Annotated in this window: 50 protein-coding genes and 4 pseudogenes (1 of these 54 cut by a window edge); 31 read left to right on the top strand and 23 right to left on the bottom strand. The window is 72.8% G+C overall.

The window, feature by feature from the left end:
* Positions 1–534: the 5' portion of a chloride channel protein gene (locus AC061S_RS10070; protein WP_478685509.1), read on the bottom strand. The gene continues 801 nt to the left of window position 1, outside the view; 534 of the gene's 1,335 nt are visible here — the first part of the coding sequence; the start codon lies at positions 532–534; its stop codon lies off the left edge, out of view.
* Positions 535–770: 236 nt separating this feature from the next.
* Here AC061S_RS10070 and AC061S_RS10065 point away from each other — a divergent pair, with 236 nt between their 5' ends.
* From AC061S_RS10065 to AC061S_RS10045, 5 genes are all read left to right on the top strand, one after another.
* Entirely contained in the window at positions 771–3,971 is a 3,201-nt protein-coding gene (locus AC061S_RS10065) for a TIM-barrel domain-containing protein (RefSeq protein WP_478685508.1), read from the top strand.
* A gap of 133 nt (positions 3,972–4,104) precedes the next feature.
* Positions 4,105–5,016, top strand: a complete 912-nt coding sequence (locus AC061S_RS10060) for an aminoglycoside phosphotransferase family protein (RefSeq protein WP_478685507.1) — start codon at positions 4,105–4,107, stop codon at positions 5,014–5,016.
* 109 nt (positions 5,017–5,125) lie between these two features.
* On the top strand, positions 5,126–5,530 hold the full coding sequence (locus tag AC061S_RS10055; RefSeq protein WP_478685506.1) for a YunG family protein: 405 nt from the start codon (positions 5,126–5,128) through the stop codon (positions 5,528–5,530).
* 167 nt (positions 5,531–5,697) lie between these two features.
* Positions 5,698–6,612: a LysR family transcriptional regulator gene (locus tag AC061S_RS10050; RefSeq protein ID WP_478685505.1), complete on the top strand. Its 915-nt coding sequence runs from the start codon at positions 5,698–5,700 to the stop codon at positions 6,610–6,612.
* A gap of 131 nt (positions 6,613–6,743) precedes the next feature.
* Positions 6,744–7,004, top strand: a complete 261-nt coding sequence (locus AC061S_RS10045) for a DUF6158 family protein (protein WP_478685504.1) — start codon at positions 6,744–6,746, stop codon at positions 7,002–7,004.
* 3 nt (positions 7,005–7,007) lie between these two features.
* Here AC061S_RS10045 and AC061S_RS10040 read toward each other — a convergent pair whose 3' ends face one another.
* A complete protein-coding gene (locus AC061S_RS10040; protein WP_478685503.1) occupies positions 7,008–7,187 on the bottom strand; it encodes a DUF6126 family protein in 180 nt (59 codons plus the stop codon).
* Positions 7,188–7,290: 103 nt separating this feature from the next.
* Between AC061S_RS10040 and AC061S_RS10035 the strand changes: the two genes are divergently transcribed.
* Positions 7,291–7,851: a TetR/AcrR family transcriptional regulator gene (locus tag AC061S_RS10035; protein WP_478685502.1), complete on the top strand. Its 561-nt coding sequence runs from the start codon at positions 7,291–7,293 to the stop codon at positions 7,849–7,851.
* Positions 7,852–7,925: 74 nt separating this feature from the next.
* On the top strand, positions 7,926–9,449 hold the full coding sequence (locus AC061S_RS10030; RefSeq protein WP_478685501.1) for an MFS transporter: 1,524 nt from the start codon (positions 7,926–7,928) through the stop codon (positions 9,447–9,449).
* A 2-nt stretch (positions 9,450–9,451) separates the two neighbouring features.
* On the opposite strand, the gene AC061S_RS10025 is transcribed toward AC061S_RS10030, so the two are convergent.
* The 3 genes from AC061S_RS10025 to AC061S_RS10015 are packed head-to-tail and all read right to left on the bottom strand — an operon-like array spanning position 9,452 to position 12,842.
* Entirely contained in the window at positions 9,452–10,597 is a 1,146-nt protein-coding gene (locus tag AC061S_RS10025) for a serine hydrolase domain-containing protein (RefSeq protein ID WP_478685500.1), read from the bottom strand.
* Positions 10,594–12,330, bottom strand: coding sequence for a carboxylesterase/lipase family protein (locus AC061S_RS10020; protein ID WP_478685499.1), 1,737 nt, complete (start codon positions 12,328–12,330; stop codon positions 10,594–10,596). Before AC061S_RS10020 ends, AC061S_RS10025 begins: the two co-directional genes overlap by 4 nt.
* The gene (locus AC061S_RS10015) at positions 12,330–12,842 is read right to left on the bottom strand and encodes a mycothiol transferase (protein WP_478685498.1); all 513 of its coding nucleotides are present in this window, start codon (positions 12,840–12,842) and stop codon (positions 12,330–12,332) included. The genes AC061S_RS10020 and AC061S_RS10015 overlap by 1 nt, the downstream gene beginning before the upstream one ends.
* Before the next feature lie 184 nt (positions 12,843–13,026).
* On the opposite strand from AC061S_RS10015, the gene AC061S_RS10010 reads away from it, so the two are divergent.
* Together AC061S_RS10010 and AC061S_RS10005 are read left to right on the top strand one after the other, a co-directional pair.
* Complete coding sequence (locus AC061S_RS10010; RefSeq protein ID WP_478685497.1) at positions 13,027–14,130, top strand: RAD23 family protein; 1,104 nt, start codon at positions 13,027–13,029, stop codon at positions 14,128–14,130.
* Positions 14,131–14,201: 71 nt separating this feature from the next.
* On the top strand, positions 14,202–15,245 hold the full coding sequence (locus AC061S_RS10005) for a PHP domain-containing protein (protein WP_478685496.1): 1,044 nt from the start codon (positions 14,202–14,204) through the stop codon (positions 15,243–15,245).
* Here AC061S_RS10005 and AC061S_RS10000 read toward each other — a convergent pair.
* Complete coding sequence (locus AC061S_RS10000) at positions 15,202–16,023, bottom strand: VOC family protein (RefSeq protein ID WP_478685631.1); 822 nt, start codon at positions 16,021–16,023, stop codon at positions 15,202–15,204. The two genes, AC061S_RS10005 and AC061S_RS10000, sit on opposite strands and share 44 nt — an antisense overlap.
* Before the next feature lie 201 nt (positions 16,024–16,224).
* On the opposite strand from AC061S_RS10000, the gene AC061S_RS09995 reads away from it, so the two are divergent.
* The 4 genes from AC061S_RS09995 to AC061S_RS09980 all read left to right on the top strand — a co-directional run bounded on the left by AC061S_RS09995 (position 16,225) and on the right by AC061S_RS09980 (position 20,249).
* Positions 16,225–17,310: a GNAT family N-acetyltransferase gene (locus AC061S_RS09995; protein ID WP_478685495.1), complete on the top strand. Its 1,086-nt coding sequence runs from the start codon at positions 16,225–16,227 to the stop codon at positions 17,308–17,310.
* 67 nt (positions 17,311–17,377) lie between these two features.
* On the top strand, positions 17,378–17,953 hold the full coding sequence (locus AC061S_RS09990; protein WP_478685494.1) for a 2-oxoglutarate and iron-dependent oxygenase domain-containing protein: 576 nt from the start codon (positions 17,378–17,380) through the stop codon (positions 17,951–17,953).
* A gap of 427 nt (positions 17,954–18,380) precedes the next feature.
* Complete coding sequence (locus AC061S_RS09985; RefSeq protein ID WP_478685493.1) at positions 18,381–18,914, top strand: GNAT family N-acetyltransferase; 534 nt, start codon at positions 18,381–18,383, stop codon at positions 18,912–18,914.
* Between the two features lie 168 nt (positions 18,915–19,082).
* Positions 19,083–20,249, top strand: a complete 1,167-nt coding sequence (locus AC061S_RS09980; protein ID WP_478685492.1) for a hypothetical protein — start codon at positions 19,083–19,085, stop codon at positions 20,247–20,249.
* A gap of 6 nt (positions 20,250–20,255) precedes the next feature.
* Here AC061S_RS09980 and AC061S_RS09975 read toward each other — a convergent pair.
* Positions 20,256–20,543: pseudogene (locus tag AC061S_RS09975) on the bottom strand (hypothetical protein); the annotation flags it as partial.
* Between the two features lie 151 nt (positions 20,544–20,694).
* Here AC061S_RS09975 and AC061S_RS09970 point away from each other — a divergent pair.
* The 4 genes from AC061S_RS09970 (at position 20,695) to AC061S_RS09955 (ending at position 25,285) form a co-directional block, all read left to right on the top strand.
* Positions 20,695–21,846 (top strand): tyrosine-type recombinase/integrase, encoded by a 1,152-nt coding sequence (locus AC061S_RS09970; protein ID WP_478685491.1) that lies wholly within the window; start codon positions 20,695–20,697, stop codon positions 21,844–21,846.
* Positions 21,843–24,092: a tyrosine-type recombinase/integrase gene (locus tag AC061S_RS09965; protein WP_478685490.1), complete on the top strand. Its 2,250-nt coding sequence runs from the start codon at positions 21,843–21,845 to the stop codon at positions 24,090–24,092. The genes AC061S_RS09970 and AC061S_RS09965 overlap by 4 nt, the downstream gene beginning before the upstream one ends.
* Entirely contained in the window at positions 24,089–24,496 is a 408-nt protein-coding gene (locus AC061S_RS09960; protein ID WP_478685489.1) for a DUF6262 family protein, read from the top strand. Before AC061S_RS09965 ends, AC061S_RS09960 begins: the two co-directional genes overlap by 4 nt.
* A gap of 69 nt (positions 24,497–24,565) precedes the next feature.
* Positions 24,566–25,285: a leucine-rich repeat domain-containing protein gene (locus AC061S_RS09955; RefSeq protein ID WP_478685488.1), complete on the top strand. Its 720-nt coding sequence runs from the start codon at positions 24,566–24,568 to the stop codon at positions 25,283–25,285.
* Positions 25,286–25,415: 130 nt separating this feature from the next.
* Here the strand turns inward: AC061S_RS09955 and AC061S_RS09950 are convergent, their stop codons facing one another.
* Positions 25,416–25,913: a hypothetical protein gene (locus tag AC061S_RS09950; RefSeq protein ID WP_478685487.1), complete on the bottom strand. Its 498-nt coding sequence runs from the start codon at positions 25,911–25,913 to the stop codon at positions 25,416–25,418.
* 109 nt (positions 25,914–26,022) lie between these two features.
* On the bottom strand, positions 26,023–26,559 hold the full coding sequence (locus tag AC061S_RS09945; protein ID WP_478685486.1) for an HAD domain-containing protein: 537 nt from the start codon (positions 26,557–26,559) through the stop codon (positions 26,023–26,025).
* Positions 26,560–26,740: 181 nt separating this feature from the next.
* Here AC061S_RS09945 and AC061S_RS09940 point away from each other — a divergent pair, with 181 nt between their 5' ends.
* The 3 genes and pseudogenes from AC061S_RS09940 to AC061S_RS09930 all read left to right on the top strand — a co-directional run bounded on the left by AC061S_RS09940 (position 26,741) and on the right by AC061S_RS09930 (position 29,808).
* Positions 26,741–28,102, top strand: a complete 1,362-nt coding sequence (locus tag AC061S_RS09940; RefSeq protein WP_478685485.1) for an FAD-dependent oxidoreductase — start codon at positions 26,741–26,743, stop codon at positions 28,100–28,102.
* 255 nt (positions 28,103–28,357) lie between these two features.
* A pseudogene (locus AC061S_RS09935) lies at positions 28,358–29,073 on the top strand (molybdopterin-dependent oxidoreductase).
* Positions 29,057–29,808: pseudogene (locus tag AC061S_RS09930) on the top strand (cytochrome b/b6 domain-containing protein). The pseudogenes AC061S_RS09935 and AC061S_RS09930 overlap by 17 nt, the downstream one beginning before the upstream one ends.
* Here AC061S_RS09930 and AC061S_RS09925 read toward each other — a convergent pair.
* Positions 29,771–30,244 carry a MarR family winged helix-turn-helix transcriptional regulator gene (locus AC061S_RS09925; RefSeq protein ID WP_478685484.1) on the bottom strand — a complete coding sequence of 158 codons (474 nt, stop codon included), beginning with the start codon at positions 30,242–30,244 and terminating at the stop codon, positions 29,771–29,773. The pseudogene AC061S_RS09930 and the gene AC061S_RS09925 sit on opposite strands and share 38 nt — an antisense overlap.
* A 127-nt stretch (positions 30,245–30,371) precedes the next feature.
* On the opposite strand from AC061S_RS09925, the gene AC061S_RS09920 reads away from it, so the two are divergent.
* Positions 30,372–30,782, top strand: coding sequence for an organic hydroperoxide resistance protein (locus AC061S_RS09920; protein WP_478685483.1), 411 nt, complete (start codon positions 30,372–30,374; stop codon positions 30,780–30,782).
* Between the two features lie 53 nt (positions 30,783–30,835).
* Here AC061S_RS09920 and alc read toward each other — a convergent pair whose 3' ends face one another.
* Positions 30,836–31,957 (bottom strand): allantoicase, encoded by a 1,122-nt coding sequence (alc, locus tag AC061S_RS09915; protein WP_478685482.1) that lies wholly within the window; start codon positions 31,955–31,957, stop codon positions 30,836–30,838.
* 223 nt (positions 31,958–32,180) lie between these two features.
* On the bottom strand, positions 32,181–32,480 hold the full coding sequence (locus AC061S_RS09910; RefSeq protein WP_478685481.1) for a hypothetical protein: 300 nt from the start codon (positions 32,478–32,480) through the stop codon (positions 32,181–32,183).
* A gap of 251 nt (positions 32,481–32,731) precedes the next feature.
* Between AC061S_RS09910 and AC061S_RS09905 the strand changes: the two genes are divergently transcribed.
* Both AC061S_RS09905 and AC061S_RS09900 read left to right on the top strand, forming a co-directional pair.
* Positions 32,732–33,853 (top strand): RNA-guided endonuclease InsQ/TnpB family protein, encoded by a 1,122-nt coding sequence (locus AC061S_RS09905; protein WP_478685480.1) that lies wholly within the window; start codon positions 32,732–32,734, stop codon positions 33,851–33,853.
* Positions 33,854–33,899: 46 nt separating this feature from the next.
* Positions 33,900–34,610, top strand: a pseudogene (locus AC061S_RS09900) (Ig-like domain-containing protein); the annotation flags it as partial.
* An 85-nt stretch (positions 34,611–34,695) separates the two neighbouring features.
* Here the strand turns inward: AC061S_RS09900 and AC061S_RS09895 are convergent.
* On the bottom strand, positions 34,696–35,460 hold the full coding sequence (locus tag AC061S_RS09895) for a dienelactone hydrolase family protein (protein ID WP_478685479.1): 765 nt from the start codon (positions 35,458–35,460) through the stop codon (positions 34,696–34,698).
* Between the two features lie 115 nt (positions 35,461–35,575).
* Between AC061S_RS09895 and AC061S_RS09890 the strand changes: the two genes are divergently transcribed.
* Positions 35,576–36,769 carry a cytochrome P450 family protein gene (locus AC061S_RS09890; RefSeq protein WP_478685478.1) on the top strand — a complete coding sequence of 398 codons (1,194 nt, stop codon included), beginning with the start codon at positions 35,576–35,578 and terminating at the stop codon, positions 36,767–36,769.
* 33 nt (positions 36,770–36,802) lie between these two features.
* Here AC061S_RS09890 and AC061S_RS09885 read toward each other — a convergent pair whose 3' ends face one another.
* The gene (locus tag AC061S_RS09885; RefSeq protein ID WP_478685477.1) at positions 36,803–37,378 is read right to left on the bottom strand and encodes a YdeI/OmpD-associated family protein; all 576 of its coding nucleotides are present in this window, start codon (positions 37,376–37,378) and stop codon (positions 36,803–36,805) included.
* Positions 37,379–37,497: 119 nt separating this feature from the next.
* On the opposite strand from AC061S_RS09885, the gene AC061S_RS09880 reads away from it, so the two are divergent.
* Positions 37,498–37,848, top strand: a complete 351-nt coding sequence (locus tag AC061S_RS09880; RefSeq protein WP_243332017.1) for a hypothetical protein — start codon at positions 37,498–37,500, stop codon at positions 37,846–37,848.
* 69 nt (positions 37,849–37,917) lie between these two features.
* On the opposite strand, the gene AC061S_RS09875 is transcribed toward AC061S_RS09880, so the two are convergent.
* The 7 genes from AC061S_RS09875 to AC061S_RS09845 form a co-directional block, all read right to left on the bottom strand.
* Entirely contained in the window at positions 37,918–38,103 is a 186-nt protein-coding gene (locus AC061S_RS09875; RefSeq protein WP_284717145.1) for a DUF6381 family protein, read from the bottom strand.
* A gap of 99 nt (positions 38,104–38,202) precedes the next feature.
* Positions 38,203–38,775, bottom strand: coding sequence for an HPP family protein (locus tag AC061S_RS09870; RefSeq protein WP_478685476.1), 573 nt, complete (start codon positions 38,773–38,775; stop codon positions 38,203–38,205).
* A gap of 264 nt (positions 38,776–39,039) precedes the next feature.
* Positions 39,040–39,780, bottom strand: a complete 741-nt coding sequence (locus AC061S_RS09865) for an NPP1 family protein (RefSeq protein WP_478685630.1) — start codon at positions 39,778–39,780, stop codon at positions 39,040–39,042.
* A 176-nt stretch (positions 39,781–39,956) separates the two neighbouring features.
* Positions 39,957–41,267: a serine hydrolase domain-containing protein gene (locus AC061S_RS09860; protein WP_478685629.1), complete on the bottom strand. Its 1,311-nt coding sequence runs from the start codon at positions 41,265–41,267 to the stop codon at positions 39,957–39,959.
* A gap of 75 nt (positions 41,268–41,342) precedes the next feature.
* Positions 41,343–42,191, bottom strand: a complete 849-nt coding sequence (locus AC061S_RS09855) for a C40 family peptidase (RefSeq protein WP_478685475.1) — start codon at positions 42,189–42,191, stop codon at positions 41,343–41,345.
* Between the two features lie 199 nt (positions 42,192–42,390).
* The gene (locus AC061S_RS09850) at positions 42,391–46,341 is read right to left on the bottom strand and encodes an nSTAND1 domain-containing NTPase (protein WP_478685474.1); all 3,951 of its coding nucleotides are present in this window, start codon (positions 46,339–46,341) and stop codon (positions 42,391–42,393) included.
* Positions 46,342–46,514: 173 nt separating this feature from the next.
* A complete protein-coding gene (locus AC061S_RS09845) occupies positions 46,515–46,886 on the bottom strand; it encodes a hypothetical protein (RefSeq protein ID WP_478685473.1) in 372 nt (123 codons plus the stop codon).
* 271 nt (positions 46,887–47,157) lie between these two features.
* Here AC061S_RS09845 and AC061S_RS09840 point away from each other — a divergent pair, with 271 nt between their 5' ends.
* Positions 47,158–48,351: an AI-2E family transporter gene (locus tag AC061S_RS09840; protein ID WP_478685472.1), complete on the top strand. Its 1,194-nt coding sequence runs from the start codon at positions 47,158–47,160 to the stop codon at positions 48,349–48,351.
* 52 nt (positions 48,352–48,403) lie between these two features.
* Here the strand turns inward: AC061S_RS09840 and AC061S_RS09835 are convergent, their stop codons facing one another.
* Complete coding sequence (locus AC061S_RS09835) at positions 48,404–48,982, bottom strand: helix-turn-helix domain-containing protein (protein WP_478685471.1); 579 nt, start codon at positions 48,980–48,982, stop codon at positions 48,404–48,406.
* A gap of 168 nt (positions 48,983–49,150) precedes the next feature.
* On the opposite strand from AC061S_RS09835, the gene AC061S_RS09830 reads away from it, so the two are divergent.
* From AC061S_RS09830 to AC061S_RS09815, 4 genes are all read left to right on the top strand, one after another.
* A complete protein-coding gene (locus AC061S_RS09830) occupies positions 49,151–50,281 on the top strand; it encodes an aryl-sulfate sulfotransferase (RefSeq protein ID WP_478685470.1) in 1,131 nt (376 codons plus the stop codon).
* Entirely contained in the window at positions 50,278–51,660 is a 1,383-nt protein-coding gene (locus AC061S_RS09825) for a uracil-xanthine permease family protein (protein WP_478685469.1), read from the top strand. Before AC061S_RS09830 ends, AC061S_RS09825 begins: the two co-directional genes overlap by 4 nt.
* A 78-nt stretch (positions 51,661–51,738) precedes the next feature.
* Positions 51,739–52,626 carry a hypothetical protein gene (locus AC061S_RS09820; protein WP_478685468.1) on the top strand — a complete coding sequence of 296 codons (888 nt, stop codon included), beginning with the start codon at positions 51,739–51,741 and terminating at the stop codon, positions 52,624–52,626.
* A 70-nt stretch (positions 52,627–52,696) separates the two neighbouring features.
* A complete protein-coding gene (locus AC061S_RS09815) occupies positions 52,697–52,948 on the top strand; it encodes a hypothetical protein (protein WP_266901859.1) in 252 nt (83 codons plus the stop codon).
* Positions 52,949–53,027: 79 nt separating this feature from the next.
* Here AC061S_RS09815 and AC061S_RS09810 read toward each other — a convergent pair whose 3' ends face one another.
* Positions 53,028–53,648: an L-threonylcarbamoyladenylate synthase gene (locus tag AC061S_RS09810; RefSeq protein WP_478685467.1), complete on the bottom strand. Its 621-nt coding sequence runs from the start codon at positions 53,646–53,648 to the stop codon at positions 53,028–53,030.
* Positions 53,649–54,013: 365 nt separating this feature from the next.
* On the opposite strand from AC061S_RS09810, the gene AC061S_RS09805 reads away from it, so the two are divergent.
* Entirely contained in the window at positions 54,014–56,479 is a 2,466-nt protein-coding gene (locus AC061S_RS09805; RefSeq protein WP_478685466.1) for a YfhO family protein, read from the top strand.
* Positions 56,480–56,506 lie beyond the last annotated feature (27 nt).

Here is a 56,506-nt window from a genome sequence, read left to right as displayed (position 1 = left end):
CGGGATCAGCGGACTGCCGAAGATGGTGCTGATGGCGGCGGTGGATCCGGCCATGCCGAGCACCGTGGCCAGCTCGGGCTGGGTGGCGCGCTTGGCGGCGCGGATGCTGAGCAGGGCGAGGCCGCTGCCAATCGCCATCAGGGGCGCCTCGGGGCCGAGCATCACGCCGAGGGGCAGGCAGGCCAGCGCGGCCAGGATCACGCTCAGGGTCTCGCGAGGCATGGTCGGCGGGCCGCCGAAGCCGTGGGCGGGGACGTGTCCGCCGGCGCCCGCCATCCGCGTGATGATCGGCGCGGCCAGCAGTCCGGCGAGGGTGAGCGTGGGCAGGCCCCACCACCACGGCGGGCGGGAATAGCCGAGCAGGTCGGGCGCGGTGTGCCAGACCCAGTGCTGGAGCTCGTGTTCGAGGCTGACGAAACCGAAGGCGAACAGCGAGACCGGGACGCCGATGAGCGCCGAGAGGACGAGCAGTCTCAGGGTCCCGGGGGCGAGGAGGAGCTGACGGAGCGATGCGGGCTGTTGCGCCTGATCCATGAGTGCCGGGCCCTCCAGAAAGTGGCGTAGTTCGCTCCAGGGTCGGGGCGCGGGTCGGGTCGCGCAGGGCGGGTGGGCCAAACGGGTGAGGGATCGACGGCACTCCGCATGCTCAAAGATGCTCGTTGACCAGCCATTCCGAGCATCTTCCTTCAAACCGGGCTCCCGGACCGCTATGTTGCCCGGTGCATGCCAAAAGGTGTGTCCGCGATCCGGACCGCACGAGGAGCCGCCCCATGAGACTCATCAGCATCCGCAGAAGCCCACGGCGGCGGCGCGCCCCGGTGGCCGCGCTGCTCGCCGCGGCCCTCGCCGTGGCCGGGCTGGCCACCGCCGGCCCCATCTCCTCACCGGCCTCGGCGGCCGCCTCCGCGCCGGCCCCGGCCACGGCGGGCAACGCCACGGGCATCACCCAATCCGGAAACACGTTCACCATCGCAACCGCCGGCGGGGCCAAGGCCCGGGTGGTCGTCGCACGCGCCGACATCTTCCGGCTCTGGCTCTCACCCGACGGCGCCTTCACCAACGACCCGGCCGGCACCGACCTCGCCCCCACCACCGACTTCGGCCCCGTGAGCGCCGCCTGGACCGACGCGGGCACGTACTACAAGATCACCACCGGTTCCCTGTCCATCCGGGTCAACAAGACCCCGCTGCAGTTCTCCGTCTACCGGGCCGACAACTCCACCCTCGTCTGGCAGGAGACGCAGCCCACCTCCTGGACCGGCAGCCAGACCACCCAGTACCTCGCGCGCGGAACGGACGAGCAGTTCTACGGAACGGGCCTGCGCCTGGGCGAATGGGCGCTGCGCGGCAAGACCGTCCCCATCGCGGTCGACAACAAGTGGCGCGAGAACAACAACGCCAGCCCCGCGCCCTTCTACATGTCGACGAACAACTACGGCGTGATGCGCAACACCTGGGCCCCGGGCTCGTACGGTTTCAACGCCCCCACCACCCTCACCCACGACGAGAAGCGCTTCGACGCCTGGTACTTCACCGGCGACTCCCTCAAGACCGTCCTGGACGCCTACACCGACGTCAGCGGCAAGCCCTTCATGGCTCCGGCGTGGGGCTTCGAGCTCGGCAACGCCGACTGTTTCAACGCCTCCAACCCGGCGTACCAGGGCGATCACAACCGGCTCCGCCACCAGACCACCCCGGACGTCGTCGGCTACGCCGCGGACGCCCGCGCCGCCGACATGCCCTCGGGCTGGTTCCTGCCCAACGACGGCTACGGCTGCGGCTACACCACGCCCCTGAAGTCCACGGTCGACGCCCTCAAGGCCAAGGGCTTCCAGACCGGACTGTGGACCTCGACCGGTCTCGGCAACATCAACGAGGAAGTGGGGGTGGCCGGTTCGCGGGGAGTCAAGACCGACGTCGCCTGGATCGGGGGCGGTTACAAGACCGCATTCGCCGGAGTCCAGCAGGCCGTCGACGGCATAGAGAAGAACTCCGACGCCCGCCGCTACGTCTGGACCGTCGACGGCTGGGCCGGCACCCAGCGCAACGCCGTCGTCTGGACCGGTGACACCAACGGCACCTGGGACGACATGCGCTGGCACGTCCCCGCCATCGCCGGCGCCGGCCTCTCCGGCCTCAACTACGCCACCGGCGACGTCGACGGGATCTTCGCGGGCAGCCCCAAGACGTACGCCCGCGACCTCCAGTGGAAGGCCTTCACTCCGGCCTTCATGACCATGTCCGGCTGGGGCGCGACCGGTCCGACCGCCGGCTACCAGGACAAGCAGCCCTGGCGGTTCGCGGAACCGTACCTCTCGATCAACCGCAAGTACCTCCAGCTGAAGATGCGGCTGATGCCGTACCTGTACACGATGAGCCGCACCGCGCACGAGACCGGCGTCCCGAGCACCCGCGCGATGGTCCTGGAACACCCCGGGGACCCGGCGGCGCGCTCCAACCTGACCAGCGGCCAGTTCATGGCCGGCGACTCCTTCCTCGTCGCGCCCGTCGTCTCCGACACCTCCGTACGGGACGGCATCTACCTGCCGGCCGGCACGTGGACGGACTACTGGACGGGCAAGACCTATGCCGGGCCCGGCTGGCTCAACGGCTACCAGGCGCCGCTCGACACCCTGCCCCTCTTCGTCAAGGGCGGCGCCATCGTCCCGATGTGGCCGCAGATGAACTACACGGGGGAGAAGCCCGTCTCCACCCTCACCTACGACATCCACCCGCGCGGCGCCACCTCCTTCAGCCTCTACGAGGACGACGGGATCACCCGCGCCCACCAGACGGGAGCCTTCGCCCGCCAGCAGGTCGACGTCACCGCCCCCGCCTCCGGCTCCGGCACGGTCAACGTGTCCGTCTCCGCCCCGGCCGGCAACTACACCGGCAAACCAGCCTCGCGCGGCTACGAGTTCAGCCTCCACGTGGCCACCGCCCCCACCGCGCTCACCGTGGACGGCGCGGGCCTCACCCGGCTCAGCGGCAAGGCCGCCTACGACGCGGCGGCGACGGGCTGGTTCTTCGACGCCGCCGACCGCGGCGGCATCCTGTGGACCAAGACGGGTACGAAGGCGGGCGCGTTCAGCGTCTCGGCCACCGGCACCTCCGTCCCGGCCGCCGATCCCGTCCCGGTCACCTCCAGCCCCGTCCCGCAGACGGCCTGGACCCTGGTCTCCGCCGACAGCCAGGAGACGAGCGGCGAGAACGGGGCCGCACGCAACGCCTTCGACGGGAACACCGGGACCATCTGGCACACCGCCTGGTCCGGTTCCGCCGCCGCGCCGCTCCCGCACGAGATCCAGATCGACCTCGGCGCCCGCTACACGGCCGACGGCCTCGGCTACCTGCCCCGCCAGGACGGCGGGGTCAACGGCCGGATCGGCGGCTACGAGGTGTACGTCTCGGACACCACCACCGACTGGGGATCCCCGGTGGCCACCGGCACCTTCGCCGACACGGCGGTCCTCAAACAGGTCTCCCTCTCCGCGAAGGCGGGCCGCTACCTCCGGCTGAAGGCACTGACCGAGGCGGGCGGCCGGGGTCCCTGGACCAGCGCCGCCGAGATCACCCTCACCGGGCGCCCGACCCCGCTGCCCGCGGCCGCCACCCTGGTCAACGGGGCATCGGCCAGCTGCTTGGACCTCCCCGGCAGCGCCACCACCCCCGGAACGCAACCTGCCCTCTACAGCTGCCACGGCGGCCCCAACCAGCGCTGGACCCTGCAGGGCGACGGCCGGCTGACCGGCCTCGGCGGAGTCTGCCTGGACGCCGCCACCGCCAACGCCGTCGCGATCCAGACCTGCAACGGCAGCTCGGGCCAGAGCTGGCAGACCGGCCCGGACGGCAGCCTGCGCAACTCCGGCCAGTGCCTGACCCCGGCCGGCTCCGCCACGGCCAACGGCACCCGGCTCACCCGGGTGGCGTGCGCCACGACCGCGGCCCAGCGGTGGACCTTCACCCCGTGACCGCTTCGACGGCCTAGGCCGACGAGCCCGGCCCGGCCCGGCCCGGCACCGCGCCGGGCCGGGCTCGTCGGCGCGGCGGACCGGCGGCTACGGTGGGTTCAAGATCGTCGGAACCCCCCTCGGGAAGGAACGCATGCCCACCGGAAAGATGCACGCCGACGAACCGGACATCGACACCGCTCTGGTGGCCCGGCTGATCGCCGGACAGTTCCCCCAGTGGGCCGGGCTGGCCGTCGAGCGGGTCGACTCCGCCGGCACGTCCAACGCCATGTACCGGCTGGGCGGGGACCTGGTCGTACGCCTTCCGCGCACCCCGGGCGCGGCCGGAGACGTGGCCATGGAGCACGTCTGGCTGCCGCGGCTCGCCCCGGGCCTGCCGACCGCCATCCCCGTCCCCATCGGCATGGGGCGGCCCGCCGAGGGCTACCCCTGGTCCTGGTCCGTCTTCGGGTGGGTCCCCGGTGAGAACCCCGTGCCCGGCCGGATCGCGGAGCCGGACCTCCTGGCCAAGGACCTGGCGGAGTTCGTGTCCGCACTGCACCGGGCCGATTCGGCGGACGCACCGGCCTCCTACCGCAGCGAGACCCTGGCGGCGCGGGACGCCGTAACCCGTGCCGCGATCGCGGAGCTGGGCGCGAGCGCCGACGCCGACGTGGAGACCGGGGCGGCGACCGCCCTGTGGGAGGAGGCCCTGCGGGCCGAGCCCTGGTCCGGGCCGCCGGTCTGGATCCATGCCGACCTGCAGCCCGGGAACCTGCTCCTGGCGGACGGAAGGCTCGCCGCCGTCATCGACTTCGGCTGCGCCGGCCTCGGCGAACCCGCCGTCGACCTGATCCCGGCCTGGTACCTCCTCCCGGCCGCCGCCCGCCCCGCCTTCCGGGCCGCCCTGGACGCCGACGACGCGATGTGGACTCGCGCCCGCGGCTGGGCCCTGTCGATCGCCCTCATGGAACTGAACTACTACAAGGAGACGAACCCCGTCATGGCGGCCATCGCCCGGCACGTCATCGGCGAACTCCTCGCCACCGCCCCCGGGAGCGGATGACCGGAACGCGCACGGGACCGGCGCACGAATGACAGGAACGCGCACGATCCGACCGGACGGTCGGCCGGGGCATGGACCCTTGTCAGTGCCGGTTGCGAGGATGGGCGACATGACACCCTTCCTTCTGACCGACATCGACCGTGCCGTCCGCAGCAGTTGGAGCGCGATGACGTGTACCCCCGAGTACCGTGATCGATGGACCAGGGAGAACCCGGCCCGTGACCAGTGCGGAGTGACCGCCCTGGTCCTCAACGACCTGCTGGGCGGCGAGCTGATCCGCGGGGAGGTCCTCGTCGACGGAGAGCGCGTGGACTACCACTGGTGGAACCGCCTGGGCCTCGGCATAGAGATCGACCTCACCCGCGAGCAGTTCGCACCGGAGGAGAAGATCACCGAGGGGATCGTCATCCCCCGCCCCCCGGATAGCGAACTGCGCCGCCTGCGCACGGAGTACGAGCTCCTGCGCGACGAGGTGATGACCAAGCTCACCGGTGCCCCGGCCTCGGGTGTGTGACGACACGCCCTGAGCCGTCTCTTTGCGGCAGCGGGTCGGCACCCGGTCCCACCCTCGCGATGGCGGGACCGGGTTGCCGCCCTGGGCCGTGAACTGATCGTCGGACAGCCGGACATCCAAGTCAATCCTCCTGATTTCTCACAACCCCCAAGGGATACCTTGTGGTTGTGACCCTCGATGACCTCCGCGTGTTCGTCGCCGTCTGCCGGGCCGGGAGCCTCAGCGCCGTCGCCCGCGACCTCGGCCGCACCCAGTCCGCCGTCAGCCAGCACATCCGCCGCCTGGAGAAGGAGACCGGCGCCGCGCTCCTGGAGCGCCACCCGCGCGGAGTCTCGCCCACCGGGGCCGGCCTGATCCTCCAGGCGGCCGCCGCCGACGGCCTCGCCGGGCTCGACGGAGCCCTGCGCCGGCTCGACGCCCTCGTACGCGGCGACGGCGGCTCGGTCCGCGTCACCACCGGGGCCACCACCGTGCGCCACTTCATGGCCGAGGCGATCGTCGCCTTCCGGCGCGGCCACCCCCGGGTCAGCCTGGAGTTCCAGACCGAGAACTCCAGCCGGAGCTGCTTCGAAGCCCTCGCCGCCGACGACCTCGACCTCGCCTGGATCACCATCGGCGCCCCCGTGCGGGGCATCGAGCAGCGCCCCGTCATGCGGCTGCCCTGGGTCCTCGCGGTCGGCGCCGACGACCCCCTCGCCGCCCGCTCCCGCCTGGAGCCGCCCGACCTCGGCGCCATCCGCCACATCCGGCTGCCGGAGAGCTCCACCTCCCGCGCCCACCTCGACGCCGCCCTCGCCGAAGCCGGCATCCGGATCAGCTCCGACACCAGCGCCGCCGACTGGGACACCGCCCTCCTCCTCGCCGAACTGGGCCTCGGCCACGCCGTCGTACCCGCACTGCCCGGCTGGCAGGTCCCCGGATCGGACGGACCGCTGCGCCTGGTGCCGATCCCCGCCCTGCCGCCGCTCGTCGTCGGCTGGGCCGTCCGGCGCTGGTCCGCCCTCGCCCCGCTCGCCCGCGCCTTCGCCGACGAGGTGGCCCGCGGCTGCGTGACCCGCGCGGCGGCCCCCGGGCGGGCGTGACGAGAGCGGCAGCCCCACGGCGGCCTGCGCCGATCGGCCGCTCGACCGTCTCTATCCCGCTCCCTCGGCGATGATGGGATGAGCGCGGCCGGGCGAGGTGCCCGGCCCGGCCGAGGGAGAGGTGACCTGCCATGGCGGAGCGCGAGGCCCACGAGGCCGGGCCGTCGGCGGGCGGGCTCGAAGAGGGCCGCCTGATGAAGGAGCTCGAAGCCATCCACCGCACGCGTCACGAGACCCTGCTGCACGGATCGGACGAAGCGCTGGTCACGCACACCCGGCGGATGGACGAGCTGGAGCGCGAGTACGTACGACGCCACCCGGAACGCGCCCAGACCACCGGCCGCACCCGCTCGGGCGCCCGCGCCCGCACGGGGACGGAGGAACAGGGCTGAGCGCTACTTCTCGGCGTGCTCGCCCAGCATGAACAGCAGCCAGACGAACCCGGCGAAGAGGTGCGTGCCGGCGATGTAGAAGAACGCGCGCAGTAGTACGCCGTTCTCCTTCCACTTCTCGTACTTCGCCGACGCCGCGGCGGAGCGCGCCCGCTCGGATTTCCCGTCCCGGTCCGTCATCACCCGAACAGCGTACGGGCGCGCCCGTCCACCTGCGGGCCTGCCCGTGAATCAGATTTGCTTCATGTGAGACAAATTTGTATCGTTTGATACGAAGGAGGATCGCATGATGAACGACGAAGAGCTGCTGGACGGCGCCGCACGCGTGCTCGCCGGCGATCACAGCGCCTCCATGGCGCACATCGCCGCCGGCATCGGGACCAGCCGCGCCACGCTCAGCCGCCGCTACGCCACCCGCGAGGCACTCCTCAAGGCCGTGGCCGTCCGGGCCATCGACGTGGTCGACGGGTGCCTCGCCCCCGCCGACCTGCCCGGCACCGCCGACGGCGCGGAGTTCGACGCCGCGCTGGAGCGGCTCGTCACCGGGCTGCTGCCCGCCGCGCACCTGTACGGGTTCACCTCGCGCGATGCCACCGTGCTCGCCGACCCCGAGTTCCGGGCCGGGATCCAGCGCCAGGACCAGCGGGCCCTCGCCTTCCTCGCCCTCGGCCAGCGCCTCGGCCGGCTCCGCGTCGACCTCCCCGCGTACTGGATCTGGTACTCGCTGTGGGGACTGCTCGACGCCGCCGCCGAGGGCGTCCGCGACGGCCACCTCGCCCGCCGGGACATCGGCCGGCTCGTCCTCGCCTCCTTCCTCAGCGGAACCCGGCCGTCCCCGACGGCCTGACCCCGCACCCCTCCCGCGTACGACCGTGAGACGCGGACCGCGAAAACCGTGAAACAACCGTGAACGGAACCGAAATGCACACCCCCACGCAGGACCCGCGCCGCTGGATCGTGCTCACGATCCTCTCCGGCAGTCTCCTGCTCATCTCGATGGACACCACGATCCTCAACGTGGCCTTCCCCTCGCTCGTCGGCGACCTCCAACCGGGCGCCGTACAGCAGCTGTGGATCATCGACATCTACGCCCTCGCCCTCTCCGGGCTGCTGGTCACCGCAGGCGCCCTCGGCGACCGCTGGGGCCGCAAGCGGCTGCTCATGGCGGGCTTCGGCATCTTCGCCCTGGCCTCGCTCATCGCCGTGTTCTCCACCGAGGCCTGGCACGTCATCGCGGCCCGCGCCCTCCTCGGCGTCGGCGGCGCCGCGATCATGCCCTCCACCCTGTCGATCCTGCGCAGCGTCTTCACCGACGCCAAGGAACGCGCCTTCGCCCTCGCCGTCTGGGCCGCCGTCTTCGGCGGCGGCATGGCCTTCGGCCCCGTCGTCGGCGGCCTGCTCGTCCAGGACTACGGCTGGCACTCCGCCTTCCTCCTCAACCTGCCCGTCACCGCGGTGATCGTCGCGGCCGGCCTGCGCTACCTCCCCGAATCCCGCTCCCCGCGCTCCACCGGCACGTGGGACTGGACCGGCGTCGGCCAGTCGATCGTCGGCATGCTCGCCCTCGCGGGCGGCATCAAGCAGCTCGGCAAGAGCGGTGTCGCCGACCCGCTGCCCTGGGCCCTGCTGGTCCTCGCCGCCGTCGCGCTGACCCTGTTCGTCCGCCGCCAGCTCCGCGTGGACAACCCGCTGCTCCAGGTCCGGCTCTTCACCAAGCCCGCCTTCAGCGTGGCCGCCACCGCGATCTTCCTGCCCATGGTGGGCATGGGCGCGATCCTGTTCCTGGTCACCCAGTGGTTCCAGTACGGCCAGGGATACACCCCGCTGGAGGCGGGCCTGCGCCTGCTGCCCGCCCCGCTCGCGCTGATCTGCGCCTCGATGGTCGCCCCGACCCTCATGCAGCGCTTCGCGATCCGCCACGTGCTCGGCGGCGGCCTGGTGGTCCTCGCCGCCGGCATGGCCCTGCCCTGGACCCTCCAGCAGTTCTCCGGCCTCGGCTACCCCGCCTTCGCCGCGGCGCTGACCATCATGGGCCTCGGCGCGGGCATCGCCACCACCGTCGCCTCGGTGACCCTCATCTCCGCGGCCCCGGCCGACGAGGTCTCCAGCGCCGCGGCCATCGAGGAGACCTGCTACGAACTCGGCTCGGCCATGGGCGTCGCCATCCTCGGCTCCACCGCCGCCGCGCTCTACCGGGGCAACCTCCCGGCCCTGGACCTGGACTCCACCACGCTGGCCGCCGTACGGGACTCCGTGGGCGAGGCCGCCCACACTGCCGAACTGCTCGGCGGCGGCGTCGGCCGGACCCTGCTCGACGCCGCCTCGCAGGCCTACACCCTCGCGATCACCCCGGCGTTCCTGTTGGCCGGAGTCCTCGCGATCGTCGCCGCGGCGACCACCTGGACACTGATCCCGCGCGACCTGCGGCCGACCGAGAACCACTGAGCCTACGAGGCGGCCGCGTACGCCCACACCGCGCGCATCGTCTCCGGCAACGGCGACGGGCCCGCCAGCTCCCGCTGGGTCAGCAGGACGGTGACGGCCCCCGTCGAGGGGACGATGTGGGCGGCGGTGCCGGTGCCGCCGATCCAGCCGTAGCGGCCCGGCACGTTCCACGGGTCGGCCGGCGTCACGTCGACCGACCCGCCGAACCCCCAGCCCTGGCCCCCCAGGAACAGTTCGGCCCCGGCCCGCTGGGCCGGCGTCAGCCAGTCGGTGGTCATCCTGCGCACGGAATCGGCCGAGAGCAGCGGGCCGCCCCCGTCGACCAGCATCCGGGCGAAGCGGTGGTAGTCGTCCGCCGTGGAGACCAGCCCGCCCGCGCCGGACGGGAAGGCGGGCACGGCGCTCCACTGCCCGTCGGGGGCGTCCACGAGGTCGAGGCCGCCGTCCGCGCCTGCCCGGTAGAAGTGCGTGAACCGGCCCGACTGCCCCGCCGGCACGGCGAAACCGGTGTCGGGCATGTCCAGCGGCTCGAAGATCCGCTCGGCCAGGAACTCCGGCAGCGAGCACCCCGCCACCCGGGCGATCAGCACCCCCAGCACGTCCGAGCAGGTGGTGTAGAGCCAGGCCTCGCCCGGCTGGTACAGCATCGGGATCCGGCCCAGCGCTGCCATCCACGCGTCCGGCCCCGCGACCTCCTGGGGCCGCGGCGGGCCCTGGCGCAGCTCACCGAAGAGCGGTGCGACCGCCGGGAGGGAGAAGTCGGACGGGAAGCCCCACCCCGCGCGGAAGGTCATCAGGTCGGCCACCGTCACCGGCCGCTTCGCCGGGACCACGTCGTCCACCGGGCTCGCGGGAGTCCGTACGACCACCGGTGCGGCGATCTCCGGCAGCCAGGGCGCGACCGCGTCGGTGAGCGCGAACCGGCCGTCCTCCACCAGCATCATGACGGCCGCCGCCGTGACCGGTTTGGTGAGCGAGGCGATCCGGAAGATCGAGTCGCGGACCATCGGGGCCTCGCCCCCGGCGTCCGCGCCGCCCACGACGGCCACCTCGGGCTCCTCGCCGTCGCCCCGGTCCACCAGGGCCACCGCCCCCGGCAGGGTTCCGTCGTCCACGTACGGCTGGAGGATGTCGGCCAAACCGGTCACGAGCCCGCCCTTTCGAGAGCCTGTCCTACGGAGAGCGCCTGTCCTACGGAGTCCCACAGCCCGCAGTGGTGCCGGGCCGCCGCGTCCACCGGGCGGATGCCGCCCGAGGGCCCCGGCGCCAGGGACAGTACGGCGGGGGAGCGCGGCCACCACGGCCCCGTCCCGGGGGCGTTCGGATCGCCGGTCGCCGCGAACCGGGTCCAGTAGCCGGTCATCCGCTCCGCGAGCACCCGCTGCGCGGCGCTCATCGGGAGCCCGGTGTCGAAGAGGTACGGCAGCTCCGACCCGTGCGAGGCCCCGTAGGGAAAGCCCGGCACCGGCGGCAGCCCGGTGAAGTCCGGTGCGCGCCGGTCGTCGAACCCGTAGTCGTACGTGGGCACGTGCCGAGCCAGCGCACGGCTGTCCCGGAGCTGCGGGCACACGAAGGAGGCATCCGTCAGCACGGCGGCGAAGGCCAGCGCGGGCGTCGGATGGGCCGTCACCGGGTAGGCGGCCTCGACGAGTCCGGCCCGTGTCCCGAACGCGGCGCGCAGCCGGGAGCGGTAGGCCCGCGGGTCGGCGACCGGGTAGGCGGTCAGGGTCTGCCCGAGGAAGATCCGCATCTCGTCGCGGGTCGAGCCCTGCACCACCGGGACCCGCTGGAACTCCCCGCGTTCCAGGGCCCGTCGGGGCTCCTTGGGGAGCAGCGGGGTGCCGTAGGACACCGGGGAGAACAGCGACATGAGCTCGGGTGTCGCCAGTGTGCGGGGCGGCAGGCCGCGCAGGCACCGCAGTACCTCCGCGTCCGCCGCTGCGCCGACCGCCGGGCCGTCCGCCGGGCCGTCCGGGGACCGGCCGCAGCCGAGCCGGGCCGCCGCGGCGGCCCCCTCGGCCACGGTGCGGCGCTCCGGCACGAACGGCTCGTAGGCGGGCAGCGCGGGGAGCAGCGAGTGCGCCGGGACGGTGAGCGAACAGGAGCCGCTCTGCACGATCGCACGGTGGAACAGGCCGGCCGAGGCGGGGGAGGTGAGGTGCAGGCAGACGCTCAGCGCGCCGGCGGACTCGCCGAACACGGTGACGTTGCCGGGATCCCCGCCGAAGCGGGCGGCGTTCGCCCGCACCCAGCGCAGGGCCGCCTGCTGGTCGGCGAGCGCGAAGCCGGGGGCGCCGTGGAGCGCGGGATGCCCGAAGAGCCCGAAGATCCCGAGCCGGTAGTTGACCGTGACGACCACGGCCCCGCCCGCCGAAGCCAGCCGGCCCGGCCGGTACAGGTCCCCGGCGCCGTTCATGAACCCGCCGCCGTGGAACCAGACCATGACGGGCCGGCCGGAGGTGGGCGAGGCCGCCGGCTTCGGCGCGGTGACGTTGAGGAACAGGCAGTCCTCCGAGCCGCTCGGACCACCCGGTCCCACCGCGGGCAGCTGCACGCAACGGGCCCCGGGCGCACCGGCGTCCCGTACGCCCGGCCAGTGCGCGGCGGGCTCCGGAAGCCTCCAGCGCAGCGGACCGGTCGGCGGAGCGGCGTACGGGATGCCCTCGAAGGTGCGGTACCCGGCTGCCTCCCGCCCGCGCACCGCCCCCCGGTCGGTCTCCACCACGGGCCGCCGATCGGCTCCGGCGAAGGCCGCGGCGAGCGGGGCGGCGCCGGCTGCCGGAGCTGCCGTGGCCCCCGGAGCTGCCGTCGCCGCCGTGGCCGCCGGGCCGGCGGTCAGGAGGAGGAGCAGGGCCGCCAGGAGGGCGCCGCGGGACGCCATCAGCGGCCCCTCGTCAGCACGCCCCGGACGAAGGCCGCCTGCCCCGCGTGCTGGAGGTCGTCGCCGATCACACTGACCAGCCGCACCCCGAGGGTCACCGGCGGGTCCCACCGTTCGTCGACCACCCGGTCCAGGTCGGCGGCGGACAGCCCCCGCAGGAAGCGCTCCGTCTGCGCGTGGACGGCGTCGAAGTACCCCAGCAGGAGTTCCCCCGACTCGACCCGGACGGCGCCGGCCTGGCGGGCGGTGTGCCCGTAGCCGGTCGATCCGGGGGGCAGCCCCAGCCCGAACCGCTCGTCCCAGCCCTGCGCGTGCCAGACCTGTTCCCAGCCGGCCGCGTCCGCCACGTGGTCGTCCTGGATCCGGGTCAGGTGCCAGACGAGCCAGGTGACCGAGTTCGCACCGGGTTCGATCCGCTCGTCGAGCTGCCCCGGCTCCAGCCCCTCGACGGCCTCGTGCACCACGCCCTGGATCCGGCCGAACGCGTCGGCCAGTACCTCCGTACCCTTCATGCCCCCACCATGCCCACGACCGGTGCCGACCGGGCCCGCGGCACCGCGGGGGACCCCCGTTTGCCCGCCCCGAATGGCGCAGCGCGGCCGGGTGCCGCTGAATGTAACAAAGCGTGCGCTTCCCGTGACGCACGATGACCGGCGTGCGATGTGTAGACCCGCGCGTCGGCGAACGGAGCTTTCCATGAATGACCCGATCACGCTCGCCGCGACGGAGTACGAAGAACCGCGCCGGCTCCCCGACACCACGGACGTCGGGCCGCCGGCCCCCGACACGGACGACCTCGACTTCGGCCCCGGGGCCGAGCCCGAGCCCGAGTCCGCGTCCGATTCCGGCACCGCATCCGGCACCGCTTCCGGTCCCCAGACCGGCACCGCTTCCGGTCCCCAGACCGGTCCCGAGGCCGGTCCCGGCGCAGAGCCCGGCGCAGAGCCGGCACCCGGCCCGGACCCCGCACCGCGGCCCGTCGGAGCGCCCGCACGCACCGTCCTGGAGACCGCCGCCACCGGCCGCCCCGTCCGGGAGGTCACCGACCTGGTGAACCTCCTCAAGGACTCCGGACAGGTCCCCAACCCCGGACACGCGGCGCTGCGCGCGGCCGCCGTGGCCCGGCCCGTCCACGAGGTCCGCGAGATGGTGACCCTGCTGGGCGAGCCCCCGCACGAGCTGGTCGAAACCGACATCGCGCTGCGGGCCGCCGCCCTCGGCCGGCCCATCGAGGACGTGGCCCTGCTGGTCAGCATCCTCGGCACCGGCGAACAGCCCCCGCAGCGCCGCCCCGAGCCGGCGGACCGGGTACGGACCCCCGTCCACCAGCCCGCGCCGCAGGCCCAGACCCCGGCCCCGGGCAGGGGCGTCCCGGCCCCGACCCGGACACCGGCCCGGCCGGGCACGGGCGCACTGCGCCACATACTGCGCTGGCCGGTGGCGCTCGCACTGCTCCTCTGCGGTGCCCTGCACGTGCCCGGGGATCTGGCGGCCCTGGCCTCCGGCGACCCCGGCGGGCTGCTCGCCCTGGCCGTCACCCTGCTCTGCCTGACCGCCGGCGCCCTGCTGGCGGTACGGGACACGGCCGGCGCGTGGCGGGCCGGCGCGGTGGTCGCGCTCGGCGTGGCCGGGCTCCACGTGGTCGGCGGCGTCGCCGGGTTCGACCCGCTCGGCGGCGCGGTCGGCGGCTCCCTGGAGTGGGCCGGCATCACGGCCGTGCTGAGCGCGGCGGCCGGCGCGGTACTCGCCGGCCTGGCCCTGCAGTACCGTCCGGCGGCCGACCCGGCCGACGGAGCCTGACCCGGGCGGAGAGGGGGCCCGGGTCCGAGGCCCGGGCCTCCTCTCCGCCGTTTCGCGGAGGGAGACACGCGATGGACCCGGTGGCCGCGCTGGACAGGATCGCCTTCCTACTGGAACGGGCCCAGGAACCGACCTACCGGGTCCAGGCCTTCCGCACGGCGGCCGCCGCCATCGGCAAGATGGGCGAGGGCGAGCTGGCCGAACGGGTCGGCGCGGGCACCCTCGAAGCGGTCAAGGGCATCGGCCCGAAAACCGCCCAGGTCGTCCGCGAGGCCCTCCGCGGAGAGATCCCCGCGTACTTGCAGGGGCTGGAGGAGAAGGCCGCAGCCCACCCCGAAGGTCCGCCGCCCAGTCCCGAGGCCCTCGCCCTGCGCGCCGCCCTGCGCGGCGACTGCCATCTGCACTCCGACTGGTCGGACGGCGGCAGCCCCATCGAGGCGATGGCCCGGGCCGCGGCCGCCCTCGGGCACGACTGGGCGGTGCTCACCGACCACTCGCCGCGGCTGACCGTGGCCCGGGGGCTGTCCCCCGAGCGGCTGCGGGAACAGCTGCGCACGGTCGCCGGACTCAACGCGACCTGGGCTCCGTTCCGGCTGCTCACCGGCATCGAGTGCGACATCCTCGACGACGGCTCGCTGGACCAGGAGCCGGAGCTCCTGGCCGAGGTGGACCTGGTGGTCGGCTCCGTCCACTCCAAGCTCCGGATGGACGCCGCCGCCATGACCCGGCGGATGGTCGCCGCCGTGCGCAACCCTCACCTCGACGTCCTCGGCCACTGCACCGGGCGGCTGGTGACGGGCAAGACCCGGCCGGAGTCGGCGTTCGACGCCGAGGCCGTCTTCGCGGCCTGCGCCGAGTCGGGCGCCGCCGTGGAGATCAACAGCCGGCCCGAGCGGCTCGACCCGCCGCGCCGCCTGCTGCGGCTCGCCGTGGCCGCGGGCACCCTCTTCGCGATCGACACCGACGCGCACGCCCCGGGTCAGCTCGACTGGCAGACCCTCGGCTGCGAACGCGCCCTGGAATGCGGGGTGACGGCCGACCGGGTCGTCAACACCTGGTCCGAGGCCGAGCTCATCGAATGGACCCGGACCCGTCGGACGCCGCAGACCCGGTAGACCCGGCAGGCACGTCGGCCCCGTCAACCCCATCGGCCCCGCCGTCCGTCCGGGACGAGGTGAGGGTGAAGAGCGCCCCGTCCGGATCGCGCAGAGACACCCACCGGTCGGTCCCGCTCGACCCCGGCTCGGACACCGCGCGGCCGCCCAGCGCGACGGCCGCCTCCACCGCCGGCTCCAGCGCGGGCACCCGGAAGTGCACGTGCCAGCGCGGCCGGGTGTACGGACTGTAGGAACCCGGCTCGACGGGACCGCTGTCCAGGCGTGCCACCGGCTCCCCTTCCTGGCGCAGCACGACGCGCTCCTCCTCGTACGCGACCTGGCAGCACCCGGCGCGGCCGGTGGCCCACTCCAGCACCTCCCCGTAGAAGATCGCCGCCTCGAAGGCGTCCCGGGTGCGCAGCTCCAGCCAGGCCGGAGCCTGTCCCGAACCGACCCGCCAGCCCGAGGAGACCTGGCCCTCCCAGATCCCGAACACCGCCCCGTCCCGGTCCGCCACCAGCGCTCCGCGGCCCCCCGACTCGAAGGAGACCGGGCCGACCGCGATCGTGCCGCTGCGTTCCCGGATCCGGTCCACCGCCACATCGGCGTCGTCGACCGCGAAGTACGGGGTCCAGGCCACGGCCACCGCGAGATCCCCGGCCAGCGCGCCGATCCCGGCCACCGGCATCCCGTCCAGCTCGGCCACCGAGAAGGCCTCCCCGAGCCGCGCGGGCCGGAACCGCCAGCCCGCGACCTCACCGTAGAACCGCTGCGCCGCGCCGAGATCCCGGGCCATCAGGCTCACCCAGCACGGCGCCCCGAAGACGTCCCTCGTCGAAATCTCCACTGTCTGGCTCCGCCCTTCACCGGGGCGCGGTCAGCGCGCCGTCCCAGCACAAGCAGTAGCGCCCCGGCCCCGGCGCGGGCGCGCAGGCGCGCCACCGGGCCTCGGATATCCCCTTGGCGGCCCGCGAGAACGACACCTAGGGTTCGCCGGATGATGATGTACAAGGGTTCCCCCGCGACCGCCACCGACATCGACCTGGCGGTATCGCTCGCCACCGAAGCACTGCGTGCGGTGACTCACCGCGACTGGAGCACCCCGGCCGCCGGGCTGGACTGGAGCTGCCACGACACCGCCGTGCACGTGGCCGAGGACCTGGTCTCCTACGCCGCGCAGCTCGCGGTGCGCGCCACCGACGCGTACGTCCCCCTGGAGGTCCGGGCGGACGAGGGCACCACCCCGGCTGGGGTGCTCGACATGATCACCGCCTCCGGCCGCTTCCTGTCCGCCATCGTGTCCCTCGCCAAGCCGGAGGACCGCGCGTGGCATCCGGCGGGGATGGCGGATCCGGGCGGCTTCGCGGCGATGGGCGTCATCGAGACGCTGCTGCACACCCACGACGTGCTCGGCGGTCTCGGCGTACACGACTGGCAGCCCGGCCCCGAGCTGCCCGCCCTGGTCCTGGACCGCCTCTTCCCGCACCTCCCGCACGGGGCCGCCGACGACTCCTGGCGCACCCTGCTGTGGGCCACCGGCCGGGGCGAACTGCCCGGCCGGTCCCGGCAGACGATCTGGCGCTGGTACTTCGACCCCGTCGCGGCCGAGCGCGTGCTGCTCTGCGAGATCACCCCGAACGCGGCGGCCGACCTGCACGCGGGCGGCACCGGAGGCTTCGTCTGGGCCGGAGACGGACCCGGCGAGGGCACGCGGCACGCCGCCGGCAGGACGGCCGAGGCGCGCGAGAAAGGCGTGTACCGGCCGGGCTGGGGCCCGTACGCCATCATCCGGGCGGGCGACCGGCGGGCGATCGGCGGCATGGGCTTCCACACGGCCCCGGACAAAGAGGGCCGTGCCGAGCTGGGCTACGACCTCCTCCCGTCGGCGCGCGGCAACGGCTACGCCACCGAAGCGGCGAAGGCCCTCTCCGGCTGGGCCTTCGGGCAGCCGGGCTGCACCTTGCTGGCGGCCGAGGCGGACGACGACAACGCACCCTCGCACGGGGTACTGCGACGGGCCGGTTTCACGGAGGCGGGCTCCGGGGAAGGCACGGTCCGGTACACCCTGAGCCGGCCGGCCTAGGCCGTATCCGAAAGATACGGCCCGGCCGTCTCGGGCAGCCCTCCCGATCCGGAAAGCAGGTCCCTCCGTGGTGAGTTCGCAGGTCCCCGTGATCGATCTCGGCCCGTGGCGCTCCGGCGGGCCCGAGGCGCGCCGACAGGTCGCCTCCCGCGTCGACGAGGCGCTCCAGGCGGCCGGGTTCCTGCTGGTGACCGGGCACGGAGTGGACCCGGAGCTGCCGGGGCGGATCCGGGAGGCGGCGCGGACCTTCTTCCGGCTCCCGGCCGCCGCCAAGGCCCCGTACGCCGTCCCGGTCGGCGGCCGCGGCTGGCTCGGCCCGGGCGCCGAGGCCAACAGCTACGCGGAGGGCGCGGCCTCCCCGCCCGACCTCAAGGAGTCCTGGTCCTTCGCGGCGGAGGAGCCGACCGGGATCACCTCGGTGGACGCCGAATGGTTCCGGCCGAACGTGTGGCCGGCCGAAGTGCCCGCGCTGCGCGGGCCGGTGACGGAGTACCTGGCCGCGATGCGGGCCCTCTCCGACGAGCTGCTGGAGCTGCTGGCGGCCGCGCTCGGCCTGGACACGGACCATTTCACCCGGCACACCCGCCACCCCACCTGGGGGTTCAACGTTCACCGGCGCGGCGGAGGTGGAGGACTTCCTTGAATCGAGGGTGCGGAGCGCCGGAGCCCGCTAAAGTCGCCGGTGACTTCAGCGACAACCAAGTTGGAGTCGCTGAGGTGCAGCATGACTTGAGCGAGTCCTGTACTTGCTCCGGCGGCCGGGAGGGTCGTCGCCGGACAGGCATGACCTGTCAAACCCGCCGGGGCGACCTAGGGGGGAGTCTCCCGGTGTCAGCCGGGAGAGAGCTTCAAGAGTGCGATCCGCACACCTGCGGAGAGTCGGTACCAGTGCCCGTCGGCCGGATCACACACGAGAGCCGGTCGACTCGCACGCCTACCTGAGGGCGCACGGCACCAGACTCCCGAGCCTCCGGCCGGCCACCTGCTCCCTGATCCGGCCCGACGGGCAAGACACCCCCTGCGCGGTATCCGATTACCCGATGCCGGGTGCGTTCGGCAGGATGGGAGCCATGACCGAGATCCGTACCCCCCGCCTCCTCCTCCGCCGCTGGTCCGAGGACGACCTCGTCCCCCTGTCGGAGATCAACGCCGACCCCGAGGTGATGCGCTGGATCGGCGACGGCGAGACCCTCGACCTGGAGGAGACCGCCGAGACCATCGAGCGGTGGGAGGACGAGTGGGACGAGGAGGGCTTCGGGATCTTCGCCGTGGAGCTGCTGGCCTCCGGCGAGCTGATCGGAGCCGTGGGGCTCTCCATGCCGTGGTGGCTGCCCGAGGTCCTGCCGGCGGCGGAGATCACCTGGCGGCTCGGCCGCTCCTACTGGGGCCAGGGCTACGGCTCCGAGGCGGCGCACGCCACCCTGGAGTTCGCCCTCCAGGACCGGGGGCTCGACCGGGTCGTCGCCATCAACCGGGCGGGCAACGACGAGTCCGAGAACGTGATCCGCAAGCTGGGCATGACCGCCGAGAAGGACATCAACCACCCGGAGACCGGCGCGCTCCTCAACCTCCACGGCATCGACCTCACGGAGTACGAGGGCTGAGCCGCCACCCTGCCCGCCCCGGCCCGGCGCGTCCCCGCATCGACCGATCGGCCGACCCCGCTGTCGGCCGCCGGGCCGAGCGGCCGGGCGGCCCGGCGAGGTGAGGATGGGTACGGGGGAGCGGGCGCACCACCGGCCCCGCCCCCGGAACCGAGAGGGGCCACGCCCATGCCGCAGCACGACCGCCCGCACCCGCGCCGCCGCGTACGGGGAACCCGTACCGCCCTCGCGGCCCTCGCCGGAGCACTGCTGCTGGGGGCCTGCTCCACCCCCGACGCGCCGCCGGCCGCCGCCCCCGCGGCCTCCCCGCTCCCGACGGCGGCGACCACCCCGGGCGGCACCCTCCTGGTCGCCGACTTCGGCGCCGACACCGTCACCTTCGTGGACCCGGAGCGCGGCGCGGTCGGCTCGGTTCCGGTCGGCAGGGCCCCGTACGGCCTGGTGGTCGGAGCGGACGGCCGCGCCTGGGTGGCCACCGCCGAGGGGGTAGCCGTCGTGGACACGCGGACGCGGACCCGGCTGGCCCGGATCCCGTACCGGACCACCGGCACCGGGCCCGTGACCGGCGGCGAGTACCGGGGCGGCGGCATGGGCATCGCGCTCTCGCCCGACGGCGCGCACGCGTACGTCGGGGTCAACGTGCCCGGCGCCACCGGCGTCCTGGAGGTCGTCGACACGGCGAAGACCGAGGTCACCGCGGTGGTCCCGGTGGGCCGGCGGCCCTTCGACGTGGACGTCTCGCGCGACGGCTCGGAGGTGTACGTCACCGGCCACGACTCCTTCGACGTCACCGTCGTGCCCGTCGGAACCGGCGGACCCGGTGAAGGCGCAGCCCCGATGCGTCCGCGCCGCATCGAGGTCGCCCCGTACGGGACCGAGGGCGGCCTCGCCTCCTGGCTGAAACCGCACTACGCCGTCGTCCGCCCGTCGGACGGGATGCTGCTGCTCCCCTTCGAGGGCGAGCGCCTCGCGGTGGTGGATCCGCGGACGGGCCGCACCACGGTGGAGGAACTGACCGCCGACACCCACCAGCACGGCGCCGCGGTCACGGCGGACGGCCGGCTGCTGGTGGTCGGCACGGGGGCGGTGGAACCGGGCAAGGGCAAGGGGCCCTCCCTCACCGTCCGTTCCCCGGACGGATCGGAGCGGGTGTTCCCGCTGGACGGGCCGCACGAGGACGCGGCCGTGTCCCGGGACGGGCGGACGGCCTACGTCACCGGGGGCTACACCCGCGACGGCTACTGGAACGGCATCACGGTCGTGGACCTCGACAGCGGGGACAGCCGCCGGCTCGCGGCAGGATCGCGCCCCCTGGGCATCGCGGTCCTGGGATGAGCGGCGTCAGCCCGCGCAGGTGTCCAGCATGGCGGAGAGCGTCTTCTTCTCGGGCTCGGTGACGGTCAGGCCGTACGCGGACTTGACCGTGGTCCAGGCCCGCCCGTACTGGCACCAGGCCGCCTTGGACGGCGGCTGCCACAGGTCGGGGCTCTGGTCGCCCTTCGAACGGTTCGAGGAGGCGGTCACCGCGATCAGTTGAGGGTGCGTCAGATCGTTCGCGAAGGCCTTGCGCTTCGCGGCGTCCCAGCCGGCCGCGCCGGAGCGCCAGCCCTCGGCGAGGGGCACCATGTGTTATCCGTACCCACGTCTGAGCGTCATCGACATCAGCCACAGGCGCCTCCCGGCCCGTGTCCATCCTGTCAGCGTCGCGTTATCCGGTACAGCGGTGAGTGCCGCTGACATCGACGGCAGGGCGGGAGGGGCGTTGGCAACCAGCCAGCGAGTGAGGATTGACGAGGGATCGACGTGGACGGTCCTCGCGGACGACTTCGGCGTTGCAGGGCCGGTGGAGCAGTACTTGGAGTATCTGCGCTCGGTCGACTGCTCGCCCAACACGATCAAGACGTACGCGCGGGGACTGGCACTGTGGTGGTCCTTCCTGGAACGGCGATCGCAGGCATGGGACGCGATCGGCGTGACTGAGCTTGGTTCCTTTGTGGGTCAGTTGCGTCGTCGGGCAGTGGCGGCAGAGGTCGTCGTGATCGGAAGGCGGGAACGGGCGGCCGATGCGACGGTGGCGAGCCGGGTCCGAGCGGTCATGGGCTTCTACCGCTACCACGCTGCATGCGGGGTCGAGGTCGCGGACCGGCTGTACGAGACGGTCCACAGACGGCCGGGCGGCTATCTGCCGTTCCTGGAGCACGTGGCGCGCAAACACGGCCGGCGTTCGAGCGTGGTGAAGGTCCGGGTCCATGCGAAGCCGGTACCGGTCCTGCTTCCCGGACAGATGACCGCACTCCGCGACGCGGAGGCGTCCTGGGACGCCGGTGTGTGCGTCTGGTCCGGCGAGCTGCGTTACCGGTTGCTGTGGACGCTGCTGGAGGAGACCGGCATGCGGCTCGGCGAGGCCCTCGGGCTGCGTCACCGGGACTGGAAGACCGGCACGGGCTCGACCGCCCAGATCGAGGTCGTCCACCAGACGGATCACCCTCACGGTATGCGGGCCAAGAGCGGCTACCGGCGGATCTTCATCGGCTCCGCCCTGGACCGCCTGTACGGCGACTGGGTGTGGGCGCTGTGCGAGGCGGGTGCCGACGTCGAGCTGGACGACTGGGACAACGCGTACATCTTCTGCAATCTGTATCGGGGCCGGCGCTTTGCCCCCTTGAGGCCCGAGAGCGTCTACAAGCATCTGGGTGCGAGGAAGAAGCAACTCCCTTCACTTCCAGAGGAGATGACGCCGCACTGGTACCGCCATACACACGCCACAGCGCTGCTGCTGGCGGGCGTCCCCGTGCACGTGGTCAGCCGGCGGCTCGGGCACTCCGACGTGCAGACCACGATCAACACGTACGCCCACGTGACCGAGGACGCAGAGCTCAGGGCCTGCGCGGACTGGCAGAAGATCACGCAGTCCTGGGGAGGATTGGAATGAAGGCCGAGCTGGCCCTCGTCCCGACGCAGGGTGCGAAAGAGATCCGGAGCGAGCGGCCGGATGGTCGGAAGACCCAGGACAAGCGCGACCCGCGGCTGCCGATCGCCGACCTCTTCACAGAGGAACGCGCCCGACAGCTATGGGAGAGCCTTCCTGACGAGCACAGGCAGAACCACTTCGACTCCTCCAACATGCCCGACGACTACCGCCGGGCCTTCGTAGAACATGTGCACAACAGGGAGAAGGGATGGTCCACCCAGGCGATCACCTTCGCCGGCCTCCCCGAGCCGATGATCTGGGAACTCGCCTGGTTCGTGGACCAGCAGGTGAGGGACGGATACGCCATCAACCCCGCAAGGTTCAACCGGCTCCGCCGGGGACTGGCCCTGGCCCTGGAACACGGTGGCCCGCAAGCCCGGTCCGCACAGTCGATCACGGCCCTCTCCAACGAACAGTGGGCCGAGGAAGTACGCGCCGCCGCAGTACGCACGAGCCTGCCCTCCGGAGAGAACATCGCGACCCTCGTTCTGCACAGCGTGAAGCACATCCAGGACCGGCTGGCCTACGCCTACCACGATGGCGAGTGGTGGCGGCTGAACCTCTGGAATCCCACGCTGGACGTGAGAATCCCGCAGCGAGAACACGAACCCAGCGGCCGGCACGTCGCCAATTTCGCGCACCTGACCACGGACTGGCTGAGGGAAGCGGTGAAGTGGTGGCTGTCGGTGCAGCTCCTGACCGAGCAGTACGTCTGGTCCTCGGTGAAGAGCCGCATGGACACCATGAAGCGATTCCAGTGGTACATCGACAAGGCCGGATGCACCGGACCGCAGCTCGTCCACTCTCCCGAACAGCTGAGGACGTGGGTTCGCGGCTTCGTTGACCACCTCAACAGCCACTCAACGCTTTCCGGCGTCAACAAAGGCGGAAAGCTCGCCAAGAACAGCCGCCGCTCCGCCCTGGTCACGGTCGAGGCGTTCTACCGTTGGATGTACGACAACCGCACCGAAGCGGTCTCAGTGCTCGCAGACCCGCGGTGGGGAAGGCTCGACTCGACCTACAGCGTGCTGTTCCGGCTGGACGACAAGCCCAGGAGCACCAACCAGATGCCAGAGGACATGGCTCTGGAGGACGAGGCGATCAGCCAGATCGCCGCCGGGTCCGGCCTCCTGGCGGCGCCGAAGAATGAAGGCGGCCTGGACGACCGGCAGGCATTCCACGCGCTGATGCTGCTGATCCGCACCGGGCGGCGGATGAACGAGGTCCTGATGATGGACTTCGACCCGCTCCTCCCGCTCGCCACGACTGGCCCGCAGGAGGGTGCGGACGGGGCCGGATTCGTCGCCCGACTCAAGTACCAGCAGACGAAGATCACTGGCGGCGCACCCCCGACCATCCCGGTCGACCAGGAGATCGTGGACATCATCCGCGTTCAGCAGGAGTGGGCGCGTGAGTTCATCGCGTCGCAAGGAGCACCGGAGGGCACGGATCCTCCCTACCTCTTCCTGCAGACCCGGCAGAACCGGCTCGGCCTGCGGCCCTACGCATCGGCAACCCTCCACCACAGACTTGGCAACCTGACGAAGATGCTGGCGATCACCGACAGCGTGGGCCGCCCCGTGGGGGTGTCCAAGACCCACACCTTCCGGCACACCCGCGCGACCGACCTGATCAACGCCGGAGTTCCGATCCACGTCGTCATGCGCTACCTCGGGCACCTCAGCCCCAGCATGACCATGCACTATGCCAAGACCCTGTCCACCACCGCCGAACGCGAGTTCCTTCGCTACAAGAAGATCACCGCGGACGGGAGGACGGCGAGCATCGAACCGAGCGATCTCTACGACATGCTCCACCTCGATCAGCGCGCCGATCGGGTCCTCCCCAACGGCTGGTGCATGCTCCCTCCCCGACAAGTCTGTGCCAAGGGAAACGCCTGCCTGACCTGCGACAAGTTCGTCACCGACGCGAGCCATCGTGACGACCTCCAGCAGCAGCTGGCACAGACCGAGGTCTTGATCCGGAGCCGTCAGGCCCAGTTCACGGCCCGCCATGGCGAGCCAATGGGCGAGGACAACATCTGGCTGGCCGGGCGGCTCGCGGAGACCGGCGCGCTAACGAAGGTGCTCGTCGCCATCGACCAGATCGGCGTCCACGAGGATGGCCAATTCCGTGCCGTACGGGGTGCCGGCACCACCGACCGCCCCGACCACACCACGATCAAGCATGAGGAGTCCGCGTCATGACCGGATTGCCGGACCACCTCCGGAAGGCAACCCGATCCCGGAGTGAGGCAGCAGAACAGCGGTCTCGCACCGCGCTCTCACGACTCCTCAAGACCGGAAAGCCGATCAATTTCATCGCGGTTGCCCGCGCCGCCGATGTGAGCACGGACTTCCTCTACAAGCACCCGGAGCTGCGTGCTCTAATCGAGCGTCACCGTGCGAAGAGCGGAGGGACCGCCAGCTCTCTCCCGGAGCAGACCGCCGCCTCATCCACGTCGTCCGCAGTGAGGGCGTTGAGCGCGCGTCTCGCTCAGGAGCAGAGGGCTCATCGGGACGAAGTGGCGAAGCTCCGGAAGGCCCTGGAGATGGCGCAGGGCGAGAACCTCACGTTGCGCCGCAGGCTCGCCCACTACGAAGCGGACTGAACTGTCTGCCGCCCTCGAATTCCGGGGCGGGAATCGAAGCCGAGGACCGCCGACGAGGGGGAGAAGGCCGTGAGGCATGCACTGAACCTATGGCGTCAAGAACTTGGAGAGGTGCCCGAGTCGGTCTGGCAACAGACCGAGCTCCGCGTGCTAATCCTCGCGGACAACGGGCTCACGGTCCTCCCGCAGGACATCGGGCAGCTCCACCGACTGAACACCCTGGACCTGGGCCACAACGCGCTGACGTCGGTGCCCGACGAACTCGGCAAGCTGACCGAGCTCAACGACTGCCTTTACCTGCACGACAACCAGCTGTCACGGATTCCCGACTCTCTGGGAAACCTGACCCGGTTGCGTTACCTCAACGTCGGCGAGAACTCCCTCACCACCCTGCCGGAGACCATCGGTGGGATGACCGGCCTCATTGAGCTCAGGGCGCAGCACAACCGGCTCAGCACCTTGCCCGATGCCATCGGCCAGCTCCGCAACCTGCGTGAGTTGTGGCTCCGGGGGAACGCGATCGAGTACCTGCCGCCGTCGGCAGCCGAGTTGCACGAACTACGCCACCTGGACCTACGCGAGAACTCCCTGGCTGGGTTGCCGGAGTCCCTGGCTGGCCTCCCCCGACTGCGTCAGATCGACCTGCGGGGCAACCGCCTCGGCCAGTTGCCCGACTGGCTCACCCTAATGCCATCGCTGGAGAAGCTGGATCTGAGATGGAACGAGGTCGATCGCTCCCTACCGCTCCTCAGTGAGTTGGAGCGGCGGGGGTGCGTCGTCTTGACGTGACCGAGACGACACCACCTCTCGAGGCAGACGCCATTGGCCGCATGTGCTGTCGTCTGAGGCCAATTCAGAACAGAGAAGTGCTTGTCGTGAACGGTATGTCGGCGACGCTCTGAGCAGGCCAGTTGTAACTTCACACCGTCGCGGGTGCAGATACCATGTGGTCGATGTCCACCTTCGAGGCCTCGGTGACCACCACCTCGTCGTACAGGCTCTTCCACGTGCCGGACACGGCCTTGCACTGGGAGTCCCGGGTGATGTTCGCGCCGTCCCGCTGGAGGACGACCTCGCGGGTGTCGCACTTGTCGCCCTGCTCCGCCCAGTGCGTGAACTTGTCCCGGCCGTACCCGGACATGGTCCCCGGCGGTGCCACCCTCAGCGCGGCCAACTGGGTACGGGCCACGGCGGCGCCGACCATGCCGGGGAGCACGTCGCCGGAGGGCGGCTTCCCGTCGGCGGGAGCCGGGGTGGCGGCGGGGGAGGAGGAGACGGTGGAGGGGGCGGTTCCGCCCGGCTTCGCATCGTCGCCGGGATCCGCGCCGGCCCCGCTCCCCACGCCGGAACATCCGGCGGCGGCCAGCAGCAGCACGGCCGCCAGTACCGCACCGGGCACACGTATCTGACGCCCCATGACCCCACCCCGAACCCCGCCGCACACTGTGTCGCGGGAAGCCTACCCATGCCGGACGGGACCCGAAGCCAGGCCCGTTGGCCCGGCGGGCGGCGAACGCCTCCCGGACTCAGGCTCCGTGGGCGCGCAGCCATGCCTCCAGGACGGCGAAGTCGGCGTTCCCGAGCCCGGCCCGGGGATCGACGCGGTGGAGCAGGGCCGGGCCGGGGTGGTGGGCGCGGACCCACCGACGGTCCGCGTCGCCGATCTCGTCGTCGGCCCAGGCGAACGCCCGGCCCGCCGCCCGGGCGACGAGGCCGGCGGTCTTCCAGTGCACCGCGCCCGTGCCGTCCGCGTCGGAGGGCTCGGGCCACTCCACCACCGGCAGGGCCGGCAGCCCTAGCCGCGGGGCGAGGCACTGGTTCGCGTCTTCGCCCCAGGTCGTGGCCCACGCCAGCTCGCACGGCAGCGCGGCGAGCCGGGGGCCGAGCGCCGGATCGACCCGGGGGAGGAGGGGGTGGCCGCCGGACGCGTCGGCCGTGCCCGGAGCCTCGTAGACCGGGTGCCCGTGCGGGGAGCCGAAGGGGATGAGCGGGCCGTCGACATCGAGGAAGAGGATAGGGCGGCGGGCGCACGGGGGCTCCGGGCGGGCGGGGTCCGTGTTCATGCGGCCCATGGGATCACGGGTGCGGCGGCTTCCGGGAGCTGCCGGAGGCTCCAAGCATTGCTTGGGGATGTCATAAGTGCGGGTTATGGGGTCATAACCTAGGGGTGGGTGCCGGGTTAGGCTGCCCTTAGCTTAGGGTTCCCCTTGATCGAGTCTTTCGCCGTTCGAAGGGAACCCAGCCATGCCTCGCCCCCTGCGGGTAGCAATCGTCGGTGCCGGCCCCGCCGGCATCTACGCCGCCGACGCCCTGCTGAAGTCCGAGGCGGCCGCCGAGCCGGGTGTGTCCATCGACATCTTCGAGCGGATGCCGGCCCCCTTCGGCCTGATCCGCTACGGCGTCGCTCCCGACCACCCCCGCATCAAGGGCATCATCACCGCCCTGCACCAGGTGCTCGACAAGCCGCAGGTCCGCCTCTTCGGCAACGTCGACTACCCGAACGACATCAGCCTCGACGAGCTGCACTCCTTCTACGACGCCGTGGTCTTCTCCACCGGCGCCACCGCGGACCGCGCGCTCACCATCCCGGGCGTCGACCTCGACGGCTCCTACGGCGCCGCCGACTTCGTCTCCTGGTACGACGGCCACCCCGACGTGCCGCGCACCTGGCCGCTGGAGGCCGAGAAGGTCGCCGTCCTCGGCGTCGGCAACGTGGCCCTCGACGTGGCCCGGATCCTCGCCAAGACCGCCGACGAGCTGATGCCGACGGAGATCCCGGCGAACGTCTACGACGGCATCAAGGCCAACAAGGCCCTCGAGGTCCACGTCTTCGGCCGCCGCGGCCCCGCGCAGGCCAAGTTCAGCCCGATGGAGCTGCGCGAGCTGGACCACTCGCCGAACATCGAGGTCATCGTCAACCCCGAGGACATCGACTACGACGAGGGTTCGATCACCACCCGCCGCTCCAACAAGCAGGCGGACATGGTCGCCAAGACCCTGGAGAACTGGGCGATCCGCGACATAGGCGAGCGCCCGCACAAGCTCTTCCTGCACTTCTTCGAGTCGCCCACCGAGATCCTCGGCGAGGACGGTAAGGTCGTCGGGCTGCGAACCGAGCGCACCGAGCTCGACGGCACGGGCAACGTCAAGGGCACCGGCGCCTTCACCGACTGGGACGTCCAGTCCGTCTACCGCGCCGTCGGCTACCTCTCCGACGAGCTGCCCAAGCTGCCGTGGGACGTCGACTCCGGCACGGTTCCGGACGAGGGCGGCCGCGTCATCGAAGCAGGCGCGCACCTGGCGTCCACGTACGTCACCGGCTGGATCCGCCGCGGTCCCATCGGCCTGATCGGCCACACCAAGGGCGACGCGAACGAGACGGTCGCGAACCTGCTCGCCGACCACGCGGACGGCCGCCTGCTGACGCCGGCCGCTCCCGAGCCGGAGGCGGTCGAGACCTTCCTCGCGCAGAAGGAGGTCCGCTTCACGACGTGGGAGGGCTGGTACAAGCTCGACGCCGCCGAGAAGGCGCTGGGCGAGCCGCAGGGCCGCGAGCGCGTGAAGCTCGTCGAGCGCGAGGACATGCTCAAGGCGAGCGGGGCGTAGCCAGGTCCCCGTAGTACGGCCGGTCCCGCCGAGCGCGGGACCGGCCGTACGGCTGTACGGGGCGTGCGGGCGCTGCTTACGGAAGTCTGACGGGCGGGCGCGGACCCTGGCCGCCGGGGTGCCCGCAGGTGGTCGAATCGGCACGTGAGCAGAGCAGATCGGCACGCCGGCCCAGACCCAGACCCAGACCCAGACCCAGACCTCGCTCCCGACCCCGACGGCCGCGGTGCCCCCGTGGGCCGGCTGGTCCTCGGCATGGTGGGGCTCGGCGCCCTCGGCCTGGTCCTCGGCATGGTGGGGCTCGGCGCCCTCGGCCTGGTCCTCGGCATGGTGGGGCTCGGCGCCCTCGGCCTGGTCCTCGCGCCGCGGTTCCAGTCGGGGCTCGACGCCGTACTCGGCGCGGCCGCCGGAAAGGACCCCACCGGGCTCACCGGACTGCTGCCGGGCGGCGGCGGGTTCCGGTACTACTCGGTCGCCTCCTCGGTCCCCGAACGCGGCCCGGCCGACTACCGGCTGACCGTCGACGGCCTGGTCGAGCGCCCGGCCGCGTACACCCTCGACGCGCTACGGGCCCTGCCGCGACCCGGATCGTCCGCGACGTCCAGTGCGTGACGGGCTGGCGGGTCCCCGCGACCCCCTTCGCGGGCGTCCCGCTCTTCCGGCTGCTGGACGCCGCCGGGGTCCGCTTCACCTGTTTCGACTGCACGTACACCGATAGCCTCACGCTCCCGCAGGCCCGCCGCGAGGACGTCATGGTGGCCCTGAACATGCAGGACGAGCCGCTCAGCCACGCCCACGGCGGCCCGGCCCGGCCCCATGTAAACAAGTAGGCCTTCTACAAGTCGGCGAAATGGCTGTCGGGCATCACCCTCACCCGGGACGTCCAGCCCGGCTACTGGGAGGAACTCGGCTACGACATCGACGCCTGGGTCGGCAAGTCGAACGGACGCGACGATGCCCCGACCGTCTGAAGGTCCTGCCGGGCCTGCCGGATCGACGGGGCCGGCCGGGGAGACCGAGGCCGAACACCCCGCCCGGGTAGGCCGGTTCAGCCCCGCCGAACGGCTGGTCCACCTGATCACCGCCGGCCTGACGGGGGTGTGCCTGGCGAGCGCGGCCTGCCTCTACCTGCCGCCCCTGGCCGAACTCGTCGGCCGCCGCCACCTCGTGGTCACCGTCCACGAGTGGTCCGGGCTGCTGATCCCGGCCCCCGCCCTGCTGGGGCTCGGCTCCCGGGCCTTCCGCGGGGACCTGCACCGACTGAACCGCTTCGGCCCGCACGACCGCACCTGGCTGCGTTCCGCCCTGCGCCGCGACCGCCGGCCGGCCGCGCGCCCGGCGGGCAGGTTCACGCCGGGCAGAAGCTCTACGCGAGCTGGAGCGCCGGGGCCGCCCTGGTGATGCTCGGCACCGGCCTGCTGATGTGGTTCACCGGGCTGACCCCGCTGCCCTGACGGACCGGGGCCACCTTCGTCCACGACTGGCTGGCCCTCGCGCTGACCGCGGCCGTCGTGGGCCACGTCATGATGGCCCTCGGCGACCCGGAGGCCCGGCGCGGCATGCGCACGGGCTCGGTGGCCGCCGACTGGGCGCGGCGCGAGCACCCCCTGTGGCGCCCGCGGGGATCCTCCGCCCCGCGGGCGGTGCGCCCCACTCCGGCGACTCCGGCTACTCCGGCGGAACCGCCGCGTCCAGGGCGGCGGTGAGCCGCCGCAGGCGGTCCTGGAGCTCCTTGATCTCGCCGAGCTGGAAGCCGGTCGCGGCCGCGATGCGCCGGGGCACCTCGACGGCCTGGGCGCGCAGGGCCGTACCGGCCTCGGTGGGCCGTACGTGCACGGACCGCTCGTCCGCGGCGCTGCGCTCGCGCACGAGCAGGCCGGCCGCTTCCAGCCGCTTGAGGAGGGGGGAGAGGGTGCCCGAGTCGAGCCGCAGGTGCTGCCCGAGCTGTTTGACCGGCATCTCTCCGTGCTCCCACAGCACCAGCATCACCAGGTACTGGGGGTAGGTCAGGCCGAGGTCCTTCAGGATGACCCGGTAGAGCCCGCCGAAGGCGCGGTTCGCCGCGCCGAGGGCGAAGCAGATCTGGCCGTCGAGGCGCAGGAAGTCCTGGTCGGGGAGGGCGTCGGTCGGTTGCTCGGTCATGGGGGCAAGTGTACCCGGGGAGCCGTGTCGGCAACTAAATTGTGCACAACTTAATTGTGTGCCATATTGATGGGGCGGAGCCGTCGGTCGACGGCCCCGCCTCCGCCCCCTGAGAGGAACCCCCGAGATGGACGCGATCTACACCGCTGTCGCCACCGCCAACGGCCGCGAAGGCCGCGCCGTCAGCTCCGACGGCCAGATCGACCTGGCGCTGGCCATGCCGCCGGCCCTCGGCGGCAGCGGCCTGGGCACCAACCCCGAGCAGCTCTTCGCGGCCGGGTACGCCGCCTGCTTCGCCAGCGCCCTCGGGCTGGTCGGCCGCCAGGCCAAGGTCGACACCAGTGAGATCTCGGTGACCTCGGAGGTCTCCATCGGCAAGGACGGCGCCGGCTTCGGGCTGGCCGTCGTCCTGCGCGTGGAACTCCCGGACTCCCTGATGGGCGAGACCGGCACCCTGCTGGTCAAGCAGGCGCACGAGGTCTGCCCCTACTCCCGGGCCACGGGCGGCAACATCCCCGTCGAGCTCGTCGTCGAGTAGGAATCCCGGGCGCGGCCCGGACGAACGGGCCGCCGGAGCCGCCGCCCTCCCCGTCAGAGCGCCGTGCCCGCGGCACGCAGCGCGCGGGCGGTGAGGGCGGCGGCTCCGGCGTCGGTGAGCCGGCCGTGCAGGCGCAGGCGGGCGAACCCGCCGTCGGGGTACACGTCGATCCGGGCGTGCGTGGCCAGGACCGGCGCGGCGAGCGGCAGCCGGTGCGGGCTGTCGGGCTCCAGCCGGGTCCGCGGGAGGACCTGAGTCCACGCGCCGTCCGCACCGTCCTTCACGGACAGCGACACCCAGCCGGCCGCGTTCCCCTTCAAGTTCGCGGTGTCCACCTCCACCGCACGGATCTCGCACTGCCCGGCCAGCCGGTAGGCGATCCAGTCGTTCCCCCGGTCGCGGCGCCGGCGCGTCTCCCAGCCGTCGTCCTGCTTCTGCGACAGCCCCGGCATGATCGTGTTCCCGGGGGATGAGTAGAAGCCGTCCGAGGCCTCCTCCACGACCCCGCCGTTGACCACGCAGGCCACGTCCACCGTGCCGAGCAGGGCCAGCCACTCGGGATCGGGCAGTACCTCGCCGTGGACCCGCAGCCGCGCGATGCCGCCGTCGGGGTGCTGGTTGATCCGCAGGTGCGTCCAGCGGCGCCCGGACCCGACCGCGAAGCCGTTCGCGGCGTGGCCGCGCACGGGAGTGCGGGGCACGATCTCCTCCCAGGCGTCCGCCCGTTGGAGGAGTTCGGCGGTCGACGGCGTCCCTTCGAAGGCGGCCGCCCACACGCTGACCTGTTGCGGGTGGTTGCCGCGGAAGTGTGCGGTGTCGACGACGATCCCGCGGATGACGCCGGGGGAGCCGAGACGGATGAGCGCCCAGTCGTGATCGGACTCCGTCGGGAACGGCTCGCCCGCGCCCGCCCCGCGCCGGCGCCGGGTCTCCCAACCGTCCATCACCTTCCCCTTGTTGCCGTAGTCGTGCACGTCGAAGACGGCCGCAGTGCGCAGCAGGAGGTTCTCCCGCTCTGCGAAGAACTCGTCGTTGGCCGCGACGACCCCCGCGCCGAGACGGCGGTCGGCGAGGTCCGTCAGCTGGGAGAAGTCGAAGGCGCCGCCCCGGTAGTCGGCGTACGGGTCGCCCGAGACGTAGGGCGCGGCGGCGAAGTCGGTGGTCGGGAACTGCATGCGCGGAAGCCTGCTTTCCGTTGAGGAGAAGGAGTTGGGGCTGGGGTGATGCCTCGACTCTCGCCCACCGGGATTGCCCAGGTCCATCGATTGTTTTCGATCTTTCCTTTCAGGAGAACTGAAAGGTCCAGGTCTGCGACCCGGTCGGTAGTAACCCTCTATCTACTAGGTGAGATGGTTGGTTCTCCCAGGCCCTCCTGGCCCTTCTGGTGCCGGGATCGGCCTACGCCAACACCGTCGGCGTGACGGTGAAGACGCCGGGGGCCACCTCCAGACCCGCAGCGGCCTTCTCCGAGATCTCCACCCACGCGGACTGCTCCTCGGGGCTCATCTCCGGTGGCGGGATCAACCAGGCCATCGGCACCGGGACATCGTCCAACGGCAACAAGGTGAACGACACCTCGCCCAGCCCCGACGGCAGCACCGAGTACACCGGCTCGACCGGCGTCGTCGGCACCGACGTGACGCACTGGCTCGGCATCGGCGGCAGCGGGGGAGCGGTCAACGCCTCGTTCTCCAGCACCCCTTACGCCATGTGCATCACCAGCAACCTGATCAACCACACCCAGGTGGTCATGAACAAGGTCGCAGGACCCACGGCGTCCTCCACGGTGGGCCTCGTCACCGCCACCTGCCCGGCCAACACCCGGCTGCTCGGCGGCGGCGCCCGGATCACCCCGGCCGACGTCGGCAGCCTCAAGCCGATCGCGTCCTTCCCCACCTTCAACGGCGCCGGGCACGCCTACGGCCAGAAGGCGGCGGCCGACGGCCCGCATGAGCTCCTCCATCCGCTTGGGGTGGGCGTCCGTGAAGACCTTGTGCCGGCCCAAGCTGCTGATCACCGAGGCGAAGAGGACCGAGCAACGGTCCTGGCTCGGGGAGGTGTCCGCCGTCGTGCTCCAGCAGTCCCTTCGGGACCTGGACACCGCGTACCGGAACTTCTTCGACGGCCTCAAGGGCAAGCGCCCCCAGACGGGTGCGCCGCGGTTCAAGTCCCGTAAGGACAACCGGCAGGCCGTGCGGTTCACCGCGAATGCCCGCTGGAAGGTCACGGCCGGCGGTGACCTGTCGTTGCCGAAGATCGGCGATGTCCGGGTGAGGTGGTCCCGCACCCTGCCGTCCACACCGTCCACACCGTCCACCGTGACCGTGGTCAAGGATGCGGCCGGAAGGTACTTCGCCTCATTCGTGGTCGATACCGGCACGGATGAGGCGCTGCCCGAGGTGTCCGGTCAGCTCGGCATCGACCTGGGGCTCACGCACTTTGCGATCCTCTCGGACGGTACGAAGATTGACAGCCCGCGCTTTCTGCGGCGGGCGGAGAAGAAGCTGAAGCGGGAACAGCGGCGTCTGTCCCGCAAGGCCAAGGGCTCCAGCAATCGGGCCAAGGCCCGTATCAAGGTCGCCCGCGCTCACGCGCAGGTTGCCGACGCGCGGCGCGAGTTCCACCACCAGCTCTCAACGAAGATCATCCGCGAGAACCAAGCGGTTGCCGTTGAGAACCTGGCAGTCAGAGGACTCGCCCGCACACGCATGGCCAAGTCCGTCCACGACGCCGGATGGTCGGCGTTCCTGGCGATGCTGGAGTACAAGTCCGCCCGTTACGGGCGCACCCTCGTACGCATCGGCCGCTTCGAGCCGACCTCACAGGCCTGCTCGCAGTGCGGCGCCAAGGACGGCCCCAAACCCCTCCACATCCGCGAGTGGGAGTGCAAGGCGTGCGGGTCCGTCCTTGACCGGGACATCAACGCGGCGGTCAACATCGCCAAGGCTGCCGGACTGGCAGTGTCAGCCTGTCGAGCGCTGGTAAGACCGGGACGTGTCCCGGCACAGCGCGAAGAAGCAGGAACCCACCGAGACGGTCAGCCGACCGTGGTAGGAATCTCCTCCCCTTAGGGAGGAGAGCGGAAGTCAAGGGACCTCGACCACCCTCACCACGGACACCACCATTCCGCTGTTCGGGCAAGCCGTCGCCCTGACCGCGACCGTGACGGGCTCCGAACACCCGGCCGCCACCCCGGGCGGCAGCGTCACCTTCCGGGAGGGAACCACCCCGCTCGCCACCGTGGCGCTCGACGCCGGACGGGCCCGCTTCACCACGAGCTCCCTGCGCCCCGGCACCCACCGGATCAGCGCCACGTACACCCCGGACGCCGACCACACGGCGAGCTCCACCGGTGAACCGGTCGAGATCACCGTCGGATTCAGCCGTCCCTGCATCACGACCGACCACCGGGGGCCGCTGACCGTGGCGGCCGGGGAATCGGTCTGCATCGCCTCCGGCGGAAGCCAGAGCGGTCCGCTCACCGTCCGGCCCGGCGGCGCGCTGTCCGTGTCGGACGGCCGCGTCACCGGTGCGCTCTCCGCGGACGGGGCGCTCGCGGTGTCCCTCTGCGGTTCCACGCTGACCGGCCCGGTCGGCGTACGGAGCACCAGCGGTTCCGTGGTGATCGGCTCCGCGCCGGATGCGGGGGCGGCCCCCGTCTGCGCCGGCAACACGCTGACCGGTCCGGTCACCCTGGAGGCCAACACCGGAGGCGTGGAGTTCTCGGACGGCCGGGTCGTCGGACCGCTGGGCTGCGAGGCCAACGAACCGGCGCCGCGCCTCACCGGAACCACGGTCGTCGGACCCCGGTTGGGCCAGTGCCGATGACAGCCCCGGCTCCGTAAGCCCGTAGCCCCGTAGCCCCGTAGCCCCGTAGCACCGCGGGCCCGGCAGGACGCCGGGCCCGCGCGTGTCAGAACGTCCGGTCCAGCAGGGCGAACAGCGCGGACCAGTGCCGCTCGTCCGAGGCCGCGTCGTAGGAGCTCGTGTCGGCCAGGGTGTAGCCGTGCGCCGCGCCCTCGTACACCTCGGCCCGGTGGCGGACCCCCGCCGCCGAGAGGGCCTTCCCCAGCCGCTCGATCTCCTCGGCCGGCAGCGACGGATCCCGGTCCGCGTGGCCGAAGTACAGCTCGGCGGTGACCCGGTGCGCCACCAGGTGCGGACTGTCCGCCGCGTCCGTGGCCAGGGACCCGCCGTGGAAGCCGGCCGCGGCCGCCACCCGCTCCGGATACGTGCCCGCCGTGAGCAGGGCCAGCCGGGCGCCCAGGCAGTACCCCGTGATCGCCACCGGCCCGGCGGCGACCTCCGGGAGGCCCGCGAGCCGCTCCAGATAGGCCTCGGCGTCGCGCATCGCCAGCTCGGCGGTCAGCGAGTCGAGGGCCGGGACGACCCGGTCGAAGAGCTCCGGCTGCCGGCCGAGGTCCACGAACTCCGGAAGCTCGAACACCGGTGCGCGCCCGTGGCGGTAGAAGGGGTTGGGCATCAGGACCACGTAGCCGGCCGCCGCGATCCGGTCCGCCACCGACTTGATGTGCGGACGGATCCCGAGGGCGTTCACGTACAGCAGCACCCCGGGGTACGTGCCTTCGCCGTCGGGCCGGGCCAGATAGGCGTCGGCGGTGCCGTCCCGAGTGCCGACGTCGATCGTCGTCCTGACTACCTCGCATGCGGTCGTCATGGCCGTCCCCCTCTTTCGTATGGCGAAGGCCGCAGACTACCGTGATCGGGCTCTTGCCCCGAAGTGTCCGGAAACCGCCCCTACCGGTTCCCAACTGGGGGCGTACCGTGGTCCGATGCCCGTAGTGGACATCAGTGCCAGCGCGGAAGAGTTCGATGCCGACCCGTACGCGTTCTACGAGAGGATGCGTGCGGCGGGGCCCGTGCACCAGATCGTCCTCGCCGCCGACGAGATCGAGCCGAGCTGGATGGTCGTCGGGCACGAGGAGGCGCGCCGCGCGCTCAACCACCCGGCCCTGTCCAAGGACTGGCGCACCTCGGGCACGTTCCCGGACGCCCAGGCCAACGCCGTGAACTCCAACATGCTGGAATCCGATCCGCCGCACCACACCCGGCTGCGGCGCCTGGTCGCCCGGGAGTTCACCGCGCGCCGCATGGAGGGCATGCGGGTGCGCGTCCAGCAGATCACCGACGAGCTGCTCGACGCGATGGCCGCCGGGCCGGAGCGCGGCGGCGACCTGATCGAGACGCTGGCGTTCCCGCTCCCGATGACCGTGATCTGCGAGCTGCTCGGCGTCCCCGACCTGGACCGGGCCCGGTTCCGGTACTGGTCCAACGAGATCGTCGCCCCCACCTCGGGCGCCTCGAACAGCGACGCGCACCGGGAGCTGGGGAGCTACCTCGCGGAGCTCATCGAGACCAAGGCCAAGGAGCCCGGCGAGGATCTGCTCAGCGCGCTGATCCGGACCAGCGACGAGGACGGCGACTCCCTGTCCTCCGACGAGGTCGTCGGGATGGCCTTCCTGCTGCTGGTCGCGGGCCACGAGACCACCGTCAACCTCATCTCCAACGGCGTACGGGCCCTGCTCGCCCACCCCGGACAACTGGCCGCGCTGCGCGGCGACTTCGACGGACTGCTCGACGGGGCGGTCGAGGAGATGCTCCGCTACGACGGCCCCGTGCAGCCCACCACGTACCGCTACGCCCGCGAATCCCTGGACCTGGGCGGCACCACCATCCCGGCCGGGGCCACCGTGCTCGTCTCCCTGGCGGGCGCCGACCGCGACCCCGCCCGCTTCGCGGACCCCGGGGCGTTCGACATCGGCCGCGCCCCGCAGGGCCACCTGGCCTTCGGCCACGGGCTCCACTTCTGCATCGGCGCCCCGCTGGCACGCATGGAGGGCCGCATCGCGATCCGCTCCCTGCTCGAACGCTTCCCCGACCTGGCCGAGGACCCGGCGGCCGGCCCGCCGGCCTGGCTGCCGGGCAGCCTGATGCACGGGGTGAGCCGCCTCCCGCTCCGCTGGTAGTGCGGGCGGCCCCGGGCCGGCCGGCGGCCCTGGTCAGCCGGCGGCGCCCCGCTCCAGGAGGCGTACGGCCTGCTCCAGACGGGCCCGCCGGGTCTCCGGGGTGAGGGCCTGGAGGAGGGGCAGGACGACGAGGTAGCGCCCGGTCCGGTCCAGGGCCTCGAAGGCCTCCCGGGCCGCCGGATTCTCCGCCAGGGCCGCCGTGACGTCGGGCGGCACCGCCGCCGTCCGCTGGGAGGCGTAGGCCCCCGCCCAGCGGCCGTCCTCCTGCGCCTTGCGCACCTCGGCGAGGCCCGGTTCGCGCATGCGGCCCAGCGCCGTCAGCTCGGTCACCTTGTCGACATTGACCTGCGACCACAGGCTCCGGGGCCTGCGGGGCACATACTTCTGCAGGTAGTACCGCTCGTCCAGGGACCGGCGCTGCCCGGAGATCCACCCGTAGCACAGCCCGATGTCGACCAGCTCGTTCGCGGAGACCGAAGCGATCCCGGACGCCTTCTTCGCCAGCTTGACCCACACGCCCTCGTGCCGGGTGTGGTGCCCGGCCAGCCAGTCCTCGAAGGCCCCGGCATCGGCGAACGCGATGACCTCCACGCCGTCCAGCTCGTCCATACGGGTCAGATTAATGCCCGCGCCCCCCGGAGCGGAGCGGGCACCCGGCTGCGGGATAATGATCGCCGGCGCGGCCCGGTCCGCGCCGGACAGCGCAGCGACCCGAGATGGAGCCCCCGATGGACGTACGCCACTTCGAGCGGATCACCGCCTTCATCGAGGCGCGGCTCACCCCGCTCTTCGCCGAGGAGACGGGCAGCGAGAACGGCTTCGGGATGGACGACACCTCCCGCGCCCTGCGCGCCCTGCGCAACGCGGCGCTGGAGGCCTCGGTGGCCAAGGGCCTCATCGAGCAGCGGGAGACGGCCGAGCCGGCGGTCCGCCGGGTCATCGACCAGGCGGTGGAGCACCACTGGGACGTGCTGCGCGGCATCGCCCGCCAGTGGGAGGACCACGCCGACTTCGTCCGCGAGTTCAAGCGCCACGCGTGGGAGCTCGACGAGGCCCCCGCGGCGGCCGTGGCCCCGTAGGTCCGTAGGTCAGCAGGTCTGTAGGTCAGCAGTCCCGAAACTCCGTAGCCGGGACGCGGCCGGCCGGGTCTACCGCAGGTCCATCCCCGGGTCGTCGATGACGCGCTCCTGCTCGCTCTGCTCGCGCAGGCGGCGCGCCTTGTCCCGCAGCCGGCGGCTCTCGTCGGGGTCGGTCGAGCGGGTGGCGGCCTCGTCGAGTTCCTGTGCCTTGTCGCGCAGCTGCCGGGACCGGCCGTGGGATTCGCCTGCACTCATGATCACTCCTGGGCGCTGTGGGGGGACGCCGGGCGGACTTCAGCGAACCAGCAGTACACCCGGAGCGCATCTCGAACCGCCGCCCGCGGTGACGCACGGTCACCACCAGTACGCGGGATACCTCGGCGCCTTGCGGCGCACGCGGGAGGCCGCGTACCCGGTCAGGACGATCAGGACGGTCGACCCGAACAGCAACGGGACGAACCGGGCCGCCACCGGGGTCTGGAGCACGACCACCACGGCGGTGGCGCAGGCGGGTGAATGCGGGGTGCGCGCGGCCATGACCAGCGCCAGCGTGGCACCGGCGGCCAAGGCGGCCCCCCAGGCGCTGCTTCCGGCCACGGCCAGCACGCCGTAGCCGACGGCGGCCCCCACCATGTGGCCGATGACCACCCCGCGCGGCTGCGCCAGGGGCAGCGCGGGCGCGCTGTGCACCAGGGCGGCGCTGGCGGCCAGCGGGGGTATGAGGATCGGCTCGTGGATCATGGCTCCGATCGCCACGAGCCACAGCAGGACCGCCGTGGCGGCGCTGATGCTGTGGATCGCGGCGGCGGGCGTGGGGCGGGCCGGGGCACGGCCGCCGATCATCCGGCGGCGGGGTGCCTCGGGGGCTTCGGCTCCGGGGGCGCCGGAGGCGTCGGGGGGCGAAGCGGGGTGGAGCGCGGTACTCATGGCGGCAGGTTTCCGGGCAGGGCGGCCGTCGGCCGGGCAGGGGCGGTACGGGGGCGGGCGAGGCCGCGTCACGGTGGCGCGGTGTGCGCGGCATGCCCGCGCGGCTGGACCGCGCGGTGCGGGCATGCCGTGATCGACGGCCGACCGACCTCGCGCCTCGCCCGGGTGGCGGGGGCGGCGCATTCCCGACATGACCCTATCCGGAGCCCTTCCGGCACCCGCCCGCGGGCCCGCCCGGCGGTGCGCGCCCACCTCCGGCCGCCGTCACGCGTAGGGGTCGAAGGGGATCCCGGCCGGTTTGGCCTTGGCCAGGTGGCCGTTGAACTGGCCGTCCTTGATCCCGAGCAGGGCGCTGCCGAAATCGGCCTGGCTCAGCTTGTCGCGCAGTCCGGCGGGGTAGCCGTTCCAGCCGACCAGCGTGGGGTACTGCCAGGTCCCCTTGTGGTTCTCCGGCGGCTCGTCGTTGGAGTTCGCGGCACGGAAGCAATGCGTGCTCCAGCCGTCCTTGTGATAGACGATCTTCGGGTGGGTGCCGTCGAAACGGATCTGCGAGGCGGCGTGCACCTTGAAGTTCCCGTGCTCCGAAGTGGAGACGTAGGCGACCTGGTTGTTCTGGATCCACACCACCACGTGCTCCCAGTCGTGCCGGTGCCCGGCGCTGCCGGGGCCGAGCGAGACCTGGTCCTTCTCGAAGTAGAGCGCGTACATGACGGCGCACCAGCCGTTGTTGCACTTCGCGCGGGAGTAGCCGTTGGTGTTGTTCAGGTCGGAGAGGTCGCGGCACTGGCCGTTGACGTCGCCGCCCATCTTCAGGCCCCCGTTGATGGTGCCGTCCGGGCCGATGGCGGGGCTGGAGTAGCAGCCGTCGCGGTCGTAGTCGTAGGCCGGCTGGAAGGTCTGCTCCAGCCCGTCGGCGTTGGCGGGCAGGGCCGGGGGCGGAGCCGCGTACGCGATGCCCGGGGCGGCGAGGACCAGTGCGGCGGCCCCCGCCGTGACGGCGAGCATCCTGCGGGCCCGCCGGCCCGGCCCCCTGCGGGAAAGCTTCACGGGCGGTGCAGCGGCCATCGTGTCCTCCTCATCGGTCACACGGGCAACGCCCGTGTGGGAATGCGGAGTTCAGCTTTCCCGGCTCCCGCCCCCAGGCCAAGGGGCGGGAGCCTCCCGGTGTCCGGGAATCACCGTCAGCGGTTCTCCGGGAGGTCCGCCTCCGCCGCGGCCGGGGCGAAGGCGAAGCCGCGCGCGGTGGCCGGTCCGGCGGCCGCGGCGGGGGCAGGCGCCTTACCGCAGAAGGCGGCCTCCAGCGTGCCGCCGAGGGCGGTGTTGGCCTGGCCCCGGTTGGAGGTGTTCGCCATGGCGGAGAGGGAGCGCTTGCCGTCCCGGGTGGTGAACGCGTAGGTGTAGAAGCCCTGCACCGTGCCCGTGTGCCCGTAGACCTGCGCACCGCACGAGAGGTCGTAGCGGCGCAGGCCCAGCCCGTAGAACCGGGTGTTCGTGGCGTCGGTCGGGGTCACGGTGAGCATGGCGTCCAGCGTTCCCGGACGCAGCAGCTTCCCGCCGAGCAGGGAGGACATGAAGGTGCTGAGGTCGGCCGCGCTGGAGATCATCGCGCCCGCGGACTGTGCCCAGGAGACGGTCTGTTCGGTCGAGTCGACCAGCGGGGCGCCGGCCTCGTCCGGGTGCAGGTAGCCGTTGGCGTGCAGACCCTTGATGGCCGTGCCGGGGTGGACGTAGGAGGTGTTCTTCAGCTTGAGCGGCTTGATGATGCGCCGCTCGTACTCCTTGGCCACCGGCTTCCCGGTGGCCTTCTCGATCAGCATGCCCACCACGACGAAGTTGGTGTTGGAGTACTTGTACGCCACCCCGGGCTCGGTGGTCCTCGGCTCGGCGAGCGAGAGGCCGACGAGTTCCTTGTAGGTGAACACCTTGTTCCGGACGGCCTCGAAGCCGGGCACGGTGTGCTCGAACATCGCGTTCGTGTAGTCCGCCAGGCCGCTCCGGTGGGTGAGCAGGTGGCGCACCGTGATCCGGTCGTCGGGCAGCAGGCCCGGAAGGTAGGCGTTGACCGACCGGTCCAGCTCGATCCGCCCCTCGTCGACCAGTTGGAGGAGGACGACCGAGGAGAACGTCTTGGTGACGCTGCCGATGCGGAAGCGGGCCCGCGTGTCCATCGCCGCGCCCGTGCTCCGGTCCCGTACGCCCTCCACCCGGGTCCGTACCCCGTCCGGACCGGTGAAGCGGGCCATCGCCCCGGGGGCCCCGGCTGCCGTCGTATTGCGCAAGGCCTGTGTCAGCGCGTCCAGATCGGGCACTACGGCCGACTGGGCGGTGGCCCCGAAGGCGGAGCCCGGCGCGGGCGCCGCGTGGGCGGCGGTGGCGGGCAGCGTACCGCCGGCCACGACGGCGAGCAGCGCTGCGCCGACGGCCAGGCGCCGTGAGCGGGAGAGCGGCGACGAGGTCGACGAGGTCGACGGGGACGACGGGGACGCGGACAGGCGCACGTTGCTCCTCGAATGGGCCGGCTGGGCCGGCGTGGGGGGTTTGCTGGTCGTTTCCGACCTTACGGATGATCAACGACAGGTAGGCACGTTTTCCAGCCAAGCCGACCCGCGGACGTAAATGTTCGTCATCCATGCCCGATAGTCCGGAAGATACGACCAGACGTCATTGGTGTAGCCGTCCGAGGTCACCGACTCCGCGTGCTTCTGGCATTCGACGCGGATCGTCGTCGGGCCGGGGAAGGCGTAGACGCGCGCGGCCGCCGTGGCCGGCCGCTCCTTGGTCCAGACGCCGGCGCCCCAGGTCTGGAACACGTTTCCGGTGACCGGGCCGGTGTCCACGCGGACCGCCCCGTAATAGCCGTTCGACAGCCGCGCGTCGGTGACCTCGCTGACCATCAGCTTGGTTCCCGACTGCCGGGCCTCCGCCATCTTGCCCGCGCCGAGGTAGAGGGCGATGTGGTGCAGGTCCCGGGAGGTCCCCCACACCAGCAAGTCGCCCGGGAACAGGGGAGCGAGCCCCTGGGCGGCCGTGAAGCGGGCGGCCGCGCGGTGCGTGTAGTACTGCGCACTGGCCACCCCGTCGAGCGGGTCCGAGCCGGTGGCCTGCGCGTAGGCATAGCGGACGAACCCCGAACAGTCGAAGCCGAGCCGTTCGGGATCGTGTTCGCTCGCCGGATCGGTGGGGTCCACCTGCCCGTACGTGGCACCGGGCGCCGGGCCGTGGCCACCGCCCCAGCTGTACCAGACCCCCTTTCCCACCTGCTCGCAGGCGGCGGCGACGGCGCGCTCGGCCGCCGCCGAGGCACCGGCGGCCAGGACCCGGCAACCGCTGTCGGCGGCCGCCGGGGCGGCGGGGGTGCAGAGGAGTACGGCCAGGAGCGCGAGGAGCGTTCCGATGAGACCTGTTCGGCGCAGCACGGTGGGAGACCTCGTTTCACGCGGCACGGTAGGGGGAGAAGCGCGGCCGTCCGAAAGGCACTTGGCCGTCGGCGCCGGATCCGTGGACCAGCCTGTCGGCCGCCTCCGCGCCCCGTCGAGACCCGGACGCGGCACCACCCGAACGGGCAACGGGAAACCCCTTGGGAAACCCCGTACGGCTTAGACCGAAGGAGGCGGCCTAGCAGCCGCGCGGAGCCCGCACGGGCAGGCCGGGCACGAGTGCCTGCCGCTCGCGCGGTCCGAGGCGGCCCACCGTCCGGCAGATGTGCGCCAGCCGGGCTCCGGGATCCGGGTTCCACAGCCGTACGGTGCCGTCGTTGCTGCTGCTCGCCAGGGTCCGCCCGTCGGGGGAGAAGACGACCCCCCACACGGCGTTGGTGTGGCCCCACAGCGCCGCCCGGAGCCGGTGTCCGGGCACGTCCCACAGCCGCACCGTACGGTCGTTGCCGCTGCTCGCGAGGGTCCGCCCGTCGGGGGAGAAGGCGATGCCCCGCGCCGAGCCGGTGTGCCCGGTCAGCACCGCGGTGACGCGCCGCTGCTCCGCGTCCCACAGCCGTACGGTGCCGTCGTTGCCGCTGCTCGCCAGGGTCCGCCCGTCCGGGCCGAACGCGACGGCCCGTACCGCCCCCGCGTGCCCGCTCAGCGCGGCGAGCGGGCGACGCCCGGCCACGTCCCACAGCCGGACGGTCAGATCGTCCCCGGCACTGGCCAGGGTCCGCCCGTCGGGGCTGAAGACCACGTCGTTGGCGAAGTCGGTGTGCCCGGTGAGGGTGGCGAGCGGACCGCGCGTGCCGGTGTCCCAGAGGCGTACGGTGCCGTCGGCTCCGGCCGAGGCGAGGGTGCGGCCGTCGGGGGCGAAGGCCACCGAGAACACGGTCCCGGTGTGCCCGGTGAGGGTGGCGAGCAGACTGCGCGTGCCGGTGTCCCAAAGGCGTACGGTGCCGTCGGCTCCGGCCGAGGCGAGGGTGCGGCCGTCGGGGGCGAAGGCCACCGAGAACACCGTCTCGGCGTGCCCCGCGAAAGTGGCCAGAACCCGCCGTCGGGCGACGTCCCACACCAGCACGGTGTGGTCCGTGTCGGCCGTCGCCAGCAGTTTCCCGTCGGGGCTGTACGCGGCGTGCCACACCTCGGTGAACGGGCGCGCCGTCAGCACCGGCCCGCGCAGGTCCCAGAGCACGACGGACTGGTCGAACGCGGCGGTGGCGAGCACCGATCCCGCCGGATCGACGGAGACGGCGAGCACGTAGTCGGTGTGCCCGGCGAGGGTGGCCGTGAGCCGGCCGCCCCGGACGTCCCACAGCCGGGTGGTGCCGTCGCCGCCCCCGCTGATGACGGTCGTGCCGTCCGGCGTGTACGCCACGGAGTTGACGTCGTCGCTGTGCCCGGCCAGCGTCGCGGCCGCGCGCCGCCCGCCGACGTCCCACAGCCGCACCGTACGGTCGACACCGCCGGTGGCGACCGTACGGCCGTCCGGGGCGAAGGCGGCGCCCAGCACCTCGCCGGTGTGCCCGTCCAGAACGGCGGCCGACTCCGCCCGCCGCGTGTCCCACAGCCGTACGGTCCCGTCGGCCCCGGCCGATACGAGGCTCCGGCCGTCCGGGGCGTACGCCAGGGTGTTGACCCGTGCGGTGTGCCCGGTCAGGACGGCGCGCTCGCGGTGATCCCCGGCCGGGTCCCGCAACTGGATGGTCCCGTCGGCGGAGGCGATGGCGAGGGTGCCGCCGTCGGGGGCGAAGGCCACCGCCCGGGCGCCCGCCGTGCTCGGGGGCAGCACCGACACGGGGCCGCCGCCGGATCCTCCTGTGCCGACGGACCAGAGCCGGACCGGGCCGTCGGTGGAACCGGCCGCCAGGGTCCGCCCGTCGGGGCTGAAGGCGACCGTACGCACCCGGCCGGGCGCGGTGAAGGCGGCGAGCGTGCTCCGGTCGGCCACCCGCCGCACCAGCACCCGCCCGTCGGAGCCGGCGGTCGCCAGCAGCCGGCCGCCCGGGGCGAAGGCCACGGCGTTGACCGGCCCGCCGTGCCCGCCGAGCCGCGCCAGGAAGGGCTGCGACTGGGTGCTGAGCAGGGCGCCGCGCGCCTCGGGCGTCGCCTTGGCCCGGTAGGCCTCCTCGGCGAGCAGCATGGAGGCCTCGGGCTGTCCGGCGGACAGGGACAGCGACCGGGCTGCCAGTGCCTGGGAACGGGCGGTCCGCTCCTGGCCCAGCGCCCCCGCGCGCTGCTGGTACGCCACCCCGCCGGCGGTCAGGGCCAGCAGGAGCAGGACGACGAGCGTGGCCAGCATCCGCTGGTGCAGCCGGACCCGGAGCCGGTCCTGTCGGCGGCGCGCCTCCTCCGCGGCCCGGCTCGCGTCGAGGAAGGCCGCCTCCCGGGGGCCCAGCCGGCTGCGGCCGTCCAGCTCGTCGGCCCAGGCGCGGGCGGTGGCGAGCCGGCTCCCGCGGTAGAGCACGGACGGGTCGCGGGCCTCGCGCACCCATTCGTCGGCGGCCTGGGCCAGTTGTTGGTGGACGAGCAGCCCGGCCCGGTCGGCGTGGATCCAGCCGCGCAGCCGGGGCCAGGCGTGCAGCAGGGCCTCGTGGGTGATCTCGACGGTCTCGCTGTCCGCGCTGATCAGCCGGGCCCGGACGAAGGCGTCCAGGGCGGCCGCGGCCCGCGCGGTGTCGGCCTGTCCCTCCAGCAGGGCGGTCCGGCTCATCCGGCGCCGGGTCGGCCCCGTGCCGTCGGCGATGTGCACCAGCCGGACGAGGAGCCGCCGGACCATCCGCTGCTCCGCCGGGTAGAGGCGGGCGAACACCTGCTCGGCGCTGCGCGCGACGGCGCCCTGGATGCCGCCGGCGTACTCGTATCCCGCGACGGTGAGCGTGGACCCCTCGCGCCGCTGCCAGGTGGCCATCAGGGCGTGGGACATCAGGGGCAGGGCGCTGGAGGGAGCCTCCCCCGGCCAGGCGTCCGGACCGGCGCCGGTGCGTGCCACGGGGTCCCGTACACCGGCGTCGCGCAGCAGCAGCGGGACCAGTCCCGGCTCGAGTACGAGCCCGGCGAGCTCCGCCGGGCGCGTGATCGATTCCCGCAGCTCCGCCACGGACATCGGCGGCAGGACGAACAGCCCGTCGCTGAACACGGCGGCCAGCTCCGGCAGGTCCAGGCACTCGCCGGAGAAGTCGGCCCGCACGCCGAGCACGACGACGGCGGGTTCGTATCCGGCACCGGCCGGCCCGGCGGGGGAGGCGGCCAGGGCGAGGAGCACCCGGACGAAGGCGCGGCGCTCCTCCTCGTCGGAGCAGAGGGTGAACAGCTCCTCGAACTGGTCGACCAGCAGCACCGGCCGCACGGTCGGGAGCTGCCGTCCGTCGGCCAGGGGCGGGGGCGGGGCCAGGGGCAGGGGGCCGGGGCCGGCGCCGTACGTCAGCCGGTGGACGGATTCGAGCAGCAGTTCCGGGTGTGCGCCCAACTGCCCCGGGGTGACGCCGAGATCTCCCCCGACCGCCTTGACGGTGGCTTCGAGCAGTTCCCGCAGGGGGTGCGCGGTGGGGGTGAACCTGACGACCGGCCAGCCGTCGGCACCCGCCACCGGGAATCCGCCGCGCCGCAGGGCCGGTACCAGACCCGCGCTGAGCAGGGAGGACTTGCCCGCGCCCGACCGGGCGACGAGGAGCAACGGGCCGTGCCCGAGCCGGTCGTGGACCCGCCCGACGAGGGCGGCCGTGGCACGCTCCCGGCCGAAGAACCACTGCGCGTCCTGCGGGGTGAACGCGGAGAGGCCGCGGTAGGGGCAGGCGCCGTCCGACTGCGGACCGCGCTGGTGGGGCGGGCCGGGCGGGCCGGGGGTACCGAGAGGGCCGGCGGGCTCGGCGCGGGATCCGGCCGGGGGGCCGGATTCCTCGCTCTCCGGTACCAGCCGCAGGAGTTCGCCCTCGGCCCCGAGGACCCGGTCGCAGCTGCGGGCGACATCGAGGGTGACCGGCTTCGCACCGGTCTCGATCTTGCTGAGGTAGCCCTTGCTGTAGTGCGTACGGCGGGCCAGGTCGTTGAGCGAGAGGCCGCGCTCCACGCGCAGCCTTCGCAACTGGGCGGGAAAGGCCGCCGCGGTCCCGCTCGCGCGGTCCGGATCCCCCAAGACGTCCCCCATGGCAATGTGCGCCCAGGCTGTGAGAGGCAGGTGCCCAGGCTAGCGCGGGGGTCGGAGGCCCGACCGGCCATTCGTGCGGTGTGGCGTGAAACGGAGACGTTCCGGAGCCCGGCCGCGGGCCGGATTCCGGAACGTCCTTGCGGGTGGCGAACGGGCGTACCGGCCCGTGGCCGCTAGCGGTTGAGGGTGATCGAGTTGATCGGCCCGAGGTCGGCGTAGACCCCGGTGCCCTGGGCGATGTGGTTGCCGCAGCCGGCTCCATTGGAGCCGGTGCACAGGCGTGCGGTGGCGCCGCCGTACTGGTTGTTGAGGACCCAGTGGTTGCCGAACTGGTTGGTCAGGTTGTGGGCCCCGTAGCTGTAGAAGACGTGGCTCGGGCTGACGGCCGGGTTCTGGTTCTGCGGGTAGATGCAGACCGCCCCGTCCGGGCAGCCGGCCCAGGTGTCGGCCGGCTGCGCGCCGGACGCTCCGGCGGCTCCGCTCAGTGCGACGACGGCGGCCGCGGCGGTGGCGAACGCGGCGGCGCCGCGGATCATCTTGCGCATGGTGTCCCCTCGGGTCTTGCTCCGTGCTGACACCTAGAGCCTGTCCCCGGCGGGCACCGGGGTCGACGGGTTTCCCGTCGCCCGTCGGCCGCCCGGCCCGGGAAACCCCCCGTGACCAGCGAACTCGTCGACGCAGGGGCAACGCCCGTGCCTGCTCCTTCGGCCCAGCGCGGATGAGGCCTTCGGGCGAACGCGCTGCGCGGCGCACGGGGCGGCCGCCGCCGGGGTGATAGCCCGAGGGGACCAACACACCCCGGAGGTGCGGCCGCACATGACCAGGCGACTCGTGACGCGGTCCGCCCGGCGGCTCCCGCCCGGCGGCCGCCCCCGCGCCGAAGCCCGGACCGGCCGGGACCGCACCCCTGTGCGGGCGGTGTCCCCGGCCGCACGGGCGGCCGCCGCCGCGGCGCCGGTGGCTCCGGCCCTGCGGACGGCCGCCGGGTACGCCTGGCGGCTGCTGGTCGTCGGCGCGGCGGCGTACGCGGTCTTCGCCGTCCTGGGACGGTTCCACGAGATCGCCCTGGCCCTCTTCCTCGGCCTGGTCGCGGCGGCCATGCTGCGCCCGCCGGCCGCGCTGCTGGCCCGGGTGATGCCCCGCGGGCTCGCCGTGGCCTGCGCGCTGATCGGCAGCCTGATCCTGGTGCTCGGAGCCCTCGCCCTGGTCGGCGAGGCCGTCGCGGGAGAATGGCCCGCGCTGGTGCGCGAGTTCCGGGACGGGCTGGGCCGGATCCAGAGCTGGCTCCAGGGTCCGCCCTTCCGGCTCGACTCGCACGCCCTGAGCGATGTCCAGTCGAAGATCGGCAGCTACCTCTCCAGCCACCGCTCCACCCTGCTGAGCACGGCGCTGAGCGGGGCGGGACAGGTCGTGGCGGTGCTCACCGTGGTGGCCCTGGCGTTGTTCTGCTCGGTCTTCTTCATCCACTCGGGGGACCGGCAGTGGAACTGGTTCTGCGGACAACTGCCCGAAGGCGTACGGGAACGGGTGGCCGGGGCGGGCCGCGCCGCGTGGCGGACCTTCACGGGCTACACCCACGGCATCGTGCTCGTGGCCGCGACCAACGCCGTCCTGGTGGGCATCGCGCTCTACCTCCTCGGCGTCCCGCTGGCCGTCCCGCTCGCCCTGCTGGAGTTCGTCGCCGCGTTCGTCCCGCTCATCGGCTCCCCGGTGGCCCTCGGCGTCGCCGCCGTCGTCGCCCTCGCCACCAAGGGACCGCTCGTGGCGGCCCTGGTGGCCGCGCTCATCGTGGTCATCGGCCAGATCGAAGGGCACCTGCTGCATCCCCTGGTGATGAGCTGGGCGGTGCGCCTGCACCCGATGGTGGTGGCCCTGTCGGTGGTCGCGGGAGCCATCGCCGCCGGGATCGTGGGGGCCGTGGTGGCGGTACCCCTGGTCTCGGTGGCCTGGTCCGTCCACCAGTCCCTGCGCAAGGCCCGTACGGCTGACGCGGAGCCGACGCGGTTCTGACCCGGAGCCGACCCGGAGCCGCCCCGGCGGGGAGGCCCCCGCGGGTCCCGCCTCAGCCGCGGGGGTCCACGACGGCCTCGACGTGGTCGGCGACGGCGACGAGCAGCACGCGCGTGCCCGCCTCCAGCGCCCGCCAGCGGTGTTCCACCCCGCCGGTGAGGTACAGCGTGTCGCCGCGGCCCAGGCGGTGGGTCCGCCCGTCGGCCTCGACCTCGGCGGAGCCGTCGGCGACGTACATCAACTCGTCGTTGCGGTGCCGGAACGCACGGTCGGCGCCGTGGTCCCCGCTGAACTCCAGCGCGTGCATCTGGTGCTGGCCGCGTACGAGAGGACGGACCCGGGCGGTCGGATCCAGCCCGGGATCCAGCCCGGGATCGGCGTCGGCCCGCACGATGTCCACCCGGCGCGGGGTCTCCCCGGCGGCCAGCAGCTGCACGGCCGTGGTGTCCAGGGCGTCAGCCACCCGCTGGAGCGAACGCATGCTGGGGCGGGCCCGGTCGTTCTCGATCTGGCTGAGGAAGGGCGAGGACAGCCCGCTGCGCGCGGCCACCTCGGCGAGGGTGAGGTCCAGAGCCCTGCGCCGTCTGCGGATGCCCGCGCCGATCCTCCGCTCGGACGTCTCGTCTTCCACCTGGCCGCCCACCCCGCACCCCGCTCGTCGTTCTCCGCCTCTGACGATCATCTTCCCGCACCTCGCCGCGGGCTTCGCACTCCCTTCACAGTGCCGCAACAATGCGCCGCTAACTTCAAAGGAGATTGCTTGCATCAAAGAAAGTTTCACGCTCCGCAGGAGGACAGCATGCCCCCGGTCGACCAGAACTTCCGCCGGCGCCGCGGCACCGGTCTCATCGCCCTCGACCCCGCCGCCTCGGAAGGCGGGTACACCCTCTACGCCCCGCTCACCGGCACCGGCGAGGTGTACCTGATCGACATCCACGGCGAGGTGGTCCACGAGTGGCGGCTGCCCTACCGCCCCGGCCGGCACGCCCGGATCCTCGACGACGGGAACCTGGCCTACAGCGGGGTGCTCCCAGGCCAGGAGGCCCTCTTCCCGATGTGGCACAAGTACCGCGGCGGCGTGATGCTCGAAGCCGCCCCGGACGGCACCGTCCTGCGCGAACACCGCGATCCGCTCCAGCACCACGACGCCCACCACCTCGGCGGCGGCCGCGTGCTCTACACCGCGCTCGAACCGCTGCGGGGCGCGGACGCGGCGGGCGTGCTCGGCGGGGTGCCCGGCTCGGAGGCGGCCGACGGCACGGTGTGGGCCGACACCATCACCGAGGTCGACGCCGACGGCTCCGTACGCTGGTCCTGGAGCGCGGCCGAACACCTCGACCGGGCCGAATACGCCCTGCACCCGGACTACGCGCGCGAACACTGGCCGCTGATCAACAGCGTCGTACCGCTCGCCGACGGGAACGTCCTCGCCAGCCTGCGCAGCGTCTCCGCCGTGGTCGTCATCAGCCGGGGGACCGGCGAGATCCTCTGGCGCACCGAACCCGGAGTCGTCTCACAGCAGCACGCCCCCACCGAACTCGCCGACGGCAGGGTGCTGGTGTTCGACAACGGCGTCTTCCGGCCCGGATCGGACGTCCCCTACTCCCGTGTCATCGAGATCGAGCGCTCCTCGGGCAAGGTCGTCTGGGAGTACCACGACCCGGCCCGCGAGGCCTTCTTCGCCCCGTTCATGGGCAGCGCCCAGCGCCTCGCCGGCGGCAACACCCTCGTCACCGACTCCCCGTCGGGCCGCCTCTTCGAGGTGACCCCGGAGGGCTACCTCTGCTGGGAGTACGTCGTCCCCCACTTCGGCGCCTACCAGGAGTCCGAGGTCCGCGGCCTGTTCCCGTCCGAACCCAACGCCGTCTTCCGCGCCTACCGCTACACCGCCGAAGAGCTGCCCTGGCTCGACAGAGAGGCCGCCCGGTGAGCGCCGCCTCCACGAAGCGCGCGGCGGCGGGTCCGGTGAGCCCGGTCAGTGCGGTGGACGAGCGGCTGCCGCTGCGCCGGCTGGCACCGCTGTCCGCACAGCACGTACTGGCCATAGTGGCCGCGCCCGTCTCCACCACGTTCCTGACCGGCCAGGCCCTCGGCCTCACCTCGGCCGGCACCGCCTCCCTGCTCAGCGCCACCCTCGTCCTCTGCGGTGCGGGCACCCTGCTCCAGTCCCTCGGCCTGTGGCGGTTCGGGGCCCGGCTGCCGTTCGTCATGCTCCCCGGCGGGGCGGCCACCGCGCTCTTCCTGCAGATAGCCAAGGACCACGGCCCCGCGACCGCGACCGGCTCGGTGCTCCTCGCCGCGGCGCTGCTCTTCGCGGTCCTGCCCTTCTACGCCAAGGTCGTACGGCTCTTCCCGCCCGTGGTCATGGGCATCACCGTGCTGCTCATCGGGATCGCCATGATCCGGGTCGCCGCCCAGCTGGTCACCGGCCGCCCCGGCAGCCCCGGGTACGCCGCGCCGTCGGCCGTGGTGCTGGCCGGCGCGACCATCGCCGCCACCGTGCTCTTCCTCATGGTGCTGCGCGGGATCTGGCGGCAGACCGCCGTGCTCCTCGGCATGGGCGCGGGCACCCTCATCGCCCTCACGACCGGCCTCGGCCACCTCGCGCCCGTGCACGGAGCCGACGGGGGTCTGACCCTCCCGCACCTCCTCCCGTACGGCGCACCGCACTTCGACGTGCTCGCCGCGCTGCCCCTCCTCGTCTTCAGCCTCACCACCCTCGCCGAGATCACCGGGCAGACCGTGCTGAACAGCGAGACGGTGGGACGCGAGAGCGACCCCGGACGCGATGTCCCCCGGGTGGCCAGGGCCGACGCGCTGGTCTCGGTGTTCGGCGGGCTGTTCGGCACCTCGCTGATGGTCACGAGCGCCGAGAACATCGGCATCGGACGGCTCACCGGGGTCCGCAGCCGCTTCGTGACCGCCGGGGCGGGAGTGCTGCTCGTCGCCGTCGGCCTGCTGGCCCCCGTCTCCCGGCTGCTCGCCGCGATCCCCGCGCCCGTCGTGGGCGGATCCGCCCTGGTGATCTACGGGATCATCGCGGTGATGGGCGTCGACATGCTCGGGCGGACGGCGCCCGGCGCCGGCGGGGGTTCCACCGTGATCGCGCTGGCCCTCACCGCCGGACTGCTGCCGGTGGTGGCCCCCGACCTCTACCAGGGGTTCCCCACCTGGGCCCGGACGGTCCTCGGCAGCGGGGTGGTGGCGGGCACGCTCGCCGCGGTCCTCCTCCACGCCCTCTTCCGCGCGTTCGGGAGCGCCGAGCCGCCGGGCGGGACGGCCCCGCGGAAGGCCGGCCCCGAGGACTGACGGCGGCGGTCCGCCGGGCCGGTGGCTATCCTCGCGCGTCGAAGGCGGGTACAACTGCTGTGCGAAGAGGGGGAGCCGATGCTGCGCGATGTGCGCGAGTGGTTCGACGGCGCGGCCGACGGGGAGATACGGGCACTGGAAGAGGTGCCCGACATCGATCCGGAGCGGCTGCGGGAACTGTGGTGTGCCGAACCGGAGCTCATGCTCCGCCTCGACCACCTGCACACGGCCGCGCAGCGGGCCTTCGAACGGCGTACGAGGGCGGCGGTCACCGGGGAACTGCTCCGCGCCCTGCGCGCCGTGGCCCAGGGAGCGGACGTGGCCCGCCTGGAGACGGCGGTCGCGCAGGCCGGAGCACGGCTCGAAGCCGATACGGCCACCGCGGCGGCGCGGGGCCTGAACACCGGCCTGACGTGCGGGATCGTGGTCAGCCCGGTGATCCTGGTCGTGGTCTTCGCGGTGGGCGCGTGGGTGCCCCGGATCTTCAGAGTGGAGCTCGGCTGCGCGCCGCGACTGGCCCTGGCGGGGGCCCTGGTGTGCTTCGCGGGCGGCGCGATGGGCGCGGTCTTCAGCGTGATCGTCCGGCTGCGCGATCCCCGGCAGCTCATCCGCGACAGTCCGGGCGGGGCCGGCCCGGACGCGGATCCGGTCCAGCTGTGCCGGGCGCTGCGCCAAGAGGGCTGGTACCGGGTGGTGGTGGGGTGGTTCCTGGCCACCGCGCTCTACCTGCTCGTCGCCGGCGGGATCCTCACCGTCCTCACCCCGCCGGCCACCCCGGCCGAACTGTGCGGGCCCGGCCCGCTCTCCGGCGCCGAGCACGGGGCCCTGGTCACGACCTGGTTCTTCTGGGGAGCCGTCGGCTTCCTCGCGGGCCTGAACGAACGGTGGGCGCGCGGTCTGCTGCGCCACCCCTCGGCAGCCGGGGCGGAGACGGCCGGGCCGGGGGAGGGCGCGCGGCGCGCGTAGGGCGGCGGCACCCGCTGCGCCCGGCCCGCGCCGGACGGCATGATCGGCGGGAGCCGGTTAGCGTCGGGGGATGAGTACCGAACCGCAGACCTTCGAGATCCTGTTGGTGCCCGAGCACGTGGTGGAGGGGTCGCCCGACGACGCCGTCCGCTCGGCCGTCGTCGCACCGACCGGCCAGAACGGCGCCTCCGGCTACCCCCGCTACTCGGGTGACGGGATGGTGGCCGACATCGATCCGCGCACCCGAACGGTCGAAGCACTCCTCGTGGACGGCTCCGAGCTCGACTACGGCCTCAAGCCCGTCCTGTACCCGCCCACCTGACAGGCCGTCCCGGCGGGCAGGCCCGGCCTGCCCGCCGCCCGAACGCCGCCCGAACGCCGCCCGAACGCCGGCCGAACCGCTACTCGAAGCGGGCGGTGTCGCCCGCGCCCCGCCGGACGATCTCGGCCTCGCCGCTGGAGAAGTCGATGACCGTCGTCGGCAGCGTTCCGCAGTCGCCCGAGTCGACCACCATGTCCACGACGTGGTCGAGCCGGTCCTTGATCTCCCAGCCCTGCGTCATCGGCTCCTCCTCGTCGGGCAGGAGCAGCGTGCTCGACAGCAGCGGCTCGCCGAGTTCGGCCAGCAGGGCCTGGACCACGACGTGGTCGGGGATGCGCACGCCCACCGTCTTCTTCTTCGGGTGCTGGAGCTGGCGCGGCACTTCCTTCGTCGCCGGGAGGATGAAGGTGTAGCTGCCGGGGGTGGATGCCTTGATCGCGCGGAAGACGTCGTTGTCGATGATGACGAACTGTCCGAGCTGCGCGAAGTTCTCGCACACCAAGGTGAAGTGGTGGCGGTCGTCGAGTTGCCGGATGGACCGGATCCGGTCCACACCGTCACGGTTGCCCAGTTGGGCGCCCAGCGCGTAGCAGGAGTCCGTCGGGTAGGCGACGAGTCCTCCGGCGCGGATGCCGTCGGCGATGCTGCCGATGGCGCGGGGCTGGGGGTTATCGGGGTGTACGTCGAAGTACTTTGCCATCCGTCGAGCCTACGGGATCCGGTGGTTCCGGCACTCGGGCCGGGTGCTCCCCGAGGACGGGTCGAGCAGAAACCAGCCGATTGTCCATTTTCTATCCTGCTCGGACCGTATTTTCCCGTGATTGCGATCATATTCGTTGCGTCGGGTGCGTAAATTCTTCGGCGGTGTACATAGGGTGCGGGAATCGGCGGCCTGTCCGTGGCCGATTAGTCACGCACGAGGGTTTGCCACATATGACCGCCACTTCACTCACGCCTGCCGGAAAGCCGCTCTCCACGGGAGGTCGCAGAGAGGTCGCGTCCCAGGTCGGCGGGGTCAAGCGGAATATCGCATTCCTTTCCGCTCTCGCGGCCGCGCTCATATCCATGGCGGCTTACAGCGCCGGTCTCGCCGCGCGCGGCGTTTACCCTTTCGGGTCCGTCCCGCGCGCCACGAACGACCTGCGCCACCAATACGTTCCGTTCCACACCCGCCTCTGGGACCTCCTGCACGGCCGGGCCGAGGGCGATCTGCTCTTCAACTGGCAGAGCGGCTACGGCGTCGGATTCCTCGGTGACTTCTTCACCTATCTCGGCAATCCGTTCTCCCTGCTGGCCGGCCTCCTGCCGCGCCAGCACGCAGAGCTCTCCGTCTACCTCGTCAGTCTCTGCAGCATGGGCCTCGCCGCCGCCCTGATGACCGTGTACCTCGGGCGCCTGCGACCCGGCTCGCCCTGGCTGCGCGCCCTGCTCTCCGTGGGCTACGCCGTCTGCGGCTGGGGAGTCGCCGAGGGCACCATCGTCCCGATGTGGACCTGGGGCCTGGTCGCGATACCCCTGCTCGGGATAGCCGCCGACTGGTGTCTGACCGGCCGCCGCTGGGTCCTCGGGAGCCTCTTCGTCGCCGTGTGCTGGTACGCCAACTTCTACACCGCCGCCATGGCCACCACGGCCACCGCGCTCGTCTTCCTCCTACGGCTCCTGCTCGCCGAAACCGACTCGCGCACCCGCGGCCGGGCGCTGTGGCGGGCCGCCACCATGACCGGCGCCGGACTGCTCCTCGCCGCTCCGGCCATCCTGGTGTGCGCCTTCGCCAACCGCCGGGCCCAGCCCACCGAGCTGTACGTGGTCAGCGTGGACATCGATGCGCTGGCCTTCCTCTCGATGCTCATACCGGGCACCCATCCCGTCCGCGTCGCCACGCCGAACGTCTACGCCGGAGTGCTCGTCCTCCTCCTCGTGCTGACCCTGCCCTTCCAGTCGAAGGTCCGCGTCCGCGAACGCCTCGCCTGGTTCTCGCTCATGCTGCTGACCGGCGTCTCCTTCGTCCTCACCCCCACCGCCAAGCTCTGGCAGGGCGGGGCCCTCCCGCACGGCGCCCCCTTCCGCGAGTCCTTCGTGCTCAGCGGCATGCTGGCGATGGCCGCCTGGATCTGCCTGGCCCACATGCCCCGGCCCCGGGCCCTGCTCGGCGGCGCCGGCCTGCTGGCCCTGCTCGTCGCGGCCACCCACGACCTCCCGCCGGTCAACGGGCACGCCCTCACCGGCGTCCTGACCGGCGGCGCCGTCACCATCGCCCTGCTGCTGTTCTACGCGCGTGGGCTGCGCCGCCCCGCCCGCATCGGCGTCATGCTGCTGCTGGCCGTCTCGGTCTTCGCCGGCACCATGCACTCCGTCTACGGCAACTCCGTCGCCAACGACCCCCTCCGGCGCGGCCCCGCACGCGCCCAGACCATGACCGAGCTCGGCAAGAGCGCGCACCAGGCCCTGGACGCGCACAAGAACTGGCCCGCCACCCGCGCCGACGCCGGGTCCGGCCTCTTCGTCACCAACAACGACGCGATGCTGGTCGGCGGCCAGGGCGGCGCCTACTACAGCAGCTACGTGAGCGTGGAGACCGCGCGCGGACTGCGCGGCCTCGGCCTCGGCCAGGCCATGGGCGGCCGCCACCTGTGGCCCGTGGGCGACCCGGTGCTGCGGGCCCTGCTCGGCATCGGCACCGTCCTCGAACGGGTCGGCGAGGACGGCGTCACCGTCCGCACGCTGCCCGCCCCGCCCCTGGTCACCCTCCGCGCACCGGGTGGCGACCAGGCCTACGGGGCTCCCGAGGGCTCCGTCTGGGCCCGGCGCCAGGCCGCCCTCGGCGCCAGGATCTACACCGTGCCCGCCCTCGCCCACGCCGGCGGCCCGGCCGCACCCGCGCCGGCGGCCGGTCGGGGCTTCGCCCTGACCAGGACCGAGGGCGAGGGCCCGGAGAGCTGGACCGTGTTCACGGGGCGGTGCGCCCCGGGGGCCCGGGCCTTCCTCCACGCGCCCGACCTGTTCGCGACCGCCCGGGCCGAGGGCACCGGCCGGCTCGAGAGCTTCGTCGGCAGGCCGCCCGTGGTCAGCGCCCCGGTCAGGGAACTGGGCACGGTGCCGGCCGACGGCCGCTTCACCTTCTCCGTGCGCACCCCGCAGGACGGCCAGGTCCTGCCGCCCGACGCGCTCGGCTGCCTGGACCAGGCCGCCTTCGACGCGGCCGTGGCCGGGCTGAAGGCGGGCGGGGCCACCGAGGTCACGGCCGGCGGACACGGCGTCGAGGCCCGGCTGCCCAAGGGCTCGACCGGTACGGCGGTGCTCGCCACCACGGCGTCCCCCGGCTGGAGCTGCTCGGTCGACGGAGGACCGTCCCGCGCCCCGGTCTCGTACCAGGGCCTGATCGGCGTCCCCCTGGGATCCGGCGGCGCCGACCGGGTGCAGTGCTCGTACGTCCCCGAGGGGCTCCGCGCGGGCCTGGCCGGCGCCGGCACGGGCCTGCTGCTCATCGCGGGGGTCCTGGCCGGCACGCGGTGGCGGGCCCGCCGGGCTTGAGCTGTTCGCAGCCGGGTGGCCGGCCCC

Source organism: Streptomyces sp. CA189, assembly GCF_056428985.1.
The sequence above is the reverse complement of the archived record's forward strand: the minus strand, read 5'-3'. Positions and strand labels throughout refer to the sequence as shown.

Bases quoted from the DNA above. Each gene is read 5' to 3' on its own strand.
- AC061S_RS10065 (WP_478685508.1), top strand. From the start codon at position 771: ATGAGACTCATCAGCATCCGCAGAAGCCCACGGCGGCGGCGCGCCCCG.
- AC061S_RS10060 (WP_478685507.1), top strand. From the start codon at position 4,105: ATGCCCACCGGAAAGATGCACGCCGACGAACCGGACATCGACACCGCT.
- AC061S_RS10055 (WP_478685506.1), top strand. From the start codon at position 5,126: ATGACACCCTTCCTTCTGACCGACATCGACCGTGCCGTCCGCAGCAGT.
- AC061S_RS10045 (WP_478685504.1), top strand. From the start codon at position 6,744: ATGGCGGAGCGCGAGGCCCACGAGGCCGGGCCGTCGGCGGGCGGGCTC.
- AC061S_RS10035 (WP_478685502.1), top strand. From the start codon at position 7,291: ATGATGAACGACGAAGAGCTGCTGGACGGCGCCGCACGCGTGCTCGCC.
- AC061S_RS10030 (WP_478685501.1), top strand. From the start codon at position 7,926: ATGCACACCCCCACGCAGGACCCGCGCCGCTGGATCGTGCTCACGATC.
- AC061S_RS10020 (WP_478685499.1), bottom strand. From the start codon at position 12,330: ATGGCGTCCCGCGGCGCCCTCCTGGCGGCCCTGCTCCTCCTCCTGACC.
- AC061S_RS10015 (WP_478685498.1), bottom strand. From the start codon at position 12,842: ATGAAGGGTACGGAGGTACTGGCCGACGCGTTCGGCCGGATCCAGGGC.
- AC061S_RS10010 (WP_478685497.1), top strand. From the start codon at position 13,027: ATGAATGACCCGATCACGCTCGCCGCGACGGAGTACGAAGAACCGCGC.
- AC061S_RS10005 (WP_478685496.1), top strand. From the start codon at position 14,202: ATGGACCCGGTGGCCGCGCTGGACAGGATCGCCTTCCTACTGGAACGG.
- AC061S_RS10000 (WP_478685631.1), bottom strand. From the start codon at position 16,023: ATGGCCCGGGATCTCGGCGCGGCGCAGCGGTTCTACGGTGAGGTCGCG.
- AC061S_RS09995 (WP_478685495.1), top strand. From the start codon at position 16,225: ATGATGATGTACAAGGGTTCCCCCGCGACCGCCACCGACATCGACCTG.
- AC061S_RS09985 (WP_478685493.1), top strand. From the start codon at position 18,381: ATGACCGAGATCCGTACCCCCCGCCTCCTCCTCCGCCGCTGGTCCGAG.
- AC061S_RS09980 (WP_478685492.1), top strand. From the start codon at position 19,083: ATGCCGCAGCACGACCGCCCGCACCCGCGCCGCCGCGTACGGGGAACC.
- AC061S_RS09965 (WP_478685490.1), top strand. From the start codon at position 21,843: ATGAAGGCCGAGCTGGCCCTCGTCCCGACGCAGGGTGCGAAAGAGATC.
- AC061S_RS09960 (WP_478685489.1), top strand. From the start codon at position 24,089: ATGACCGGATTGCCGGACCACCTCCGGAAGGCAACCCGATCCCGGAGT.
- AC061S_RS09950 (WP_478685487.1), bottom strand. From the start codon at position 25,913: ATGGGGCGTCAGATACGTGTGCCCGGTGCGGTACTGGCGGCCGTGCTG.
- AC061S_RS09945 (WP_478685486.1), bottom strand. From the start codon at position 26,559: ATGAACACGGACCCCGCCCGCCCGGAGCCCCCGTGCGCCCGCCGCCCT.
- AC061S_RS09940 (WP_478685485.1), top strand. From the start codon at position 26,741: ATGCCTCGCCCCCTGCGGGTAGCAATCGTCGGTGCCGGCCCCGCCGGC.
- AC061S_RS09925 (WP_478685484.1), bottom strand. From the start codon at position 30,244: ATGACCGAGCAACCGACCGACGCCCTCCCCGACCAGGACTTCCTGCGC.
- AC061S_RS09920 (WP_478685483.1), top strand. From the start codon at position 30,372: ATGGACGCGATCTACACCGCTGTCGCCACCGCCAACGGCCGCGAAGGC.
- alc (WP_478685482.1), bottom strand. From the start codon at position 31,957: ATGCAGTTCCCGACCACCGACTTCGCCGCCGCGCCCTACGTCTCGGGC.
- AC061S_RS09905 (WP_478685480.1), top strand. From the start codon at position 32,732: ATGAGCTCCTCCATCCGCTTGGGGTGGGCGTCCGTGAAGACCTTGTGC.
- AC061S_RS09895 (WP_478685479.1), bottom strand. From the start codon at position 35,460: ATGACGACCGCATGCGAGGTAGTCAGGACGACGATCGACGTCGGCACT.
- AC061S_RS09890 (WP_478685478.1), top strand. From the start codon at position 35,576: ATGCCCGTAGTGGACATCAGTGCCAGCGCGGAAGAGTTCGATGCCGAC.
- AC061S_RS09885 (WP_478685477.1), bottom strand. From the start codon at position 37,378: ATGGACGAGCTGGACGGCGTGGAGGTCATCGCGTTCGCCGATGCCGGG.
- AC061S_RS09880 (WP_243332017.1), top strand. From the start codon at position 37,498: ATGGACGTACGCCACTTCGAGCGGATCACCGCCTTCATCGAGGCGCGG.
- AC061S_RS09875 (WP_284717145.1), bottom strand. From the start codon at position 38,103: ATGAGTGCAGGCGAATCCCACGGCCGGTCCCGGCAGCTGCGCGACAAG.
- AC061S_RS09870 (WP_478685476.1), bottom strand. From the start codon at position 38,775: ATGAGTACCGCGCTCCACCCCGCTTCGCCCCCCGACGCCTCCGGCGCC.
- AC061S_RS09865 (WP_478685630.1), bottom strand. From the start codon at position 39,780: ATGCTCGCCGTCACGGCGGGGGCCGCCGCACTGGTCCTCGCCGCCCCG.
- AC061S_RS09850 (WP_478685474.1), bottom strand. From the start codon at position 46,341: ATGGGGGACGTCTTGGGGGATCCGGACCGCGCGAGCGGGACCGCGGCG.
- AC061S_RS09845 (WP_478685473.1), bottom strand. From the start codon at position 46,886: ATGCGCAAGATGATCCGCGGCGCCGCCGCGTTCGCCACCGCCGCGGCC.
- AC061S_RS09840 (WP_478685472.1), top strand. From the start codon at position 47,158: ATGACCAGGCGACTCGTGACGCGGTCCGCCCGGCGGCTCCCGCCCGGC.
- AC061S_RS09830 (WP_478685470.1), top strand. From the start codon at position 49,151: ATGCCCCCGGTCGACCAGAACTTCCGCCGGCGCCGCGGCACCGGTCTC.
- AC061S_RS09820 (WP_478685468.1), top strand. From the start codon at position 51,739: ATGCTGCGCGATGTGCGCGAGTGGTTCGACGGCGCGGCCGACGGGGAG.
- AC061S_RS09815 (WP_266901859.1), top strand. From the start codon at position 52,697: ATGAGTACCGAACCGCAGACCTTCGAGATCCTGTTGGTGCCCGAGCAC.
- AC061S_RS09810 (WP_478685467.1), bottom strand. From the start codon at position 53,648: ATGGCAAAGTACTTCGACGTACACCCCGATAACCCCCAGCCCCGCGCC.
- AC061S_RS09805 (WP_478685466.1), top strand. From the start codon at position 54,014: ATGGCGGCTTACAGCGCCGGTCTCGCCGCGCGCGGCGTTTACCCTTTC.